Below are 57671 nucleotides of genomic sequence, written 5' to 3'. Positions count from 1 at the left end.
GTTTTCCTCGAACGTGACCAGCTGGCGCTGCTGGGCGGCTTGATTGAGGTGCAGCTCTCGTTCCTGAGCAAGGGACAGCGGAAGGTTGTAGCGGGCGCAGTAGTCGTAGTTGTCTTTGCCCACTATCCATTCACGGGCGGCGGGGTCTTCTATACTGCTGGTGTTGACAAACAGAAAGCGGAACTGGGCATCGAACACGGCGACGTCGCAGGGCATCTGGTTGAGTGTAAATTCATAGAACGAGCGCTGCTTGGCCAGCTTTTGCTCTATTTGCCAGCTTTGGGTGATGTCGGTACCGGTGCCCACCACCATGCGCAGGGAGCCATCGGTCGCAAACACGGGGATGCACTGCCGCAGCATGCGCCGGGGGCCGTTGGGCGAGGGCAGGGTTTCTTCCCAGCTGACTTCGGCGCGCGACTTCACTGCCTGCTGAAACCCCTGGCGGCGCTTCACGGCCAGCTCCACCGGCCGGTTGCGGTGGGCGCAGTACTCAAAGTCGTCCTTGCCCACTACCCAGGCCCGCAGAGCGGGGTCGGAGAAGCATTGGGCGTTGATAAATTGATAGCGGTGGTCGGCGTCGAAAGCCGCCACTTCCACCTTCAGGTTGTTGAGAATGGTCTGGTAGAAGTCCTGCTGGTCGGCCAGGCGCTGCTCCAGGGCTTTGGACAGGGCCTGGTAGTGGGCCGTGCGCTGGTGCTGTTTGGTTACGTCGCGGTAGCTTACCAAGTGGTGCTCCATGTGGCGCTGGTCTTCGTCGTTGAGCACGAGATAGTCGCGCTCAAGTACCCGCCCATCTAACAAAATGAACTCCTCGTTCCAGGCAGCCTGGCCGGTCACCGTGACGGCGGTGGGCCGGGTCAGCGAGCCCGCCGGGTCCTGAAAGTGCTTCTTGATGGCAGCCGCAATGTCCAGGGGCTGGTTGGCTTGATCTTCGCCAGCCGGGGGCGGCACCAAGCCAAACAAATCGCGACACCCGGCATTGGTCGTCAGGGGCTGGCCGTCGCTATTGGTGAGCACCACGGCCCCGGGCAGCGCATTTACCAGCGCGGTAAAAAGAGCTTTCTGCGACCGAATTTCGGCCTGCGCTTCGGCCAGGGCCCGTTGTAATTCTGCAATTTGCTCTTCCGCTGAAGCCTCTGCAATTCCCTGTACTTCGGGGGGAGTGTTCAGCTTAGTAACGGAAATAATTGATGGGTAGATAAGGGTCATAGACTAAAAAAAATACCAATAGAGAATCATAGCAAAGATATTACCGTAGGCAGATACATTAGACTTAAATAGTTGATATTATACCCAGAATAAATGAGAACTACTTTATAAAAATTAGCCACTGCAGCAAGCATCAGCATATACTGCAATTACTTGAAGCTCCGGCTTGCTGTGCCCTGAAGTTCTGAATCCCGGCTAGCCTCTAAGCAGCAGACGCGTTTGCTGCCGGTGGGCATTATTGTAATTGTTCACTCTTCTGCTTCCTTATGAACCAGCCTGACCGCAACAAGCAAGCAGCCGTTGTTTTTTACGAACTAATGTTCAACGACTGCAAGCCCGCCGAAGCGCTGGCCCAATACGCCGGCGATGAATACACGCAGCACAACCCGCACGTGCTCGATGGAAAGCAGAGATTTATTGAATATTTCCTACGAATGCAGGCCTAATACCCCGGCAAGCGCGTGCGGGTGGTGCGCGCCGTGGCCGAGGGCGACCTCGTGGTGGTGCACTGCCAACAAAGCTGGCCCGGCGACCACGACTACGGCGGAATGGACATCTTCCGCTTCGATGCCAACGGCAAAATAGTGGAGCACTGGGACGTGCTGCAAGTAGTGCCGGACGCCGCGTAGCACGGCAACGGCATGTTGTAAGGACAGACTCCGGGCTGTATTTTACAGCAGCCTAGCCAGTTCGCGCTGGTACAGGGAGTTGTCGGTCATGCCGTTGTGCCCTTCCCCCGGCAGCACAATCAGCTGGTCTTCGGGCTTGAGCAATGCCTTTAGCTTCAGCGAAGACTCGTAGTAAATCACTTCGTCCTGGTCGCCGTGGAACAGCACCACGGGCGCTTTCACCTGCTTGATAAGTTCGTTGGTGGGCAAGGGATAACGCACCAAAAAGCCCGGCACAAACGGGTAGAGGTGCGTGGCCAGGTCGCGCAGGCTGAAATACGGTGCCTGCAGAATCAATAGCTTCGGGCGTTGCTGCGCAGCCAGCCAGGTGGCCGGGCCGGTGCCCACGGAGTAGCCCAGTATCACGGTCTGGCTTTCGGGGTATTCCGGGAGCAGGTGCTGGTAGGCGGTTTGTACATCACTCAAGAGCTGCTGCTGGCTGGTGATTTTGCCCTCGCTTTTGCCGTAGCCCCGGTAGTCGAGCATGAACACGTGGTAGCCCAGGCGGGTGTAGGTGTCCGCGGCCTCGCCCCAGCTATCGAGGGCGCCGCCGTTGCCATGCAGGTAGAACACCAACCCTTTGGACTGGGGCGCCCGAAACAGCAGGCCGTGCAGACGGGGCCCGTCCGGGGTAGGAATCCAGCGCTCCTCAAAGTCCCCCGAGAACCGAAATTCATAGTCGGCCCGCAGCTGGTTGGGGAAAAACAGGAGGCTTTCTTGCTTGAAGTACAGCACGCAGCACAAGGCCACGTAGAGCACCAGAACGATGCTGAAAACGAGGAGCAGAGCTTTCATGAGCGAAGGGCTAGTAACCGATGCCGGTCTCCGCAAGTACGGTGCTCCTCGATACTTGGCTACCCGCCAATAGTGGCCATGCTCTCGAAGCTGAGCTGGTGCAGGGGCCGCTGCCGCTCGGCCTCAAAGCCGTTGGCGGCCCGGTAGCGGAACGCCGTGGAGAGCGCCGTCGTGATTTCGGCATCGCTGGCGCCACCGCGCAGCAAGGCACGCACATCGAGCACGCCCTGGTCGTAGAGGCAGGTTTTGATACCGCCTTCGGCCGTGAGGCGCAGGCGGTTGCAAGTGCCGCAGAAGGTGCGCGAATACGCCGCAATGATGCCCACGCGCCCCTTGTGCCCGGCAATGGTATAGTCTGACGCCGTGGCGCCGGCCGCCAGGGCCACGGGCGTTAGGGCGCCGAAATGCTCCTCCAGGTGCTGGCGAATGCGCACGTGGTTCCAGGGCAGCGAGGCCGGGCCGGCTTCGTGGCTGCCACCGTTGAAAGGCATCTCTTCGATAAAGCGCACATCTACGGGCAGCGAACGGCTGAGGTCGGCCAGCGGAATGAGGTCGTTGATGTTCTGCCCGTCCATCACCACGGCATTTATTTTCACCTGAATACCAGCCTCCAGCAGCGCATAGAAAGTATCCATAACACGCGGCAGCTCGTCGCGCCGCGTGATGCTGGCGAAACGGGCGCGGTCCAGGGTATCGAGGCTGAGGTTGACGGCTTTTACGCCCAATCGGGCCAGGTCGGGCACATGCGGGGCGGTGAGTACGCCATTGGTGGTCAGGCTAATGTCGTTGATGCCGGGCAGCTGGGCCAAGCGCTCCATGAAGGGCACCAGGTCGCGCCGCACAAACGGCTCGCCACCGGTCAGGCGCACCTTGCGCACGCCCAGCGCGGCCAGCAGGCCGGTGAGGCGAAGCATCTCCTCGTAGCTGAGCAGGGCGTGCTTGGGCATGTACTTGATGCCTTCTTCGGGCATGCAGTAGAAGCAGCGCAGGTTACAGCGGTCCGTCACGGCCAAGCGCAGGTACTCTAGCGGCCGGCCGTGCTGGTCGTAAAGAGTGGAAGCCCCGCCGGTGGCCGCAGATGGAACAGTTGATAGCACGTTTATCACCAAATTTGTAGGGCTGTACGTAAGACAGCCGGCTTGCGCTAAACCCTCAAGGACCCAAAGGTGTTCAAGTGCCGAACGCAGCAATGGCTTCGAAAGCCTGATTGCACCGGTTTTCGCTCAAAATTTACGCCGAAGATATGTCTTTAAAAGTCTCCCTATACGGCATTACCCGCGACATCGTGGGCACGTCTGTCATTGAACTGCCAGCCCCCGCCCCCGCCACAGTAGGCGAACTACTGATTGAAATGCGTCGGCAGTACCCTGCCCTGGGCGAGCTACGCAGTTGCGCTGTGGCCGTGAATAATGAATATGCGGGCAACGACCAGCCCCTGCACACGGTCGACGAAATTGCACTTATTCCACCGGTAGCCGGCGGCTGATTGTCAGTTAGCAATTAACATTTAACCTTGACCAATGAACGGTCAGCCATGAGATTCGGGCAACTCATGGCCGATTGAACTCCTGTTAACTGCTGATTGCTGAATTGCCCATTGTTAAATGCTAAACGCTGATTATTAGTTGACTCCCCACCTCGCCATCACCGACCAACCCATAGACGTGGCCGCCGCCCTGGCCGCCGTGCAAACCGATGCCGCGGGCGCCGTTAACGCCTTCATCGGTACGGTGCGCAACCAATCGGGCGGCCGCCCGGTGCGCCGCCTGCACTATGAATCCTACGACAGCATGGCCCTCACCCAACTCGGCCACGTGGTGGCCCAGGCTGTGGAGCGCTGGCCCATGCTACAGGAAGTGGCCGTGGTGCACCGCAAAGGCACCCTGGAGCTTGGCGACGTGGCCGTGGTAGTGGCCGTGGCCACGCCCCACCGTGCCGAAAGCTTCGCCGCCTGCCAGTTTATTATCGACACGCTTAAGCAGGTGGTGACGATTTGGAAGCGCGAGGAATACGAGGACGGCACGGAGTGGGTGGCGGCGCATCCGTAGCACGGCTAGAAACAATAAAAAGCCCGGTTCCTGCGCAGGAACCGGGCTTTTTCAGTGAAGCTACCTTGACAGCAAGCAACTTTACTTACTGCCGATGAGGTAGCCGAGCGAGAGCTGGAACGCCGAGTGGCGGGCGTTTTTCAGGTCGCCATTGAAGTAGGTGTTGTTGTCGCTCTTCACAAAGTCGCTGAAGGCGCCGGTGTAGCGCAGGCTCAGGCTCAGGCCGCTGTTGGCCTGGTAGCCGACGCCGGCCACGTAGCCCAGCTCGTTGCGGTTGAGGCCGCTCACGTCGCGCTTGTTTTGAGACTCGCTGGTAGTAGGCGAGCCACCCAGGGCGGGCGTGGTGGTAACTTTGGTTTCGTCGTTGGCGCTGAGCAGGTAGGAGTACTGCGGACCGGCTTCGGCAATAAAGCCGCCAGCGTTGATTTTCAGCAGCAGCGGCACGTCGATGTAATTATAATTCACATTGCCTTCGCGCTTCTGCTTGGCGCCCAGCAAGCCGGTGTATTCGGTGGGCTTGTTTTCGAATCCCTTTTGCGAGTAAAGCACTTCGGGCTGCACCGAGAGGAAGCCATCGGCCAGCACGGGGATGTTGACCATTACGCCGCCCAGAAAGCCAACTTTGTTATTGAAAGTGTTTTCGTTTTTGACATTACCGGCCAGGTTAGAGTAGTTGGCACCGGCACGCAAACCCAAACGAACGTCCTGGGCCTGGGCCGAGGAGATGGCCGCCATGGCAAGCAGGGAGGCGACAAAGAATGCAGACTTTTTCATGGGAGTTAAGAGAGTGAATAAGATACTCGGGCCTGCCCCACTCGAAAAGTGTGCCAACCTGCACAGTAATGGAACTTTTAAGCGGCGGCAAGTTGTACGCACGCTCAAAAAAAGACGAATCAGGGCAATACCAAATAGGTTTTCAAAGACTTAGGATATTACGATTTGTTGAGGCAACATCCTTCCTGATTTGGCAGGCTAGCTCGCGGCTCGGGGCATCTGCGTCGGCTGGCCGGGCCAGAGCAGCGGCATTGCGCTGCCCTGGCGTTGGCACGTAGGCTCTCGCTAGCCGGCTTTCAGCTCCTGCGTCGCCGCTTCGCGCTCCTCGGGCGTGTTCACGTTGCGCAGCTCCTCGGGCACGGGCGGAGCCAGCAGCTCGATATCGGAATTAATCAGCGTCTTGCGGGGGCAGGAATACCCAAGTGCCAAAAAGCGCAACAGCTGCCCGTAGCTGCGCGGCTCCCAGATGGTTACGAGCGGCTCGGGAAAGTCATTCCAGGGGCTTTTGAGGGCCGTAGCTGCTCTGGCCGGCTGCCGGTTGGCCACCAGAAACTCCAGCGTGGTGCGCGTAAGGAAGGGCAGGTCGCAGGCCAGCACCAGCCACGCCGCGTTGGGGTCGGCCTGAAAAGCGGATAGCACGCCGCCCAACGGGCCGAGGTTCAGAAAGGTATCGGGCAGGGCTTTCAGGCCGGCGGGCAGGTTGGCGGCTTGGTCGGGACGGACGGACACGCGCACGTCGGGGCAAAACTCGCCGAGCAGCGCAGCGGTGTGCTGGCGCTGGTCGAGGCGGTGGTAGTGCAAGGCACCTTTGTCGGTTTGCATGCGCTCGCTGCGGCCCCCGGCCAGCACTAGGCCGCGCAGCACCGGCGCAGCCCGCAAATACCACTGACGAATGAACGAGGCCACGGCGGCCGTGTCGGCCAGGCGCAGAACGGGCGGCAGCGGGGCCTCGCTCAGGTGCTGGGCCAGCACGGCGGGCAGGTCGGTCTGGCCTTCGGCCAGCAGGATGAGGCGCACGTCGGTGAGGCGGTCAAGCTTTTTGTCGAGCGGTTTGCGCGGGTCCACAATCACGACCTGCTGGCGGGCCCGGAAGTGGTTGCCGTTCACCAGCACCACGCTTTCGTGGGCCAGCAGCTCGGGCTGGGTGAAGCGGTCGAGGGCGCGGGTAAGATTGAGTTGGCGGTAAGTTATTTTATCCACCAGCTCGGCCGAAAGCCCGTTTTCGGACACGTAGGGAGTAGGGCGGCCCGTGGTTTCGGGCGCCGCGTCAGCAGTTGCGGCATCGCCACTGGCGTGGTCGGCATCCACGTAAGCCACGCGCAGAGCGGGTGATAAGTGCGGCAGTAGCTGGGCCACCAAGGCCTGAATATCACCGCAGGGGGCGCCCAGAATGGCTAATTCATGCCGGCCAAACTCTCCCATATCGGGCCGAGCAAGTGCAGCGTGTTTGGTACGTTTTACGCTCGAGATTCTATGACTGTCCATGGCGGAATTTACAAATTTTCGGCACGATGAAAGTCCTGCTTGCCACCGGTTTTTTCCACAAGCTGCACGCTATCGATGGTAATGTCGTGCGAAAAGGCCTTGCACATGTCGTAGATGGTGAGGGCGGCCACGGTGGCGCCGGTTAGGGCTTCCATCTCCACGCCAGTGCGGCCTGTGACTATGGCCGTGCACTCCACGCGCAGGGCGTCGGGGCCGTCGGGCTCGATGGTGACTTTGCAATCATCGAGCCCCAGCGGGTGGCACAGCGGAATGAGCTCCGAGGTACGCTTGGCGCCCATAATGCCCGCCAGGATGGCCGTATGAATAACCGGGCCTTTGTGCGAAGGCATTTCGCCGGCCTGCACGCGGGCCATCAAGTCGGCGCCGAGCACAACGCGGCAGCGGGCGCGAGCCACGCGGCGAGTGGGTGGTTTGGCCCCCACATCGACCATGGTGGGCTGATTGGCGGCGTTGACGTGGGTAAAATTCTTGGTTAGCATAGAGTGTAGAGACGCATATTTGTGCCTAATCGTTGAACGAATAGCTCGTATAACAGCAACTGCGGTCACAAGGGTATTGATAGCTAACTCCTGCCACAGATTGTTTGACAAAAAAGAGCATCAGCAGCAGCTGTGCTTTTGCCTGTCACATCGTTCAGCGAAGACGCAAATATGCGTCTCTACTTTTTTTTGCGCCTTATGCTCACCGTTACCGAAGCCTTTGCCCGCGTGCTCGCCACCGCCTGCCCGCTCCCCCCAGAAACGGTGCCCTTGCCCCAAGCAGCCGGACGCGTCCTAGCTGAAAGCCTCACAGCTGACCGCGATTTTCCGCCCTTTAGTCGGGTGGCCATGGATGGCATCGCTGTGGTGCACGCCGCCTGGGCGGGCGGCCAGACGGAATTCGCCATCGAGCACACCCAATACGCCGGCGCACCGCCCCAGCCTCTGCTCAATGCTCAGGCGGCTGTGGAAGTGATGACCGGCGCGGTGCTGCCGCCCGGCACCGACGTGGTGATTCGCTACGAGGATATTCAGCTGGAAAATAACCGCGCCACCATTCAAATTCCACCGCCCAATGCCCCCGGCGTCAACATTCACCGCCAAGCCGCCGACCGGCGCTTGGGCGATGTGTTACTCGCGCCCGGCACCCGCCTGGGCCCCGCCGAGCTGGCCGTGGCCGCCACCATCGGCGCGGCCGAAATAAGCGTAACCCGCGCCGCCCGAGTGGCCGTCGTAAGCACCGGCGATGAACTGGTGGGCATCAGCGAAACGCCCTTGCCGCACCAGATTCGACGTTCCAACGCCTATGCGCTCCAGGCCTTGTTTGCTCAAGCCGGCGCCGAGGTGGCCCTGTTTCACCTCACCGATGAGCTGGCCTCCTTGCGCCAGGTCCTGGCCAATATTCTGGGCGCCGGCTTTGATGCGGTGGTGCTGAGCGGCGCCGTGAGCAAGGGCCGCGCCGACCACCTGCCTGGCCTGCTGCGCGAGCTGGAAGTGGTCGAAATCTTCCACGAAGTAAACCAGCGCCCTGGCAAGCCCATGTGGTTTGGGGCGCGGGCGGCGGGGCCGGTGGTGTTTGGCCTGCCCGGCAACCCGGTTTCGACCTTTCTGACGGCCTGCCGGTACGTGCGGCCCTGGCTGTGCGCCTGCATGCAGCCCACCGCTGCCGCAAAAACCGGCGCGGCGATTGATGCCCCCGCGCCGGCGGTGCTCACCGTTGACATTGTTTTTAAGCCCCAGCTGGCTCATTTTGTGCCCGTGCGGCTTACAGTGGATGCGGAAGGGCGGCGCCTGGCCACTCCCTTACGAGTAGGTGGCTCTGGAGATTTGGCAGGGCTCGTGGGCGCTACCGCCTTTTTGGAGCTGCCACCGGAGCCAGTGGAGTTTCCGGCAGGCAGCGTTTGGCCGACTTGGTCGCTGTAGCGCCTGCAAATGGGCAGAATCACTGCCGATTTGCAGGCGCTATGTAAATGGAGCAGCGACACGTTTTTTGGCACCAATAAACAGCTGGCTGCTACGGCACAATAACGATTTTGCCCGTGGTGTGGTGCGTGTCAATCTGAGTGAATGCCTCAGCCGTCTGGTCCAGCGAGTATGTCTGGCTCACGTTCACTCTCAGCTTGTCGGCATCGGCTAGTTCGCGCAACGCATCCAGCTGCACGGCGTTGGGCTCGACAAAAACGTAGTGAAACCGGATGCCGGCGTCCAGTCCCTGGCCGTTGTGCAGAATGGAAACCAGGGCACCGCCCGGCTTCAGCGCCGATAAACTCTGCGTGAGCGTTTCGCCGCTGATGCAATCATAAATCAGGTCTACGCCAGCGGGCACCAACGCTTTCACAGCCTCGCCCACGGCACCTTGCTTGTAATCGACAGTGAAATCAGCACCCAGCTCTTTCATGTAGGCGAAATTCTTCTCGCTGGCTACCGCTACCACCGTTGCGCCCTGGTGCTTGGCCAGTTGAATGGCGAAGCTACCCACCCCACCTGAGGCGCCTAGGATGAGCACGGTTTGGCCGGCTTGCAGCTGGCCAGCATCAAACAACGACTGGTAGGCCGTGAGACCGGCCAGCGGAATACCAGCCGCCTGCTCCCAGCTCAGGCTGCTGGGGCGCCGCGCCAGGTAGCTTTCGGGCAGCACCAGGTATTCGGCAAAGGTGCCGTGCTGTACTGTGGGGCGGCGGGCGTAGGCATATACTTCATCGCCCACGGCAAAGCGGCGGGCGCTGTGGCCCCTCTCTTCTACCACGCCGGCTACGTCCCAACCCGGAACCAGGGGGAATTCATAGGGAAGTATTTGCTGCAGATACCCGGCCCGAATTGCCGAGTCGACAGGGTTGACACCGGCTGCTTTTACCCGTACCAGTACTTCTCCCTCTCTTACCTCGGGAACGTCGAGGTTATTTATCTGGATTTTATCCACTCCGCCAAACTCTGTATAGAAGGCAGCTTTCATTTGTTTTACCATGGTTGGTATTGCTTCAACCTTGTTTACAAAAAACCAAAAAAGAACGTCATGCTGCGCTACGTTCTATACGCGTTGCATGACTGCTGAATACTTTATTCAGGGACAAACCCTTGTATAGGCAAGCTTGTACTAAACTGCTATCGGGCCCTTAGGTTGCGAAGGTGCACCATGCGAATTCGCGGAAGCGGCTGTATCTTCGTCCTACGCTGCTATCCAGAAAGACCGAGGGACCGGGCCCGATGACGTCTTGGCAACCTACCTAGAGTAGGTGCCAACTCCCGTTTCACCTCCTTTTGGGTGAAAGAAGATGACAGCCGGAACCGAACAGCACTGTTCGGGTTTCTTTCTGGATACGCGCTACTTGCCCGTTACTCAATCCGAAAGAAATGCCCACTGCCATCCTTGCCGCTCCTTCTCCTCTTCCCGACCTGCTCCGCCAGCGCCTGCTGATTCTCGACGGCGCCATGGGCACCATGATACAGCGCCACCCGCTGACCGAGGAAGACTTTCGCGGTACCCGGTTCGCTGACCACCCCAAGCCGCTGCGGGGCAACAACGACCTGCTCAGCCTCACGCGGCCGGACATCATTAAGGGCATCCACGCCGAGTACTTCGCCGCCGGGGCCGACATGGTGGAAACCAATACCTTCTCGGGTACCACCATCGCGCAGGCAGACTACGGGCTGGAGCACGTGGTATATGAGTTGAACTACGAGTCGGCGCGCTTGGCGCGTGAAGCGGCTGACGAGTACTCTACCCCCGATAAGCCGCGCTTTGTGGCCGGCGCCGTGGGCCCCACCAACCGCACCGCATCGCTCTCGCCCGACGTGAACCGCCCCGGTTTCCGCGCCGTGACCTTCGACGAATTGGCCACCGCCTACCTGGAGCAAGTGCGTGGCCTTGTGGACGGCGGCGTGGACACGCTGCTCATCGAAACCATCTTCGACACGCTGAACGCCAAGGCGGCACTTTATGCCGTGCAGAAGTTTTTCGACGAAGGCGGCCGCCAGGTGCCGCTCATGATTTCCGGCACCATCACCGATGCCTCGGGCCGCACGCTGTCGGGCCAGACGGTGGAAGCCTTCTGGAACTCCATCAGCCACCTGCCACTGCTGAGCGTGGGCCTGAACTGCGCCCTCGGCGCCAACCAGCTCAAACAGTACGTGGAAGAGCTCAGCCGCATTTCCGACGTGCACATTTCGGCTTACCCTAATGCCGGTTTGCCCAATGCGTTTGGCGGCTACGATGAGTCGGCGCAGGAATTTGCGGCGTTGGTCGAAGATTATTTGAAGGACGGCATTGTGACGGTGGTAGGCGGCTGTTGTGGTACCACGCCCCAGCACATTGCCGAGCTCAGCAAGCTGGCCGAGCGGTACCAGCCGCGCCCACTGCCAACCGAAATTCCGCGGGCCACGCACCTGAGCGGCTTGGAGCCCTTTGCCATCAAGCCCGAAAGCTTGTTTGTAAACGTGGGCGAGCGCTGCAACGTGACCGGCTCCCGTGCCTTCGCCCGGCTCATCCGCACCGGTGCCTACGAGGAAGCACTGGCCGTGGCCCGCGTGCAAGTGGAGGAAGGCGCCCAGGTACTCGACATCAACATGGACGAAGGCATGCTCGACTCTGAGCAGGCCATGACCACTTTCCTGCACCTCATTGCCTCGGAGCCCGATATTTCGCGGGTGCCGCTGATGATAGACTCCTCAAAATGGAGCGTGCTGGAAGCGGGCCTGAAGTGCGTGCAGGGCAAAAGCATTGTCAATTCCATCTCGCTGAAAGAAGGGCCGGAGGTGTTTTTGCAGCGGGCCCGCACGGTGCGCCAGTACGGCGCGGCCATGGTGGTGATGGCCTTCGACGAGGACGGCCAGGCCGACACGCTCGAGCGCCGCAAGGAAATCTGCCAGCGCAGCTATGACCTGCTGATGAGCATCGACTTTCCGGCCACGGACATCATTTTTGACCCCAACATCCTCATCGTCGGTACCGGCATGGAGGAGCACCGCAACTACGCCATCGACTTTATTGAGTCGGTGCGCTGGATTAAGCAGAATCTGCCCGGCGCGCTCACCAGCGGCGGCGTGTCGAACATTTCGTTCTCCTTCCGCGGCAACGACGTGGTGCGCGAGGCTATGCACGCGGCCTTTCTGTACCACGCCATCCAAGCGGGGCTGGACATGGGCATTGTGAACCCCAACCAGCTCGCGGTATACGACGAAGTGCCCAAAGACCTGCTGGAGTTGGTAGAAGACGTGCTCCTCAACCGCCGCCCAGATGCTACCGAGCGCCTGCTGGAATTTGCCGAAACCGTGAAGCAAAAAGGCAAGGTGGAAGTAGTGGCCGACGCCTGGCGCAGCCTGCCCGTGCAGGAGCGACTGTCGCACGCGCTGGTAAAAGGCATCACTGAATTTATTGACGAAGACACTGAAGCCGCCCGCCAGGAGCTGGACCGCCCGCTGGATGTGATTGAAGGCCCGCTGATGGCCGGCATGAACGTGGTGGGCGACCTGTTTGGTGCCGGCAAAATGTTTCTGCCGCAGGTGGTGAAATCTGCCCGCGTGATGAAGAAAGCCGTGGCTTACCTCGAGCCCTACCTGTTGGCTGACAAGCGCGGCGCCGACCGACAGACCGCCGGCAAAATCCTGATGGCGACGGTGAAAGGCGACGTGCACGACATCGGCAAAAACATTGTGGGCGTGGTGTTGGCCTGCAACAACTTCGACATTGTGGACCTCGGCGTGATGGTGCCGCTCGAAAAGATTCTCGACGAAGCCCAAGCTCAGAACGTGGACGTTATCGGCCTCTCCGGCCTCATCACGCCCTCGCTCGATGAGATGGTGTATGTAGCCCAGGCCATGGAAAAGCGTGGCATGAAAGTACCCCTGCTTATTGGTGGCGCCACCACCTCGCGCCTGCACACGGCCGTGAAAATTGCCCCGGCCTACAGCGGGGCCGTGGTGCACGTCAACGACGCCTCGCGCAGCGTGGGCGTAGCCGCCGGCCTGCTCGGCTCGGGCGAGGCCGCTTACGCTGAAACGGTGGCGGCCGACTACGCCGCCCTGCGCGCCGACTACGCCAGCCGCCAGCGCGACAAAAACTACCTCACCATCGAGGCTGCCCGCGAAAACGGGTTCAAAGCCGACTGGGCCACCACGCCCATCACCAAGCCCACCTTCCTGGGCACCAAACTGCTGGAAGATTACGACCTCGCCGAGCTGGCCGAGTACATCGACTGGACGCCCTTCTTCCACACTTGGGAATTGAAAGGCCGCTACCCTCGCATTCTTACCGACGAGAACTTGGGCGAAGCCGCTACCAAGCTGTTCGAAGACGCCCAGGCCATGCTCAAGCGTATCATCGACGAGAAACTGCTCACGGCCCGCGCCGTGCTGGGCTTCTGGCCGGCCAACACCGTGGGCCACGACACCATCGAAATCTACGCCGACGACCACCGCGACACCGTAGCCACTGAGTTTTACACGCTGCGGCAGCAAGGCGAGAAAGGGCCCGGCATCCGCAACATTGCTTTCTCCGACTTCCTGGCGCCGAAGGACTCCGGCCGGGCTGACTACATGGGCGGGTTTGCCGTCACGGCCGGCATCGGCATCGAGAAGCTGCTGGAGAAATTTGAAGCCGACCACGACGACTATTCCAGCATCATGGTGAAGGCCCTGGCCGACCGCCTGGCTGAGGCCTTTGCCGAGCGCCTACACGAGCGGGTGCGCCGCGAGTTCTGGGGCTATGCGCCCGAAGAGCACCTCACCGGCGACGACCTCATTCAGGAGAAATACCGCGGCGTGCGCCCTGCGCCCGGCTACCCCGGCTGCCCCGACCACACCGAGAAAATTACGCTATTCCAACTGCTGGATGCCGAAGGCAAAACCGGCATCACCCTCACCGAAAACCTGGCCATGTACCCGGCCTCCTCGGTGAGCGGCATGTACTACGCGCACCCCGATGCGCGCTACTTCGGTCTCGGCCGAATTGGCGTGGACCAAGTAGCTGACATTGCCCGACGCAAGGGCGTGGAGTTGCCCGAGCTGGAGCGCTGGCTGATGCCTAATCTCAATTACGAACCGAAGTAGCGCAGACTTTTAGTCCGCGTCTGAATCCCACAGAATATCTGCCTAACGCCCCATGCACGGACTAAAAGTTCGCGCTACTATCCATGAAAGTTACCGAACACCTAACTCGCGCCGACGGCAAAACGCTGTTTTCCTTTGAGGTGCTGCCGCCCAAAAAGGGCGAAAACATCCACACGCTGTTCTCGAACATTGAGCCGCTCATGGAGTTCAAGCCACCCTTCATCGACGTGACCTATCACCGCGAGGAATACGTGTACCGCCAGCATCCCAACGGCCTGCTGGAGAAGAAAACCGTGCGCCGCCGGCCGGGCACGGTGGGCATCTGCGCGGCCATCAAAAACCGTTTCGACGTGGACACCGTGCCCCACCTTATCTGTGGGGGCTTCACGAAAGAGGAAACTGAAAATGCGCTGATTGACCTTCACTTCCTGGGCATCGACTCGGTACTGGCCCTGCGTGGCGACCCCATCAAATCGGAGGGCGTGTTTAAGCCCGAGCCGGACGGCCATGCCTATGCCTGCGACCTCATCGGGCAGGTGGCGAACCTAAACAAGGGCGAATACCTCGACCAGGAACAGGACGACGTGTGGGCCACCAACTTCTGCATTGGTACAGCCGGCTACCCCGAAAAGCACTTCGAGGCGCCCAACTACAATGCCGACATCCGCTACCTCCGCCACAAGGTGGACCGTGGGGCCGACTACATCGTGACCCAGATGTTCTTCGACAACGAGGAGTTTTTTCGCTTCGAAAAGCTGTGCCGTGCGGCGGGCATCAACGTGCCCATCATTCCAGGCCTCAAGCCGCTGACTACTAAGTCGCAGCTCACCATGCTGCCGCGCGCCTTCTACCTCAATCTACCCGAAGCCTTGGTAGAGGCAGTGAGCCAATGCCGCGACAACGATGCCGTGCGCACCGTGGGCATTGAGTGGTGCCTGAACCAAAGCCGCGAGCTTATGGCCTACGGCGTGCCCTGCCTGCACTACTATTCCATGGGTAAGTCGGAGAGCATCCGGCGGGTGGCCAAAGAGCTGTTTTAGTCAGTTAATAGTTATCAATTAGCCTTTAATACTCGTAGAGTAGGTCATGCGCACACAGTATTTATGCTGTGTGCTAATGCTTTATTAACCCAGGTGTTAATTGCTAACTGTTAAATATCAAATGCCCTCGACGACCTATTTGCCCGCCTGCGGCTGGCTACAGCGCCCACGGAAATTGAGGCCCTGCAAAACGGCATTTGGCAGCTGTGGCTGACGACCGGCGACGTAGCGCTCGACAAAGAGTTGGAAGCGGGCATGCGCGCCCTGCAAGCCGGCGACCACACGCTTGCCATCAGCTGTTTTACTCGTATAATCCAAGTTAAGCCGGATTTTGCTGAGGGCTGGAACAAGCGGGCGACGGCTTACTACCTGCGTGGGGAATATCGGGCCTCGCTGGACGATATAACCGAGACGCTAAGGCGTGAGCCGCGGCATTTTGGGGCTTTTTGGGGCCAGTCGAGCATTTTTCGACAGTTGGGGGAGTATCAGCGCGCCCTCCTTGTACTCGAGCGCCTACTAATACTTTGCCCTCACTTACCGGGGCTCAACGAACAAATCTTCAGCCTGCGCGAGCAGCTTGAAGGAGGTGGCTTAGAGTGATAGCGTTGTAGAAACAGGCAGCATTTGTCACCTTTCCCGACCCCAGTCGTTTGGGAAATGTATAACAACTGCTGCCTGTTTATACAAGCTTTTATCCCTTGAAAATCACAATTACAAAAGGCTGGCAGCTTTGCCTGCTTTTAGGGCTGGCTTTCGCTGCCAACGCTCAAAAGCACTGAACCACTAAGTGGGAAAGTGGCCTGATAGACCACTAGAACAAAGTGGGCGTCTGGGAGTATTACGGCTACACCGCTTCGAAAGAAAAAGTATTACAACGCTACGACCACTCGACCAAGGAGCTGATTTATTATTGGCTCTCCGGCGACATGACTTACCGAGCGGAAAACCGCCCTGGCCAGTGGGCCAGCCGCGTGGTAGACCGCCCGCCGCTGTATGTGGGCGGCGGCCCCGCTTTGGCGGCCTACACTACGCAGTTGCAGTATCCGCAACAGGCGCAGGCCCGCAACATTCAGGGGCAGGTCGTTATCGGATTTGCCATTGATACCTTGGGACAGGCAGCCGCCTCCGATGCTGCGCAGCATCGGAGGCGGCTGCAACCAGGAGGCCCTGCGCGTGGCTCGCACCATTCCCAACGAATGGATACCGGCCCGCATCGGCACCCGTGCTGTGCCCGTAGAGTATGAACTCACGCTTACCTTTCGCATGGCGCAGCCGTAGAAGGCCCCAGAGCGCTTCGCATACCAGTGCTCGCCTAGTGCTATGAACCACCTGATTGAAGGCTTGAAAATGGGATTACTGAAGGCGTCGGGGCTGCTGTTGCTGCCGTTGTTGCTCACGGCCTGCGACTCCACCCCCCGCGACCGCCAGGAAGTAACCCGCGAGGGCGTGCGCGAGCTCGACACACTCGCCCGCAAAGCCGGGCAGCGCTTGTCCAACGTAGGCAAAGCCGCCGCTACTTACGACGCCTCCAACCGGGCCCGCCGCAAGCAGCCGCTGGACCCGCGCAAGGAAATTGCCATGGAAAACCAGCTCATGGGCCCTTATTCGGGGCAGCTGGACAACCTCACCCCGGCCGACCTGCCCAACGCCTACGCGCAACTCATCCGCTCGGCCCGCACGCAGCGCACCACCTGGACCGACCGCGACTGGGACTACGCCCGCGCCGTGTATAAGCGCCTAAATGACCAAGCCAAGCAGGTAAGCATGGACATTCCGGCCCGCGACGAGGTCCGGATTCGGGCACGGCAAGCCGAATTTGTGGCCCTGCAAGTCGGCCGCACGGCCGAAGGGCTGAAGGAAGCGAGCAAGCGCCAGGCCCAAGCGTCGAAGTAGCTCGCTGTTAATCCTCTCCTGGCATGGCCTCACCCGATTCCGTTGTTTTTCTTGAGTCGTACTACGAGCCCATGGCGGCCAACCTGGCCCGTACCCGGCTCGAAGCGGCGGGCATTCCGTGCTTTCTCAGCAATGAAAACCTAGTGTCGCTGATGCCGCTTTACAGCCCCATCACCGGGGGTGTGCGCCTGCACGTGCGGCAGAGCGATGTAGAAGCAGCGCTGGAAATCCTGCGCGAGGTGCCCGTGCCGCTGGCTACCGGTCCCGATGAAGCATCCTTCGCCGCCGATGCGCCCGACCCGGTGGCCCCCCGCTGCCCCCGCTGTGGCTCGTCGGATGTGGCCTATGGGCCGGCTACACGCAATACCTACGGTTTTTGGTCGGCGCTGCTGTCAGTGGTGCTTCGGTATCCGGTGCGCGGCAAGCGGCACCATTGTTTCCACTGCGGCAACGAATTCAAGTAGCAGGCCCTCAGCTTCAGTATGTAATTTGGAAAAAGTAATACCACTTTTTCCGAATTCCCGTTAAGAACCCATGGCTTGCAGAACTTATCGGTGGCCTGGGGCGCTACTGCTGCTTAGGGTGCTGCTACTGGCGGGAGTTTTCCTGCCGATGCCGCCTGCTGTGGCCCAGGCCCAACTAGTGGGCAATGGCCTTAGGGGCGACTACTACGAGGGAACAAATTTCGACAAATTCGTACTCAGCCGCCGCGATGCTACCCTGGCTTTCGACTGGGGCCACCTGCCCCCGGCCCTCGGCCTGCCCACCGAATACTTCTCGGTGCGCTGGACGGGCTGGCTGGTGCCACCGGCCACTGGCAGATACGTGTTGCACGTAACCGTAGACGATGGCATCCGCATCTGGGTAAACAACCGCCTGATTATGGACGAGTGGCGCCCGCAACCCGTAAGCCGGTTCACCAGGGCCATAGCCCTCAAAGCTGGCGAGCCCTACCACCTGCGGGTTGAATACTTTCAGGATATCCTGGACACCCGCGCGGTCGTTGCCTGGGAGCGCCCCGATGAGCCCCTGAAGCCCCTTACTGCGTCGTGGCGCAATTTGTGGGGCGCAATAGCCAAGACACCCACTCCGGCCCCCATTCCCACGCAGTATTTGTTTCGGGAAAACCCCAAGGCAGTAGCGACTCGGGTGGTGCCGCCCTTGCCTCCTCCTACCGAGCGCGAGGCTCCCCCGCAAGCCCCTGCCCTGGCTGCTGCCAAGCGAGTTGAAGCAGGCATTCGGCCCACACAGCCCCCGCCTTCGCCCACACAGCCCCTGGCCATGGCCGCCGTCAAAGCAGCCCTTGCTGCATCCAAGCCGAACGCCAGCGCTGCTACCGCGGCTGCTAAGCGCCCGCCATCCGGGCTTGCGTCTGCTCGCGTTTCAACATCCTCGAAAGCAGTCAGCACAGCTCAGTTGGCCAGCCTCAGCGTAGGCGAAGCCATAACCCTGCCCGAGCTTTACTTCAACCAGGGCCAGGCGCGTCTGCTGCCGGCGGCGCGTGGGCTGCTCGATGGCCTGGCAGCCGCGCTCAGTGCCCAACCTAAGCTGCGCTTCGAAGTGCAGGGCCACACCGATAACGTGGGCAGTGCCGAACTCAACCGGCTGCTCTCACAGCAACGAGCTGAAGCGGTGTGCCTCTACCTCACGGCTCATGGGGTGGCCCCGGGGCAGCTGCGGCCCAAGGGCTTTGGTGGTACCCAGCCCGTAGCCAATAACGCCGACCCTGCTCAACGCCCCCTCAATCGCCGGGTGGTGCTGCGGCGGCTGTAATGGAGGAAAAGGCTCGCACGTAACAGCACATAGCCGCTCTCGTGTATTTAGCGTAGGCAGCTCTTTCATGACCAGCAGCCTCGTGCACGCGGCCGTCTGCAAACCAAGCAACGACGAGTTAGGCCGTCACCTGCGGGCATGGGAGTGAATAACTGTGGGGTGGCAACAATTATTCACTCCCCATTTTAAGAATTCAAAAGCTATAGCTGTTTAGCAATATTTTTGAAGAGCCTGCAATCAATCAGTTAAAAAGCCGGTTACCTTTCCACTCGCGACAGTTCAAAGTGCTCTGGCAGCAGCGAATGGCGCGTATTTTCTCGTTTTTCACGTCAATTTTTTTCATTCCAATTCCCACTTTTATGGCTGAAAATTCCTCATCATTCCTTGACCGGAGCCGTACCGTGGCGGGCCCCGGCTACAGCCGCTGGCTGGTGCCACCGGCTGCCTTGGCCATTCACCTGGCCATTGGGCAGGCCTATGCCTTTAGCGTATTCAAGAAACCCATGGGCGCGCTCATCAGCGGCAACGTGGACCAGCCCGATGCTCTGGACTGGACGCCGGGCCAGCTGGCCGTCATCTTCTCGATTGCCATTGTGCTGCTAGGCTTGTCGGCGGCGGTGTTTGGCAAGTGGCTGGAACGAGTGGGGCCGCGCAAAGCCATGCTGGCTTCGGCACTGTGCTTCGGAGGCGGCTTTCTTATTTCTGCGCTGGGCGTGAGCCTGCACCAAATCTGGCTGGTGTACTTCGGCTACGGCTTTGTTGGCGGCATCGGGCTGGGCATCGGCTACATCTCGCCGGTGAGCACCCTGATTAAGTGGTTTCCGGACCGGCCGGGCGTGGCCACCGGCATGGCCATCATGGGCTTTGGCGGCGGCGCCATGATAGGCTCGCCGCTGGCCGTGGCCCTCATGGCGCAGTTCAAGGACGTGGCCCCCATGGGTGTCGCGCCTACGTTCATCGCCATGGGCCTGATTTACCTGGCCTTTATGATGTTTGGCGTATTCACAATCCGGGTACCCGCCGAGGGTTGGAAACCAGAAGGCTACGTACCCAAAACCCAATCGACGGCCCTTATCACCACGGCCAATGTGGACGCAGATACCGCCATCAAGACGCCGCAGTTCTGGCTGCTGTGGGTGGTGCTGTGCATGAATGTGACCGCGGGCATTGGGGTGCTCGAATCGGCTTCGCCGCTTATTCAGGAGTCCTTTTCGGATTCGTCCATGGGTGCAGGTCGAGGCGTAACGGCGGCAGCAGCGGCCGGCTTCGTAGGCCTGCTCAGCTTGTTCAACCTGCTGGGCCGCTTCTTCTGGTCGTCAGCTTCCGACAAGCTGGGCCGCAAGCCAACCTACATGATTTATTTCGGCCTGGGCATTGCCTTGTATGCCCTGGTGCCCACGCTGGCCGCCAATGCCTCGCTGACGCTGTTTGTGGTGGCGTGCTGCGTGATTATGAGCATGTACGGTGGCGGTTTTGCTACCATACCGGCTTACTTGCGCGACATGTTTGGCACCATGCAGGTGGGCGCCATCCACGGCCGCCTGCTCACGGCCTGGTCCACGGCCGGTATTCTGGGGCCGCTGCTTGTAAACTACCTGCGCGACAACCAGAAAGCCAAGGGCTTGGTGGGAGCAGCAGCGTACCAGAGCGTGTTCTATACGATGGCCGGCGTGCTCGTCGTCGGGTTCATTGCCAACCTTCTCGTTTCGGCCGTGGCCGAGCGGTATCACGTGAAAACGTCTGCGCCGGTTCCGGCCACGGCGGGCGCCCACTAGGTAGCACAGGTAGCATCGTTCACTTTCAATTCTGCTTTCGATATGAATCCGCAATCAAATTCGACCTCCAACGCCAACGCCGAAGAAACCTCCACCATGTCGTTGGTGCTAGCCTGGCTATTCGTGGGCGTGCCCCTGGCCTGGGGCGTGTCGCAAACATTTATCAAAACCCTGGCGCTGTTCAAATAAGCACCCTCACTTGTTGCAACATTAAAAAGCAGCCGGCCCCGTGTCGGCTGCTTTTTTCATGGGCTAACTTCAGCCTAGCTCATACCAGGAAATCTTTGCGGAACGGACTTTACTTTACGACCATGAAGAAGCTATATGCCCTCGCACTCCTTGCACTCCTAGCGGCCGGCCAGGCCAACGACCCGCTGCAGAAGGTGCGGCAATACCGCCTAGGGCACGAGCAGGAACTGCTCACGGAATTTGAGCAGTTTGTGGCCATTCCGAACGTGGCTGCCGACACGGCCAACCTGCGCCGCACGGCCGTGTTTATTCAAGACATGATGCGCCGCCGCGGCATCAAAACGCAGCTGCTGGCGGCTCCCACGCCGGGTGCGCCGCCGGTAGTATTTGGCGAAGTGCGCACGCCCGGCGCCACCCGCACCATCGTCTTCTACGCCCACTACGACGGGCAGCCTGTGAACCCCGCGCAGTGGCGCGAGGGCCTTAGCCCCTTTACGCCCACCTTGGCCACAAGGCCCCTCGACCGCGGCGGGCAGCTCACCACGCGGCCCGCGCCCGGCCAGCCCCTTAGCCCCGATTGGCGCCTGTACGCCCGCAGCGCCTCCGACGACAAAGCCGGTGTGATGGCCATCCTCACCGGCTACCAGGCCCTAGTGGCCAGCAAACTAAAGCCCAAGGTCAACGTCAAGTTCTTTTTCGAGGGCGAAGAAGAGCGCGGCTCGCCGCACCTGGCCGAGATTCTGGCGCGGCACAAGGCCCTGCTCGGGTCCGACCTGTGGGTGATTTGCGACGGCCCAGTGCATCAGTCTGGCCGCAAGCAGGTGGTGTTCGGCGCCCGCGGCGACGTGAACATGAGCCTGAAAGTGTACGGCCCGCGCCGCCCCCTGCACAGCGGGCACTACGGCAATTGGGTGCCAAATCCCGCCCTGAACCTCGCCCGCCTGCTGGCTTCCATGACCGACAGCACCGGCCGGGTACGCGTGGCCGGCTTCTACGACGACGTGACGCCGCTGACCCTGGCCGAAAAAGCCGCCATCGCCCAAGTGCCCAACTTGGACCAAACCATTCGTCAGGAGTTGGGCTTTGCCCGGCCATACGGCACCGGCCAGTCGCTGGTAGAGCTGCTTAATCAGCCCTCGCTCAACATCAACGGCATGCAAAGCGCCAACGTGGGCGCGCTGGCCGCCAACGTCATTCCTACGGTGGCCTCGGCCGTGCTGGACCTGCGCCTCGTGCCCGGCAACGACGCCCAGCGCCAGGTGCAAAAAGTCGTTCGCCACATCGAGAAGCAGGGCTACCACGTCACGACCGATGAACCGACCGATGCCGAGCGTGCCCAATACCCCTTGCTGGTGCGCGTGAATTCCGAAAAAGGCTACAATGCCCAGCGCACCCGCCTCGATTTGCCCATTGCGCGGCAAGTCATTGCGGCCGTGCAAACCACTACCACCGACCCTGTGGTGGTGCTGCCCACCATGGGCGGCAGCCTGCCGCTGTACGTGTTCGAAGAACAGCTGAAAGCCCAGACCATTACGGTACCGGTGGCCAACTACGACAACAACCAGCACGCCGAAAACGAAAATATTCGCCTCGGCAACCTGTGGGATGGTATTGAGACCATGGCGGCCATTATGCTGCTGAAATAGCGGCAAGGCGGGCACGCCCGTAGCCCTGGCCTACCAAGCCGGGCATAGCAACACGATATTCTACTGACTCTCTCTATAAAAACTAATAAACAGGGCAAGCCATCGGGACTTTTTTGCTCGTAAGGAGTTATTAGCTGAGCCGTTTACTGCGGTATTCTATCAGCCGAAGCTTCTTATATGTCTCCTCTAAATTACCCGAGTGGCACGGTTCGCGCCTTGCTCAATACCGAGCACGTCTCCGACGCTACGCGCGCTGCCCTGCAAAGCCGGCTCGATGCGCCTGCTACCTACGAGCCGCAGTTTTTGGCGCCCGAAACCTATGCCTTGCTCAAAGCCGTGGCCGGCCGCCTCTTTCCGCAGCCCGACCGCCCCGAGCAGCCCATATCCCTCGCCCCGGCCGTCGACCAACGCCTGCTCACAGGCCGCGCCGATGGCTGGCGCTACGACGCCCTGCCCCCCGACCGCGAGGCCCTGCGCATGGGCCTGGGTGGCATTCAGGAAATCGCCCACTCGCTGTACCAAGCCGATTTTTTGGCCCTAAATACCGAGCAGCAGGACGCGGTGCTTCAAACCCTGGCCAACGGCAACCCGCCCGGCACCACATGGCTGACCCTTGACGCGGGCCGGTTCTTCGAGGAACTGCTGGCCGAACTCACCGAAACTTACTATGCCCACCCGCTGGCCCAAGAAGAGATTGGGTACGCGGGCATGGCCGACCTGCCGTTTTGGTTAAAAATTGGCCTCGATGAGCGCGAAGCCCGGGAGCCACAGCCCGAACAGTAAACGTCAAACTCTCCTGCTTTTTTAAGGAGGGGACGCTGGCGCGCAGCGCCAGCTGGGGTGATTGAATCGTTGCACGATGAGCGAACGATTCTGCCGCGAGTCGCTTGGGTGTGTCGTTCGCCCATCGTGCAACGTATCCAACCACCCCCGTCCGAGCCTGCAGCTCGAACATCCCCTTCTATTCTAAGGAGGGGAGTTATAGCTCTCTTATCCTATACCGTTAGTTTTATGCCCGACGAAGAAATCCTCGAAGAAAGTATCCTCAACCCCGTACTACCCGAAATACAGGACCCGCTGCTCCGCTCCCTAATGACTGAGGAGCCTGCAGCTGCTTTCGCTGCCACTACTCTGGAGCAGCCGCAGGCCATACCAGCCGAGGCCGATGAAGTCGACTGCGTAGTTATTGGGTTGGGTGCGGGCGGGGCGCCGCTTCTGGCCCGCCTGGCCATGGCTGGCCTGAAGGTGGTGGCGCTGGAAGCCGGCCCCTGGCACCAACTCGAGACCGACTTTGCGACGGACGAAAAGGCGCAGGAGTACCTGTATTGGAACGATGAGCGGCTTGCGGCTGGCCAAGACCCTTTGGCCATGGGCCATAACAATTCCGGCACCGGCGTGGGCGGTTCGACACTGAACTACACCGCCCACACGCCCCGCCCGCTGCCGGCAGACCTGCACCTGCAGCGCGATTTTGGGCAGGGCGAAGACTGGCCCTTTGGTTATGGGGAACTGGAGCCGTACTACGAGGAGCTGGAGCAGTTCCTGGGCATCTCGGGCCCTACCCCTTATCCCTGGGGACCGGCCCGCCGCAAGGGCTACCCGCTGGCGCCGCTGCCCCTCAACAGTGCCGCCAAGCTCATGGCGCGGGGCTGCGAGCTGCTGGGCATTGCCACTTCGCCGGCGGCCAATGCCGCCCTCTCGGCCCGCTACTATCAGGAAGGCGTGGGCTGGCGCGAGGCCTGCACCAACCGCGGCTTTTGCCAGGCCGGCTGCACCAACGGCGCCAAAGCCAGCATGGACGTCACCTTCATCCCGCTGGCGGTAGCGCACGGGGCCGATATTCGCCCCAACAGCTTCGTGACAGAGATAGAGCGCGACGAGCGCGGCCGCGTTACCGGCGTGGTGTACACCCACAACGGCGAGGAGCGTCGACAGCGCTGCCGCCACCTGTTCCTGTGCGCCGGCGCGGTAGAAACGCCGCGCCTCTTGCTGCTCAACGAGCTAGCCCTCACCAGCGGGCAGGTGGGCAAAAACCTGATGGCGCACTCTGGCGTGAAGGTGTTTGGCACGTTTGCCGAAGCTGTGCGGCCCTACAAAGGCTTTCCGGGCGGTTTAATTTCGCAGGACACGCACCGGCCCAAGGATGCTGATTTTGTGGGCGGCTACCTGCTGCAAAGCACGGGCCTTATGCCGGTCACGTTTGCCGGGCAGGTGGCGCGGGGCCGCAAATACTGGGGCCAGCAGCTGCGTGACTACATGAGGAACTACAACCACGTGGCGGGCCTCAACATGTTGGGCGACTGCCTGCCCCACGTCGACAACTACCTGGAGCTGGCCGAGGAAAAGGATGCCCGCGGCCTGCCCAAACCCCGCCTGCACTTCACTATGCAGGAAAACGAGCGCCGCATGAATGACCACGCCGAAGCCCTGATGCGTCGCATCTGGACGGCGGCCGGCGCCACCGATATATGGGCGTTTCCCCGCATGGCCCACGTCATCGGCACGGCCCGCATGGGCCTGAGCGGCGACGATGCGGTGGTAAATGCCGACGGCCGCGCCTTCGACGTGCCCAACCTCTACATCTGCGACAATTCCGTCTTCCCGAGTGCGCTGAGCGTGAATCCAGCCCTGACCATCATGGCGCTGAGCTTGCGCACGGCGGATAAGTTTCTGGAGAGCCAGCAGCGCCGCGACAGCTGACCGGCCAACTCCCTTCCTTAGCTAAGGAGGGGATTCTCGAGCCGCAGGCTCGGACGAAGGTGGTTGAATTCATTGAACCAAAGGTCGACGGAGCCACCGACACCCTAACGATAGCTACATTGTAGGTTAAGCTGCCGCCCCTCCGTTGCTCTTTTGAAGTTGCACTCTGAAAGAGCAACGGAGGGGCGGCATCCGGGAGCATTCGGTTTACGTACCGCCCAAGCTCGCCTATTCCTCGCTTATGCCCACTCCCCTCCTGCTCCTGTGTGTGGCCACGGCCTGGCCCCTGCCGGGCCTGGGGCTGCTGGTGCTGCCTGCTGCTTCTACGCCCCACCTGGTGGACTACGACCTGCACACTGCCCTTGCTGTTGAAGCGGTGCTGCCTGGCGGCGCCTGCTACCGGGGCACCGCCACTGTAGAGGAGATAACCCGCGCCGAGGTGGCGGAGCGGGGCCTACTGCTTGAGTTAGCACAGGACACGCCGGGCCTTTTGCCTGGAACTGAAATTTGGCTTGTGGGATAAGGGTTTTGAAAAGCCCGCAGCCTATAAGTGACCAAATAACCGCCTGGTTCTCGACGAAGCCTGCGCTATTGCAACAGTTATCAGGTTGATCTACTGCATCCTGCATCGAGGGCTATAGCGCGCCTTGTAGCTCGCGTTCCTGAACGACACGCGAACGAGTTGCTAACGGCGCGGGAGCGCGAACTACAGAGCTTCTGCTGGGCACGGCCGCGCTACAAGCCCTTAGCGACCGTGCAGCTAAGCAGTTATGTCCTAAAAAAGTATAATTTCCTATCAGGCAAAGCAGAAGGAATTTTCTTTATCAGCGCGATAGCGGGTACTCGCTTAGTGGGTTACATTCTTCATGTGGAAATTCCACAATTACGGTTGGAACTAGTTGGGAGCCAACCATGCTTTGCGTAGATTGCGAGTCTACTCCCGGTTCCACCATTTGGCCAATCAATACCTCGTATGAGATTTTTTGCTCTGCTGCTCCTGGTTTGCTTTTGGGCATTGCCAGTTGCAGCCCAGCGTATTCTAATCAGCGGGCAAGTAGTAGAGGCTACTAATGGCGAACCGGTGCCATTCGCATCTATTTTTATTCCTAAAACCAGTTTCGGCGTCACGGCCGATGCTGACGGCAAATTCAGGCTCACTCTCACGGGCACACCCGACTCTATTGCGGCGTCGGCCGTGGGCTTTGCCACTCAGCGGCGCAAGCTCACCGAAGCCCCCGAGCAGAAGGTGCTATTTCGGTTGCGGGCCGGCGGCGTGGCCCTGGCCGAAGTAGTGGTGACGTCGCGCCAGCCCGAAAACCCGGCCTTCCGCATCCTGCGCGAAGTGCAGAAGCACAAGCCCCAAAACGACCGCAGCGTGCTGCATGCCGCCGAGTTTGATTCGTACAACCGCATCGAAACAAGCCTGATTGACTTGCCCGCCAGCATGGCCAAGCGCAAGCTTATCAAGGACATTCGGGCCTTGGCTGTGCGCCAGGGCGCTGCCGCTGCCGCCGACCAGGACGCCCCGCTGCCCATTTTCGCTTCTGAGGTGAGCTCACGGGTGTACCAAAAATTCTCGCCCCTGCGCCGGCGCGAAGACCTGCAGCACAAGCAGATGCGGGGCGCGGGCCCGCGCGAAGGCTCGGTACTCTCCCAGATGCTGGGTTCTAATTTTCAGAACTTTGATTTCTACCCCAACTGGCAGAACATTCTGGGCAAAGACTTTATCTCGCCCATTGCCGAGGGCGGCCGCCTCACCTACGAGTACGAGCTGCAGGATTCGGTATTTGTAGGCAAGGACTGGTGCTATAAGATTGCCGTTACGCCGAAGCGGGCCCACGACTTGGCCTTCAAAGGCACCATCTGGATAACCGACGAAAGCTACGCCCTGCGCCGGGCCGACCTGGTAGCCAGCCCCAACGCCAACATCAACTTCGTGAGCGAGCTGCGCGTGTTTCAGGAGCTGACGCCCCCCGCCGATGGCCCCGGCCTGCCTGCCCGCACCAAGCTGCTGCTGGCCGTGCGCCCCTCCGCAAAGCAGGCGGCCATGCTGGTGCGCTTCACCACGGTGAGCAGCAACTTCGTGCGCAACCAGCCCCACACCGAGCCCGGTTTCTACGACCAGCCCATTATCTCGTCGCTGATGGAGCCCACCGAGAAGGGCGCCAGCGCCAACCTCCTCAGCGGGCTGCCGCAGGGCACAGGCACGGGCTACTTTGACCTGAACCGGCCCGACACGCTCAGCCTTTCGGAGCGCCAGAACTTTGCCGTGCTCGACTCGGCCAAGCAGCTGCCTTCGGTCCGCAACCTCCTCGACTGGGTCGAGCTGTTTGTAAATGGCTACAAGCGCGTGGGGCGCTGGGACCTCGGGCCCATTCTCAATACCTACTCCCGCAACGACTACGAAGGCAGCCGGATTCGCATTGGCTTCCGCACCACGCCCGAAATCAGCCGCGACTGGCTCAGTCAAGGCTACCTGGCTTACGGCACCAAAGACGGACGCCTGAAATACGGCCTCAAAACCAGCTTTATTGCCGAGCGCCGCCACTGGACCGTGCTCAGCGCCGAGTACCGGCACGACGTGGAGCAGGTGGCGCTGCTCGACAATGACTTTCTGCCCGACAACAACCTGTTTCTGGCGGCTTCGCGCTGGGGCCGTTTTATTCAGGGTCGTCCCATTCTGCGCGACTTGTACTCGCTGAGCGCGCAGCGCGACTTGTTTCACAACTTCATTCAAACCGCGACGCTGCGCCACCAGGACGTGTCGCCCCTGCACGACTTTGCGTACTTTTCCACGCATGAGCGCGGCCCCTCGGCCCCCATTGGGCATGCCCTCACGCTTTCGGAGCTGGTGCTGGAGTCGCGCTACGCCCCCGACGAAAACCTGGTGCAAAGCGAGAACCGCCGCCGGGCCATTGGCCTGAGGCGCCTGCCCGTGTTTACGTTTCGCTACACCCTGGGCGTCCGCAACCTGTTTGATGAAAACGCCCCGCCGGCGTACCAAAAATTCAACCTGCTGGTGACGCAAAGCGTGTCGCTGGGCCAGCTGGGTCGCCTGGGCTACCGCGTCGAGGGCAGCTACATTCCCGATGCGGTGCCCTACCTCATCCTCAAAACCCCGCTTGGCAACCAGACACCGTTTTACAACGCCAATGCCTTCAACCTGATGAATTACTTTGAGTTCGTGACTGACCGTTCGGTGTCGCTCCGGCTCGACCATCGCTTCGAAGGCCTTTTTCTGAACAGCATCCCTGGCATCCGGGCCCTAAACTGGCGTCTGGTAGCCACCGCCAACATGCTCTATGGCGACTTGTCGGCTGCCAACCGGGTGCAGCCCCGGCGCGACAAGGAAGGCCACGAGTTGCCTGGCATCCCCACCCTGGACAAGCAGCCTTACCTGGAAGCCGGCTACGGCGTCGAGAACATTTTCAAGTTTCTGCGGGTCGATTTCATTCATCGCGTCACCTACCGCGAACAGCCAGCGCGCATTACCCCGTTCTCGCCCGAACACCGCAACTTTGGCATTAAGCTCAGCGCCCAGTTCCGGCTCTAGTCGTTTCGTCCAGCAGGCTTTTATTTGGACTCCGGCAAATTTTTGCTGTAAGAACAACTCACTAAAAAGCGAGAAGATGCTTAAAACATAAGCCCTGGGTCATGCTGCGCGAATCAGCATGACCCAGGGCTTATGTTGTTCGGATTCTGTGAGCAGCTTCTGAACTTGACGTCATTGATTTCATATAACAAGCGCCTGAAACGCCACTCTAAATCAGCTTATCCGGCGTGATAGGCAACTCGCGAATGCGCTTGCCGGTGGCGTTGAACACCGCATTGGCAATGGCCGGGGCCACGCCGATGATGGCAATTTCGCCAATGCCCTTTGTACCCAGCGCGTTTACGTGTGGGTCGGGTTGATTTACGAAAAATACGTCTACCGCCGGCGCGTCGGCGTGCACGGGCACGTGGTACTCGGCCAGGTCTTTGGTGACGTAGCGGCCAAACCGGTCGTCAATTACCGCCGCTTCCATTAGAGCCATGCCAATGCCGCCCACGGCGCCGCCTTTCATCTGGTTGCCGGCGGTTTTCTCGTTGACAATGGTGCCTGCATCGGCGCAGGATACCAGCTTGCTCACCCGCACTTCGCCCGTGAGCGGGTTCACCCGCACCTCGGCAAAATGTACGGAGTAGGAGTACATAGAATACTTGCGGGAGTTGCCGCCATCCGGCTTCGACTCCACGGTTACGAAGCCGTCCTCAGTCTGCCGGAGCAGGTCGGCGTAGGTGGCGCGGGCGGTAGGGTTGCCGTTCAAGGTCAGGTAGCCATCGGCGAAAACGACGTCCTGCGTTTTGGCGGCCGCGAAGGCTCCGTTGCTGGCGCCCGCCATGGTGCGTAGCTTTTCCTTCAGGGCCAGACAGGCTTCCTGCACGGCCGGGCCCACCGTGTTTACAATGGCTGAGCCGCCCTGCGTGGGCGCCTGCGCAAACTGCGAGTTGCCCCACTCAAACCGGATTTTGTCGGGCGAGAGGCCCAGCGTATCGGCCGCAATCTGGGTCATGGCCGTGCCCGTGCCGGGGCCGATGTCGGTGACGGCGCTTTGCAGCAGCACCGTGCCGTTAGGCAGCAGCCGCACGTTGGCTTTGGAAGTACCGCGGTGCGCCCCGAAGGTGCCCACGCCCATGCCGTAGCCCACCAGCCACTCGCCGTCGCGCAGGCTGCCGGGCTTCAGCTGGCGCTTGTTCCAGCCTATGCGTTCGGCACCGGCTTGGTAGCATTCTTTCAGAAACTTGCTCGACCAAGGCAGGTTTTTTTCGGGGTCCTTGTCAGTGTAGTTGCGCAGGCGAAACTCCATGGGGTCGATGTTCAGTAGGTGCGCCATTTCGTCCATGGCTGACTCCAGGGCGAAGGCGCCGGTGGCCTCGCCGGGGCCCCGCATCCAGATGGGCGTGCTCACGTCCAGCGCCGCAATGCGGTAGCGGGTGTTCACGTTGGGCGCCGTGTACATCATGCGCGTCTGCTGCACCGTCGACTCGGTGAACTCCTCGTAGCTCGACGTCTGGCCGGTGGCTTCGTGGGTGATGGCCGTGATTTTGCCGTCGGGGGTGGCGCTCATCCCGATTTTCTGCCAGGTGTGGGGGCGGTAGCCCACCATGGTGGTCATCTGCTCGCGGGTGAGCACCAGCTTCACCGGGCGCTTCACGATGTGGGCCGCGATGATGGCCGCCGACTCGTGCGGCCAGCTGTGCAGCGCGTTGCCAAAGGCCCCGCCCACAAACGTGGCAATGACTTTGACGTTTTCTTCGGGCAGCCCCCACTCCTTAGCAAAGTCGCGCCGCGTGGCCAGGGTGCCCTGGGTCTTGTCATAGAGCGTGAGACGGTCGGGCGCCTCCCAGTGGGCCGTGATGGACTGCAACTCCATGGGGTGGTGCACCTCCGTCGGAATGATGTACTCCGATTCGAGCTTTACCGCGCCCGTTTTATAAGCGTCGGCCGTGCCGCGCACGTAGTCGGCCACGCTTGACTTGGGATTTTTCTTGGCCTGAGTAGGCACAAAGCCCTGCTTCACGCCCACCTCCATGCTGGTTTCGTGCTTTTCCTGGTCGTACTGCGCCTTCACTAGCCGGGCTGCGAAGCGGGCGCGCTCCAGCGTATCGGCCACTACCACGGCAATGGGCTGGTCGTTGAAGCGCACTTTGTCGTCGTTGAACACCTTCAGCCGGCCGCCCAAGGTTTGGGGCTGCGAGGGGTCTTTGCCCGTGGGCACAAAGCCTGGCACCTTGGGCGAATTAATGTGTGTGATAACGGCCAGCACGCCGGGGGCCCGCTCGGCCGCGCGGGTGTCGATACTCTTGATGCGGCCCTTGGCAATGGTGCTGCCCACCAGCACGCCATAGCTCATATTGGGCAGCTGGTATTCAGCCGAGTACGTTGCCGCGCCCGTCACTTTCAGGCGGGCATCCACGCGGTTCATGCCGGCGCCTATTTGCTTGCTTTGTGGTTTCATAAGGAAATAAGTAGCGCGGACTTTTAGTCCGCGTCCCGGAACAATCGAGAGTGTATCACATCGCGGACTAAAAGTCCGCGCTACATCAGGCGGCAGCGGTTTTCAGGGCCTGAATCAGGGTATTCGGCGCCAGCTTCAACTTGTATTCATTATGCTTGAAAGCTTTGGCGCCCTGCATGGCCACAGCCGCCGCCTGCCGGAAGGTTTCCTCGGTAGCGGGCTTGCCCACCAGCATCTGCTCGGCGGCGGTGAGGCGCCACGGTTTGTGGGCCACACTGCCAAAGGCCAGCCTTGCAGCTTTTATGGTGGTGCCATCGAGGTCCAGCGCCGCGGCGGCCGATACCAGCGCGAAGGCATAGCTGGCGCGCTCGCGCACTTTGTAGTAGCTAACGTGCTTGGTGAAGGGACCATCGGGCACGTCTACGGCCGTGATGAGCTCGCCGGGCTCCAGCGTGGTGTCTTTCTCAGGGGCGTCGCCGGGCAGGCGGTGCAGGTCCGTGAACGGGATGCGGCGGTCGCCTTTGGGGCCGCTCACTAATACGGTGGCGTCGAGTGCCACCAGGGCCACGCTCATGTCGGAGGGGTGCACGGCAATGCACTTGTCCGAGAAGCCAAAGATGGCGTGCATGCGGTTGATGCCTTCTAGGGCACCGCAGCCAGTGCCGGGCTCGCGCTTGTTGCAGGGCATGGCCGTGTCGTAGAAATACGGGCAGCGCGTGCGCTGTAGCATGTTGCCACCAGTGGTGGCCATGTTGCGCAGCTGCGCCGAAGCCCCGGCGTTGATGGCCTGCGCCAGCAGCGGGTGCCGCTCGCGCACCTGCCGGTCGTCGGCCACGGTGGCGTTCAGAGCCAGAGCGCCGATGCGCAGGGCGTTTCCTTGGCGCTCGATTTTGGTGAGGGGCAGGCGGTTGATGTCGACTAACTTTTGGGGCGCCATCACGCCGCGCTTCATCAGGTCGACGAGGTTGGTGCCGCCGGCAATGAACTTGGCGTTGGCGTCTTTGGCTACGGCCTCAATGGCTGCCTGCTGCTTGCTGGGCCGGATGTAATTGAACTGGTTCATACCTTTTGCCCTCCGTTTTTCACTTCCTGAATGGCAGCCACTATGTTAGTGTAGGCCCCGCAGCGGCAGATATTGCCGCTCATGTACTCCCGTATTTCGGCCTCCGAGTCGGCGTGACCTTCGCGCACGCAGGCCACGGCTGACATAATCTGGCCCGGCGTGCAATAGCCGCACTGGAAGCCATCGTGCTTCACAAAAGCCTCCTGCATGGGGTGCAGCTTATCGCCGTCTGCCAAACCCTCGATGGTGGTGACTTTCTTGCCGTCGTGCATCACAGCGAAGCTCAGGCAGCTATTCACCCGCTGGCCGTCTACGTGCACTGTGCAGGCACCGCACTGGCCGTAATCGCAGCCTTTTTTGGTGCCGTTCAGGTTCAGCTGTTCGCGCAGCAGGTCGAGCAGGGTGGTGCGCGGCTCTACTTTGAGCTTGTATTTTTTGCCGTTAACTTCCAGCTTGAGTGGGACTTTTTCGAAGGCTGCCGCCACGGTTTCATCAAACTGAGCGGACGCCGCCTGCACCACCGGGCCGGGCACCAGCGCCAGAGCCGTGAGCAGCGACGACTGCTTGAGAAAATACCGGCGGGCCTCGTCGTGCTGGGCCGGCTTATCGGGTTCGGAATTCATAGCCATAAAAAATAGAGAAACGGGCGGTAGACTAACCCAGTTAATTACTGCGGTGATACCGGAAATTTAGCAAATAAGGCCGTAATGGCCTTGTCAATTCGTTGCGTGAGCTTGGCTTCGTCGGGCGTGAGCACGCTTTTCACCGAGCCCTGCCAAATGAGCTCCTGCTGGGCGGCATCGACCAGCTCGATGGTGGCGGTGCCCTCTTCGTAGCGGCCCACTACCACGTCCTGGCTTTGCCAGTGGTACCGGCGCTGCCCAATGTAAACGGGGGCCTCCTGAATCCGGGTTTCCCGGGTTTGCACCTTGTCCTGCGTCACTACGCCAATGTTTACCAGCATATCGGGCGTGTCGGATTGCTGGTAGCTGCGCCGGCTCAGCTCGCGCCCAACTGCCTGCTTGAGGGCAGCAATGCCCGTGCCGGGGCCCTGAAAAGCTGCCTCGTTGCGGGCTGTGACGTCCATGAAATTATACGTTTTATAGGCCCGAAAATTGACGTTGGGCTGCGGGCGGGCGTATTGTACCTGTTGGCTGGTGCAGGCCGCTAAGCTCAGCAGAAGCGCAAATAGAGCGTATTTCATGAGGTAGAAGAAAATCTGGAAAGCAGCCCCAAAGCCCGGCCGGGACCGAGAACGCATGAAAAAAGTTAGGAGAGGCGCTAGAAAACCGTTCTTATACGTCGACTGGCCAACAGTAGCTGTGGTAGAGCTTACCTAATAACCGATGCAGCGCGGTGTGCTGATAACTCCCTCAAACCGCCAGCAACGACGTTGCTGCAAGCAGAAGCGTAACAACATGCCCCTTGCCTTTGCAGTAATGTACCCGATTACTGAATTAAGTTTCCTTCTTGATTTCCCCTCCTAATATGCGGGTTTTTGGCATTATCGGCAGCATGCTGCTTGCGCTATTTCTGCGATCTGCCGCGGCCCAAACGGTGACCGGCGCGGCAGGTGAAGAATTCTCGGTGCGCGTGCTGGCCCGGCAGCTCAGCGACCCGTGGGAAGTAGCTTACGGGCCCGACAACCACCTCTGGCTAACCGAAGCCAAGGGCTACCGTGTCAGCAGTCTCGACCCCGCCACCGGCACCAGAACGGTGTTGCTGGACCTGAACGCGCAACGGGAATTTCCGCGCTACGATAAAATTCCTGACTCGGCCGACGGCGGCAAGCCCTGGCCCCAGGGCGGCCTGATGGGCCTAGCCGTGCACCCCCAGCTGTTGCAGGGCAAGCCCTACGTGTACCTGGTGTACATCTACCGCTTTGCCGGGGTCCAGCAGCCCGGCAAAGGTGGAGCGGCTAACTACGGCGGGCACTTTTTCACCACCCGCCTGGTACGCTACGAATACCGCCCGCCGCTTCAGTCGCTCATCAACCCCGTTACGCTTTGCGATACCCTGCCGGGCAGCAACGACCACAACGCCGGCCGCCTGCTCATTGCCCCGGTCAATGGCCAAGACTTCTTATTCTACAGCACCGGCGACCAGGGCGCAGGCCAGTTCGACAACGCCGGCCAGCCCAACCACGCCCAGAACCCGCACCGCTACGCCGGCAAAATCCTGCGCTTCCACCTCGAGCCCGACACCGACGCCAGCCCCACTGACCAGTGGCTGCCCAACGACAACCCCTTTGCCACGCCTGCCCGCCAGTCGGCGGTGTGGAGCTACGGGCACCGCAACCCCCAGGGCCTGGCCTACGCAGTGGTGGATGGCACCGGCCGCTTCTACGAAAGCGAGCACGGGCCTTATTCAGACGATGAAGTGAACATCATTGAGCGCGGCCGCAACTACGGGCACCCGCTCATCATTGGCTACGCCGACGACAACTACAACGGGCTGGCGGCTGGCGTTACCAAGCACGCCGCACTGCCCGGCACCTGGAACACCAGCTACCCCTTCATCAAGAATGAGAAAGCTAATGCGGCAGCCATCGGCGCGGCCACCTACCGCGACCCCATCGCCTCGCTCTACCCCAATTCCAATTCGTTCCTAACCACGCTGTTTGCCAAAACCCGGGCCGCCGACAAAGACGCCCCGGACTGGCCCTCGGAGGCCCCCAGCAGCTTGGCTGTGTACACAGCCACGGCCATTCCGGGTTGGCAAAACTCGTTGCTGATGCCCACTCTCAAGCACGGCAAGCTCATTCGCCTGCAGCTGAACGCTGCCGGCACGGGCGTTACCGGCGATACCCTGGTGTACTTCCGGGCGCCGGTTCGCTACCGCGACCTCGCCCTCTCGCCCGATGGCACGCGCCTGTATCTGTCCACCGACAGCGCCTCCGTCACGTCGGGCCCGTCGAAGGAAGACCCCAAAGGCACCAGCTGCAAGGGCTGCATTCTGGAATATACCTACCTGCGCGGGGGCACCCAAGCCAAAACCGTCGCGCCCACCCCAGCCGGACAGTGGTGGCAACCTGGGCGTGTGAGCCCGGCCACAGGGCCCCGCGTGCGCCGGCCCGCAACCCCACCCGCCCGCAAGTAGCCAGCTAGGCAGGCGTTAACCTGTCGATGCCAGGCTTCTGAATTCTTGGCAGTTCTTACCGGGCCGATGGGCAGCGAAGGCACCGGGTCCACGTATCTTTGGCTACGGCCGTGCCCGGTGGTGCCGGCGTCTCTTCTGCATGATTTCTGCCACCTCTCTGCAACGCCTATTCGGCATCAAGGCCAGCGAAACCCGCACGGTGGGGCTGTTTTTGCTGCACAACTTTCTGCTCGGCATCGGCTCGGTGCTGGTGTACGTGGCCGCCAACGTGCTGCTGCTCGAGCACGACCCCGAACACAGCCTGCCGCTGGGATACATTGCCGGCGCCCTGGCCATGATGGCCGTGAGCAAGGTCTACACCTATTTCGAGCACCACTACCTGCTACGAAAGCTGGCCGTGCGGGTGCTGCTGGCCGTGGTGGCCCTTACCGGCGTGGTGGGCGTGCTGGTAGTGGTGGGCCACTCCGTAGCGTCGGCCGTGGCCGTGATGGTGGGCTACCGGGTAATCTACCTGCTCACTAACCTGGAATTCTGGGGTGTGTCGGCGGTGGTGTTTGATGTGCGCCAGAGCAAGCGGCTGTTCAGCGTCATCAGCTCGGGAGACATGCCGGCCAAGGCCCTGGGCGCCTTGCTGGCAGCCCTTATTCACGGCGATGCCCAGCTGCCCGTGCTGCTGGGGGTATCGTTTGTAGCCTACCTAAGTGCCCTATTTGCGCTCCGCTCTACACTTAATTCGCACGTGGTAGAAGCCGCGGCACGCCCCATGCGGCACCTGCAGCGGCCCCAGGCCCGACTGGTGCGCCTGTTTGGCGGCAGTGAGCTGGTGCTAGCCATGTGCCTGAGCCTAATGGCCATTGCGGCCGTACTCACGGGCGTGGAATACATGTTTTTTATCAACGTGAAGCACCGGTTCCACGCCTCGGAAGACATTACCCAGTCGGTGGGCTGGGTGCTGGGCCTGACGTACCTGGCAGCCATGTTTTTCAAGCTGATGGTGAGCCGGCAAGCCCTGGAGCGCTATGGCGTGCAGTGGTCGCTGCAGCTGCTGCCGGCCGTCGCGCTGGTGCTGCTGGCCGCTTTTGGCGGGGTGCAAGTGGTGGGCTTCTCCAGCCAAATAGTACTGCTGGCGTACTTCTGCGGGCTGTACCTGCTGCTGGAAGTACTGCGCCGCACCGTGTTCGACCCGGTTTTCCTGGTGTTGTTTCAACCGCTGGCTCCGCCACAGCGCCTTGCGGCCCACACCCTGGCCAAAGGCATTTTCGAACCGCTGGGTCTGGGTCTCACGGGCTTGCTGTTTTTCGGGCTTGGTTATGTGGACAAGCTCGGTGGCCCGCTGCCATTTGTCTGGATGGGCGGCTTGCTGCTGCTGGCCCTGCTGTTTTTGCGGCGCACCTACCGCGCCTACCTGGCCGAGCTGAAGGACGGGCTGGGTCGCCGCTTTGCCGAAACGGCCGAGCTTGCCCTCCCCGATGCGGCCCTGCAAGTGGTGCTGGCCCACCTGCATAGCGCCCGCCCCACCGAGGTACTCAACGCCGTGGCCTGGCTGCGCCAGCGCGAGCCCGCCGCCCTGGCCAGCCACGTGCCCACCCTGCTCGAACACGCCGATGAGCGGGTGCGCCTCGCGCTGCTAGCCACCCCCGAAGTGCGCCCCCTCCCCGCCGAGGCCCTGCAGGCCTTAGCCCTGCGCGACCCCGCCCCCGCTGTGCGTACTGTTGCTGCCCACCAGCTGGCCACCGCGGAACCCGATGTGTCTTCCCTCACAGCCTTGCTCAATGGCCCCGACATGGCCGCCCGCGAAGGCGCTATTCGGGGCTGCTTCGAAGCCACGCCCCAGCACAGCGCGGCACAACGCAGCTTGCAGGAGCTGCTGCGCCAGCCCTCGCCGGCTGCTGTTAAAGCAGCGCTTTCATTGCTGGCCCACTACAATGCGGAGGCCCAAAGCCAGTTGGTTGAGCACTGCTTGGCCAGCCCCAATATTGACATGGCACACGCTGCCCTCATCGCCCTCGGCACCCTGGGCCACACCCGGCTGGCCCACTACCTGCTGCATGCCTTGCGCGACAAGCGGCGCTGGCAGCCCGCCGCCGACAGCCTAGTGGCCTTGGGCCCGGCTGCCGTGCCGCTGTTACGCGAGGCCCTCCTCGACGACGCCAACAATACGCACACGCACCGCCTGGTCACCGTGCTCGAGCGCCTAAACAACTCCGCCAGCCGCGCTGTCCTCCTCGAGCTGGCCCAGGCCCCTGGCCTGTTTTCCCGGGGGCTGGCGCTGCGGGCTCTGCGCCGGTTCCCAGCCGTGCCCACCGACACGGACATCTTCGAGCACCTGCTGCGCGAGGAGTTTGAGCTGGCCACCCAGCTGCTGCAGGGTCTGCTGAATGCTTCGCACCCCGCCCTCCACGCCACCGTCGACTACGAGCTGATGTTGCTGCACCAACGGGTATTTGGCCTGCTCGCTCAGCTCTACGATGCCGAGCTGGTGGCCACTGCGCAGCGCAACGTGGCCCACGCCGCTCGCGAGCGCCAAGCCAATGCCCTGGAAATCCTCGACAACCTCATTCCGCGCCCTACCTACCAGGGGCTGCAGGCCCTGCTCGATGATACACCGGTGCCCGAAAAGGCACGAATATTTGCCACGCTCACTGCGCCTGCCCGGCCGCAAGGGCTGACCTTGGGTGCGAAGGCCGCGGGCAGGACCGCCACCGCCACCCTTGCTGCCCCCGCTTCTGAGCCCTTACCTGCCCTGCTGCTGCGCCGGGGCCACCTCGCCTTCACTTCCTGGACGCTGAGCGTGGCCCTGCGCCACTGGCGGCCCACCGAGCCCGATGCCCCGGCCCTGCTGCGGCCTTACCTGCAGTCGGACCATGCGCTATTGCGCGAGAGTGCCCTACTTGCCCTGCAGGCACTGGCAGCCCACCAGGGCGAAGCCGTTGCGGCTCTAGCCACTTCCTTCTCTGCCAATCCTTCTCCTCACCCCACCATGAGTCACTCCCCCGCCACCGAATCCCGCGTATCTGCCTTGGAGCGGGTGGTGGTGCTCAAAAGCACTGCCCTTTTTGCCCAAACTCCCGAAAATGTGCTGAGCAGCATTGTGCCCATCATGCGGGAGGTAACTTTTCAGGAAGGCGAAGAAATATTTGCCAAGGGCGACATCGGCACGTCCCTGTTTATCCTGCATGACGGGCAGGTGGGCATCTTCAACGGCAATCAGCAGCTGGCGACTTTCGGGCCCGGAGATTTCTTTGGCGAGCTGGCCCTGCTCGACACCGAGCCCCGCTCGGCGTCGGCGGCCGCGCTGAGCCAGGTGCTCGCCTTCCGCCTCGACCAGGAAGATTTCTACGACGTGATGGAGGAGCGCGGCGAAGTACTCCGCAACATCCTGCGCATGCTCTGCCAGCGCATCCGCCTCCAAAACGAGAAGATGCGGGAACTGGCCGCGTAAGCGCGGACCGGGCTACTCCACTACTTCATAAAGCTTCACGGCCCGGGCCTTGTTTTTCAGCGTCACCTCGCTCACAAACTCGCACCGAAACGACTCTTTCACCTTCAGGTATACGGCTTCGCTGATGATAATCTGCCCGGGCTTGGCCGCCGACTGCAGGCGTTGCGATATGTTCACCACGTCGCCAATCACTGTGTAATCCAGACGCTTGAGCGAGGCCGAGCCAATGTTGCCCGACACCACTTCGCCGGTGTTTACTCCAATACTGACTTCGGGGCGGTAGTCGAAGCCCGCGGGCAGCGGCGTGCCGCTGTCCTGCAAGGCCGAGCGCACCGAGAGGGCCGCATCTATGGCCCGGTCCAGGTGGTGCTCGCCGCGGAACACGGCCATCACGGCATCGCCCATAAACTTGTCGACGTGGCCGCCTTGTGCGATTATCTCCTTCACCATCAGGTCGAAGTAGGTATTGAGCAGGCTCACCACGTCGGTGGGCGCCATCTTTTCGGCCAAGGACGTAAACCCGCAGATATCAAGAAAGACCACAGTGGCTTCCACGGTTTCGCTGGCCAGCAAGCGGTTTTCAAAGTCAGGACGCGTCATGAAGTTGAGCACCGTTTCGTCGACGTACATCTTGAGGATGTTGTTTTCCTGAATGGCTCGCAAGGTGTCGCGCAGCTGGCGCACCTGGCCGGCGGTTTTCTCGATGGTGACTTCCAAGTCGTTAAAATCGACGGGCTTCACTACAAAATCAAACGCCCCGCGGTTCATGGCGGTGCGCAGGTTGCCGAGGTCGCCGTAGGCCGACACGATGACCGTTTTCATGGCCGGATGCTGGGCGTGGGTGTGCGTGAGCAGCGTGAGCCCGTCCATCACGGGCATGTTGATGTCGCTGAGAATCACATCCGTGTCGGGGTTCTCGCCGATGCGCTCGAGGGCCTCCTGCCCGTTGTTGGCGAACACAAACTCGTACACGCTTTCGCGGATTTTGCGCCGAAACTTCTGCTTAATAAGCAGCTCGAGGTCGGCCTCGTCGTCGACCACCAGAATTTTCGTCTTCATAAAGTGTAGTGGTTGGTTGCCAGGGGTCGGACTACAGGCGCGGAAACCAGTTCCTGCCACTTACGCCCTGCCTTTCCCGACAACTGCTTTTTCACGGCAGTAGCTGCAGCAATTTATCCTTGAGCACCCCAAAATCCACGGGCTTGGTCAAAAAATCATTCGCCCCCAATGCCATGGCCTGCTGGTAGCTCTGGTCATCGCCGTAGGCCGTAATCATCATCATGGTGGTGGGGGGCATTTCAAACTCCTGTTTCACGTAGCTCAACAGCTCCAGGCCGCTCATGCCGGGCATGTTGATGTCGGAGAGAATAATCAGAACCTCGGAGTGGTGCGCGCGCAGGAATGTGAGGGCGTCTTCGCCCGAGAAGGCAAAGCTGAAGCTCAGCTCGCCGTTGCGGATTTCGCGTCGGAAGCGCTGCAGAAACAAGTCGCGCACATCGGTTTCGTCGTCAACAACCAGAATTTGCATGTTCTACTTTTCAGAATTTAGGCTGGTGCCAAAGGTAGGACGGCGCCGGCTCAGACGGGCAGCGTCACCACGAACTGAGTGCCTTCTTCCTCTTCGCTTTGCACAGCCAGCGTGCCGCCGTGCCCGGTGGTCACAATGTCGTGCGAAAGCGAGAGGCCGAGGCCCGTGCCTTCGCCCACGGGCTTGGTGGTGAAGAACGGCTGAAATATTTTGGCTTTCACCCTCTCCGACATGCCCGTGCCGTTGTCGCCGATGCGGATTTCTACCCCGCCGGGTACGGCCTGGGTGCTCACCGTCACGGTGGGGCGGTAGCCAGCGTCGGGGGCCTGCCGCAGGCGCTGCTGCACGGCATGAAAGGCGTTAGTAAAAAGGTTAATCAGCACCCGGCTCAGGTCTTGTGACACCACCGACACTGCGGGCAGCGCGGGCGCAAGCTCCGTGCTAAGCTCAGCGGTGAAGTCCTTTTCCTTGGTGCGCAGGCCCTGGTAGGCTAGGCGCAGGCTTTCCTCCACCAGGGCATTGAGGTCGGTGGCCTCGCGCTGGCCGGTGCCGGTGCGCGAGTGCTCCAGCATGCCCTTGATAATGGACGTAGCCCGCTGGCCGTGCTGGCTGATTTGCTGTAGATTTTGCTTGAGGCCAGCCAGAATCTCCTGTTCCAGGCCCGCGTTGCGGGCGGGGTTGCGCTGGTCGCCGGCTATTTCATCGACGAGGTCGGTGCTGACTTCGGCAAAGTTCTTAACGAAGTTGAGCGGGTTCTGCAACTCGTGGGCAATGCCGGCCGTGAGTTCGCCCAGGAAGGCCATCTTCTCGCGCTGCACCAACTGGTCCTGGGCCGTTTTCAGCTCGGCCAGCGACTGCTCCAGAGCTTCTTTGGCGCGCTGCTGCTGGCGGACGTGGCGGCCCAGCAGCAGCGCCAGCGCCAGCAGGCCTACCACGCCACCCAGCAGGGCGTAGGTGCGGTAGCGTGCCTTGAGGGAGGCCTCGCTGGCAGCCGCCTGCTGGGCGCGCTGTTGCTCGCGGTAGTTTAGGCTTTGTAGCCGCATCACCTTCTCCTGGCCAAACAGGGTATCTTTCATCACCAGCATCAGGCTTTGGTATTTCAGAGCGCTGTCGGGTTTGTTGCGGGCCTTGAAGTTCTGGGTAAGGAGCGTGCTGGCGTTGAGCACGCCCCGCAGGAAGCCATTGGTTTGGGCGGCCTGGCAACCCACGCGGGCATAGTAGATGCTGGAATCGAGGCGGCCGGTTTGCTGGTACAGCGTGGCCATGCCTACGTTGGCAAAGTTGAGGCTGCGCAGGTGCCGCACCTGGTTCGATTCGGTAATGCTTTCGCGGTAGAACACACGCGCCTCGGTCAGCTTGCCTTCCTTGCGAGCCACGTTGCCCAGCCCATAAAGAATGTAGTTGGTGGGCGTGCGGATGCGGCGCGCCAGGGCCAAGGCCCGCTCCTGGTAAATGCGCGCCGAATCGAGCTGATTGAACAAGTCGTAGGCCAGGCCAATGTTGCTCAAATCTATCACTATGCGGCGCTCATCGCGCAGCGCTTCGCCAAGGCGCAGAGCCCGATAGTAGTAGGCCAGCCCCTGCTCACGGTCGCGCAAGTACACGTAAATAATGCCGATGCTGCGCAGGTTCTGGGCTTCCAGAGCGCGGTCGTGCGTGGCTTTGGCAATGCGTAGCGACTCCTGAAACAACTCCAGCGAGCGGGCCAGGTTGCTCTCGCGCAGGGCCGCTCCCAAGCGGTTCAGGGCCTCGCCTTCGCCGTGGGGGTAGCCAATGCGGCGGGCCAGCGCCAGCGCCTTAATGGCATACACGGCCGCCGAGTCGGTGCGTTGGGTCCAGAGCTGGTCGCTGATTTGGCACAGCAAAATCACGCGCCGGGTGTCGGCCTGGGGCTGGGCCAACAGCTGGCGCAGGCTGTCCACGGTTCGGCTTTGGGATATTGCCGGCACCGGCAGCGCCGCTGCTTCCACACCTACACAGACGGCCAGCAACAAGCCCATCACTAGAGCAAGCCGACCGAACGTGTGGAAAGGAGATAGAGGCATAGAACAAATGGTCAACAAACTCACTGTGCGTTCTAAGCACAATGCCGAAGCGTATGAATAAGCTCAGGTCCGTGCCCTTACAGGGTAAAGAAGGGCCGGAGTATGTTTTGTTTTATGCTGCCTGCTGGCCCCGAAATGCCTGAGTCAAGCGTACCCACTCTAAGCCAGCATAGCAAGTTGTCTAACTTGGCCAACGGCATTGCTGCTTTTCAAGGCGTTGCTAGCTTTAGCAAATATGTTCATAAAATTGATATAATCTTGTAATATATGAGCAATAAAGTTGAGCTCCACGTTCGAGAATGTCAATCTAATACTAAACCCAGCCAATTTTAACTGGTGCGCAGTTCAACCCACAATTCTAATAGTCCTAATCTTTTCTGCAACCACTGATTACTAAAAATGGCGAAAGCAGTTCGGCGCTTGGTCGGAGTGTGCCGTGTGGGTGGTCCCACATGGTGCATCAATTCCCAGCCAACGATGACTGCATAGCCATTCATCCCGCCAATAGAGCCAAGCCATCCGCATAGAAATGAGCGCATTATGTTATTTATTCAACCCTGAGCGCACCCACGTACCAAGCAAAACAGTGACCGGCAGCTAGCTGGCCTGTTTGATAGGCAGACTAATCAGAAATTCCGTAAACTCTCCTTCCTGTGAGGTGACCGTGAGCGTGCCGCTGTGCCCCTGAGTTACAATATCGTAGCTCAGCGAAAGGCCCAGCCCGGTGCCTTCGCCGCTGGGTTTGGTGGTGAAGAAGGGCTGGAAGATTTTTTGCCGCATTGCCTCCGGAATCCCCAAACCATTGTCCCGCACCCGAATCTCGACTTGGTCGCCCCGCTGGCGCGTTTGCACCGTCACCGTGGGCGCATAGCCGGCTTCGCCCTGCAGCTGGCGCTGGCGCACGGCATAAAAGGCATTGCCGAAGAGGTTGAGCAGCACCCGGCCCAAGTCGGGCCCGATGGCTTCCACCAAGGGCAGGTCGGGTGCGAAATCATCGCGGAGGGTTGCGTTGAAGGATTTGTCTTTGGCGCGCAGGCCCTGGTAGGCAAGGCGCAGGTATTCGTCGGCCAGGTGGTTGATGTTGGTGGCCTGGCGCTCGCCGGTGCTGGCACGGCTGTGTTCCAGCATGCCCTTCACGATGCTGGCAGCCCGCTGCCCGTGGTGGTGAATCTTTTGCAGGTTCTGGGCAATGTCGTCGAGCAGTTCGGCTTCCAACTCGGGGTCGCGCTGCGGGCGGGCCTGCTCTTCGCGCAGCTCGGCCAGCATTTCCACGCTCACATCGGCAAAGTTGTTGACGAAGTTGAGGGGGTTTTGGATTTCATGGGCAATGCCCGCCGTGAGCTCGCCCAGGCTGGCCATTTTCTCAGACTGCACCAGCTGGGCCTGGGTGGTGCGCAGCTCCGTAAGGGCCGTACGCAGCTCTTCGGCCTGAAACGTGAGGGCTGAAGTGCGTTCGGCCACCAGCCGCTCCAATTCGACATTTTGGGCTTCGATAAGGCGCTTGGCCTTTTCCTCTTCTTCGCGCAGCAGCCGCTCCTTCTCCAGCGCTTTTTTCAGGTTGCGGGCAATAATGGTGAAGGTAATCAGCCAGATAATGGCAAATCCCTGCGTGGTGTCCAGCACCTGGTCGAATTCCTTGGGCAAGCGCCCGTCTGAATTAGACAGAAAAAACTCAACGGTTTTGTTGAGCAGAAACGGCACCAATGCCAGCAGCAGCATCCGGGCCGGGCGGTAGTCGCGCACGGCCACCAGCACAGCCGCCACGGTGAACAGCACAAACAGCCAATACCCGTCGGCGAGCAGAGGCCCATTCACCTTGAAGATGGCCGTTATTAAAAGCAAGCCCACCATGGGCGCCCAGATGTAGCCCAGAGCCTTATTCCAACGCGCCAGCCGGTTGGGCAAATCCAAAAAATGGCGCAGCGCCCGCACTATCAGCATGGCCACCGCCGCCAGCATGAGGAGTTGACCGTAACTGGGTGAGTTTGCCATTGCAGAGAAGAGGCTGAATCGAAAAAGTAGGTGCAAACAATATTTCGGAAAGCTAGTTCAGGCGAGGCAGCCCAGGAGCAGGGCCCCATCGGTGGCCGACAAAGCGACTAGCACCTCGCGCAACGCAGCGGCGCCAAGATACTATTTAGCATAGAAATAACTCCTCGCGTGCATGCTTGGCTTTTGCCGCTAACTGTGTCCGAGCTCCGGACTTTTCAGCATCAACTATCAGGAACCAAGTCAGCCCTGCGGCCAAGCGCAGTTCGTACAAAACCGCAGCCGACACAACGCCCCGTGCTGGCCCCACTGCCTGTGCCAGTAGCACTATGCTTGGCCCTATTTACTTCAGGCTGGCAGGGTAATAACAAACTCGGTGCCTTCGCCCTCGCGGCTTTCCACGGTGAGGGTGCCGCCGTGCCCTTTGGTCACGATGTCGTGGCTCAACGACAGCCCCAACCCCGTGCCCTCGCCAAAGGGCTTGGTGGTGAAGAACGACTGAAACGCCCTCTCTTTCACCGCGTCGCTCATCCCCGTGCCGTTATCAAGCACCCGGATTTCCACGGACAGGTCAAAGTTCAGGAAGGTGCTCACGGTCACGGCTGGCACATAGGAAACGCCCTCGGCCAGCGCCTGCTGCTGGCGCTGGCGCACGGCATACAGGGCATTGGTGCACAGGTTGAGCAGCACCCGCCCCATGTCCTGGGGCACGACCTCGACCACGCCTAGCTCGGGGTCAAAATCCCGGCCGAGCTTGGCCTGGAAGGTCTTGTCATCGGCACACAGGCCTCGGTAAGCCAGCGTGAGTGATTCCTCGGCCAGGGCGTTGAGGTCGGTGGGCACGCGCTGGCCGGTGCCCAAGCGGGCATGCGCCAGCATATCGCTGATAATGGAGGAGGCTCGTTGGCCGTGCTGGCTGATTTGCTGCAGGTTCTGCTTCAGGCCGGCCATGATTTGCTTCTCCATCTCGGAGGTTCCCAGGCGGCCGGTCGGGCGCTTGGCGCCGTCTTCGTTGAGCATGGCCACGCTCACTTCGGCAAAGTTTTTCATGAAGTTGAGCGGGTTCTGCAATTCGTGGGCAATGCCCGCCGATAACTCGCCCACGAAGGCCCACTTTTCGGCTTGCACGAGCTGGCCCTGGGCAGCGTGCAGCTCGTCCTGCTGCTGCTTGAGCAGGGCGTAGGCGCGCCGCTTTTGGCCGTTGTTGCGCCACAGCACAATGCTCAGGCCGGCCACCGCCCCCAAGCTCATCAAGGCGCCAATCAGGAACCATTGTTGGGCCCGGTTTTGCTTGCGGATGAGCTGGGTGTTCTTGGTAAGAAGTCTGATTTCAGCTTGCTTTTTGTCCAGCTCGGCCCGGTATTGCAACACGGCCGCCCGGCGCTGAAGGTCGCTGCTGTTGAGGCTGTCTTTGTAGAAGCCAAAGAGCTGCTCGTATCGGTAAGCATCGGCGTACCGGCCGAGCTTGGCCGAGGCCAGGGCCAGCACTTCGCTGGCATCGCGGCTCTGGCTTTTGGCGCCGCTGCGCTGGGAGGCGAGTAAGCTTCTGCGAGCGTAAACGAGGGCACTGTCGGGCTGGCCGGTGTGCAGGAACACGCGTGAGAGCAAGAGCTGCGCACGGGGCAACTCGCCCAGCGCCTGCAAGTCATAAGCCCGCTTCACGCTGCGTTTGGCATAAGCAAAAGCCTGGACATAGTGCTTCTGCCGCTCTGCCATCTCCCCGATGTTGATTTCCTCGAAAAGCAGACCGGCCTGGTTATTCTCCTGCTGCGAGATGGTCGCCTCCGCCTCGTAGCTGCGCTGGGCCTGCGCCCACAGGCCCTGAGTGCGGTAGAGGTCGCCGAAACCAGCATACGCGTTGCCAACACTCAGCAAATCGCCCGATTCCTGGGCATATTTCAAGCCCTGTGTCAGGTATTGCTGAGCTTGGCTGTACTCTCCTAAAAGCGTGCTGGTAATGCCAAGCCGGGTGTTTAGAAAAGCCATCCACTTCCGGTCGTGCTGAGCTTCGGCCAAGGCTAGGCCGCGCAGGTTTGCGGTCAGCGACTTGTCGTACATACCCTGCTCCGAAAAAACAGAGGCTAGGTTATACAGGCTCCGGGTCTGGCCCTGGCGGTCGCCCACTCGTGCAAAGCCCGCCCGGGCTTGTTTGGAATAGCTTTCGGCCTGGTCGTATTCGCCGCGATGGCGGTGGTAAAACCCCAGGCCCAGTTGGGCCTCCGCTGCGCCGGCGCAGTAATCCAACTGCTCGGAAAGGCGCAGGGCCTCCTGAAACAAGGCGGCCGATTCGTCGGCCACAGTGTTGCGTAGTTCGAGGGCCAGGGCGTTGAGGCGATTGACTTGGGCAGTGTCTGCTTGGGAGTGGGCCTGTAGTTCGCTGCGCAGCCTTGCCATCGAGGTTTGCGCCCGCAAACCCAATGGCAGCACCCAAGTCAGCAGACAAAGCAATAAAACCCTACTCATTCATCACAAAGGAACTTCGAAATGAGCAGGAACGCGCTATTCTTGGGCTAAAAAGCTCTTATTCCAAGATGTTTTTTACCCCTAGTACGTGTAGCGCTTCAGTTTCGGCCTCTAATTACTGGGTAACCGAATAATAAACTCAGTACCCTCGCCCTCGTGGCTTTCCACGGTGAGGGTGCCGCCGTGGCCTTTGGTCACGATGTCGTAGCTCAGCGACAAGCCCAGTCCCGTGCCCTCGCCCGCCGGCTTGGTGGTGAAAAACGGCTGGAAAATTTTGGCTTTCACTGCTTCGCTCATGCCTGTGCCGTTGTCGCGCACCAGGATTTCCACCGCTTGCCCAGCGGTCCGGCGGGTGATTATGGTCACGGTGGGCTCGTAGTAGTCGGGCTCCTGCCCGGCTGCCACCAAGACCTGTTGCTGGCACTGGCGCACAGCGTAGAGGGCATTGGTGCACAGGTTGAGCAGCACGCGGCTCATGTCTTGTGCAACCACTGGTACCAGCCCCATCTGGGGCTCGAAGTTCGTGACCAGGCTTGCGCTGAACAATTTGTCGTTGGCCCCCAAGCCTTCATAAGCCAAGGTCAGCGCCTCGCTGGCCAGGGCGTTGAGGTCGGTGGGCACGCGCTGGCTGGTGCCCGAGCGCGAGTGCGCGAGCATGTCTTTGATAATGGAGGAGGCCCGCTGGCCGTGCTGGCTGATTTGCTGCAGATTTTGCTTCAGGCCGGCCAGGATTTCGCCTTCCAGCCCCTCGGCGCGGCCACTGGCCAGGCCCTCGCCGTGCATGTCGTCGACGAGGTCGGTGCTGACTTCGGCAAAGTTTTTCATGAAGTTGAGCGGGTTCTGCAGCTCGTGGGCAATGCCCGCCGTGAGCTCGCCCAGGAAAGCCATTTTCTCGGCCTGCACCAGCTGCGACTGGGTTTGGCGCAGCTGGGCCAGCATGCGCCGCTTCATGAGCAGCTGCTGGTAGATGAACACGCCCAAGCCCGACACCAGCACCACGGCCACTAACGCTCCTAGCAGCAGCCAGTTGCCCAGGCGCAAGCGGACCGCCTGCACCGCCTGGGATTGCCGCAAGTTGCTAATTTGAGCGTTTTGGGCCTGCTCTACCCGCTCGCCCTCGTACTGCGCAACGTGGAAGGTGTTTTGGGCGAGGTTAAACGTATCAATCAGGGCGATGTAGGCACTGGAATACCGCTGGGCCTCGGCAGGCCGGCCACGCGCTACATAAAACGCGGCCAGTTGCTGCAGGTACTTGGGGCGGAGCCGGTCGAGCTTGGCGGCTGTGGCCTTGCGGTAGGCCAGCAGCCAGTGGGTTTCAGCGCGGGCGTAGTCGCGCTGGGCCAGGTAGTACTGGGCCCAGGTAGCATCGAGCTCAAATTCTCCGGGCTTGTCCGACATGGCCAGGGCCAACGAGTCGTCGAGCTTTTGAGCCCGCTGCAGCAGCTCGCCGGCGGATTTAAGCTCGCCCATGTGCAGCAGCACGGCCGCTTTTTGCACCAGCGCGTGGGCTTGGTTCATGCCTTCTTCACTGACTTCGGTTCTGCGGGCGGCCAGGGCCGAGTCGGATGCTTGCAGAGCCGCCTGCAATTGCCGCTGCTGCAGGTACAGTTTGGAGAGGGTGACGAACGTAAACACCCGGTTGTGGCCTTGCACCCGCCGGAACTCGGGCAGGGCCAGGGCCTGGCTCAGGTACTGCACGGCCTTGTCGGTGTTGCCCCAGTCGGCATAAATAGAGCCGGTGACCAGCAATTCGTTCACGTAGAGCGTGCGGCTGAACTGCTGCGCCATGTCGGCCGCGCGCAGGCTGCAATTGATGGCCCGGTTGTAGTCGCCGGTGCGCCGGTAGAAATTTCCCTGCGATAGGTAGCACGCCGCAATATTCTCGGTATTGCCACGCACGCGGTAGAAGGCCAGCTTGTCCTCATAATACTGCTTGCGGGCATCCATGGCCCCCAGCCGATTGAAAAGCGTGACGAGGTCAGTCAGCAACAAGGGAATGGGCCGGCCCACGCGGTCAAATTCGGTCACAGCCAGCTTCATGCTGTCCAAAGCAGCAGCCGCAACATTTTCCTTCTGCCAAAGCACCATGCCCGCCCGCAAGCGGCGGTAGGGCGCCTCGTTGAGCGCCTGCACCCGCTGGTTCAGCGCCAGTAGTTGGTTGAGCAAGGGCAGGGCCTGCGGGTTGGTGGGGTGCAGGTCGAGCAGGTGCACCAGGGTGTGCAAGCGGGCTGTGTCGGTTCGCTGCTGGGGCAGCGACTGAAGCAGCGAATCGTAGTCAGTATCCCAGTAGCGATGCTGAGCTAGCAAGGAGCCGTTCATCACCCAAACCAAGAGCACCGTCAATATCCATTTCATGAGCAGAGGCAGGGCTTAAGAACTGAAAGAGACTGCGCCGGCCCGTATGCTCCACTTCTGCCCCGCACCGGTTCCGCGCAACCTCCGCAAATAAGGTTCAACTGTGCAAATCATGCAGGTAGAGATACAGAAAAAGGATAGAATGCCCGGCTTGCCTGGCATGGCGCCGGACAACATCCCAAAACCAAAGGCCCCCATAACTAGTGCAGCATCTGGTATTGCAAAGATTGACAAATCCGGGCATCTGTTTGCACTTAGTTTGGTAGCCCCCGGGGCCCCTCCATAGGCTGCAAGATAATTATGAATGCGCGGCTCTCTGAATATCAACCCAAAAGCTAATTTTTTGTAAAAATTCAGTAGCCCATATATTATTTTTATAGCGAATCATTTTTAAAGCCCCATCCATTCCATTATTCTGCATGCCCCGCCAACCAAATAGGCTCCCCCTGCAGCGGCGTGTCAGACGCCAATAGCAACTCTGTCCAGGGGCGAGGGAACTGTTCAAACCGACGCATTTGGTGGCGCTTCTGCTCATTACTTCTCTTTTTCATTACTTGCTTTGCCATTGTGCGGGCCCAGCAGCACCCGCGCCCCCTCGCATGCACTTCCAGGCCGCCGAAGATTTTATCCTGAATGCCCTGCGGCGTGGTCTTTCCCCCACCCTGTACTACCATGGCCTGCACCACACCCTCGACGTGATGGAGGTAGCCATGGAGCTCGCCACCGTCGAAGGCATAGACGATGCCGAGTCCTTGGCCCTGCTGCGCATGGCGGCCCTCTACCACGATGCCGGCTTCCTGCACGCTTACCAAGGCCACGAGGCCCAGGGCTGCGAGCTAGCCCGCACCACGCTGCCCGACTTCGAGTATAGCCACGGCCAAATTGACCAGATTTGTGCCCTGATAATGGCTACTAAGTACCCGCAGGAACCCCAAAGCGCCCTGGCCGAAATTCTCTGTGATGCCGACCTCGACTACCTCGGCCGGCCCGACTTCGAGCCCATTTCTACCAGCCTTTTCCACGAGCTGACGGCGCGCCAGCTCATTGCCAACGAGCGGGCGTGGTTTGAGCTCCAAGCCAATTTTCTCACCCACCACCGCTACTGGACGGCCACCGCCATAGCCCGGCGCGCGGCACCCAAACAAGTGCGGCTCGACCACATTCGCAGGCTACTGGCCAATTGGCCGGACCCCGACGAACCCACCCAAGGCCCGGCCTGAAAGCATGCAGCTCATCCTTATCTCACCTCCTCAGGACGTGCCGAACGAGGCTGGGCTGGCAATCGAGTTGCTGGACCAGGGCCTGTCCCGCTTCCATGTGCGCAAACCGGCGTGGAGCCGAGCAGAAGTCGCCGCTTACCTTGACAGCATTCCGGCGCACTACCACCCGCAGTTGGTGTTGCATTCGCACTACTCGCTGGCGACAGAGCTGGGCTTGGGCGGCGTACACCTCACAGCCGCCCGCCGGCACCAGGGCACCCGCCCCACATTGCGGCCGGGCCAAACGCTGTCTACCTCCTTCCACACGCTAGCCGAAATCCGGGAGCATCGCCGCCACTACAACTACGTATTTCTGAGTCCGATTTTCGACAGCCTGAGCAAGTCCGATTACCCGGCGGCATTCGCGCTGGCTGAAATCACTGCTACCTTGGGGCAACTGCGGCACCGTGCCGGCTACGCGCCGCAAGTGCTGGCGCTGGGTGGCGTGGATGCTGCGCGGCTCCCAGCCGTGCAGCAAGCCGGGTTTGTGGGGGCTGCCGTGCTGGGGGCCGTGTGGCAAAGCCCCGACCCCGTAGCGGCTTTTCGCGAGCTGCAATCAATAATCGGCTAAGCCGTTGCGCAGCGAGTACACGTGGGAAAAGCCCTGCGCCAGCAGCAGTTGGGCCGCCTTTTGGCTGCGCACCCCGCTGGCACAGTGCACCACCACGGGCACCCCGGGCGACAGCTGGCCCAACCTCTCTGCCAGCTGGCCCAGCGGCAGCAACTGTCCACCAATCTGGCGCCGGGCGTGTTCGTGCGGCTCTCGCACGTCCAGCAATTGCAGCGGCCGGCCGCTTTGCTGCCACTCCTTCAAGTCATCGGCGCTGATTTCGGGCGCGCGCTGCGGGGCAGCGGCTTCGGGTGCTTCGCCACAAAATGCGGCATAGTCGGCCTCTAAACTTGTGAGTTGCTGATTGGCGGGCACGGCCCGGAAGCGGATGGTTTGAAAGCGCATACCCAGCGCATCTACCATCAGCAGGCGCCCGCTCAGCACCTCGCCTAGCTCCAGAACAATCTTCAGAGCTTCGGCGGCCTGCATGGTGCCCACCAGGCCGGGCAATACGCCTAATACCCCGATTTCGGCACAGCTGGGAGCATCACCGGGAGCGGGCGGCTCGGGGTAGAGGCAGCGGTAGGTGGGGCCCTGCTGGTAGTTGAACACCGAAACCTGCCCTTCAAATTTGAAGATGGCCCCAAATACCAAGGGCTTGCCTAGGATAACGCAGGCGTCATTGACGAGGTAGCGCGTGGCAAAATTATCGGAGCAGTCCACTACGATGTCGTAGCCGCCAAACAGCTCCAGCGCGTTTGCGGCCGAGAGGTGCAGCTGGTGCGGGTGCAGCTCGATGAACGGGTTCTGGGCCTGCAGCTTCTCGGCGGCTACTACGGCTTTGGGGTGGCCCACGTCGGCGGTGGCGTAGAGCACCTGGCGTTGCAGGTTGCTATCGTCTACGGTGTCAAAATCCAGCAAACCCAGCGTGCCCACACCGGCGGCGGCCAGGTACTGCAGTACCGGGCAGCCCAGGCCGCCACAGCCCACCACGAGCACCTTGGCAGCTTTCAGCTTCTGCTGGCCCGCCAAGCCGATTTCGGGCAGCAGCAGGTGGCGGCTGTAGCGGTTGTTTTCGGCGGCGGAAAAGGTTGGTTCGGTTGGGTTCATCGGGCAAGGGCGGTTAGGGTGGCATCCCAGTCTTTCCAAACAGGTTCGTAGCCCTGTTGGCGCAACATGGCCGCAATTTCGGCCGGACTGCGCTCATCTGAAATCTCAAACTGCCCCAACGACTCCGGCGCCACTGCGTAGCCGCCCGGGTTCGTCTTCGAGCCGGCACTGATGCTGGTGATGCCCAGCTTTACCACGTGGTTACGAAACGTGGGGCTTTCGCGGGTTGAAATCGACAGCTCGACTTCTTCGTTCCACAAGCGGTAAGCGCAAATCAGCTGCACGAGCTCACGGTCGCTCATCTCTACTTTGGGTTGCAAAACCCCCTCTGCCGGCCGCAGGCGCGGAAACGACAAGCTGTACTTGGTTTGCCAATAGGTGCGCTCCAGGTAGTCGAGGTGCATGGCAGTGAAGAAGCAGTCCGTCCGCCAGTCTTCCAAGCCAATGAGCACGCCCAGGCCCATTTTGTGAATACCTGCCCGGCCCAGCCGGTCTGGTGTGTCGAGGCGGTAGTTAAAATTCGATTTCTTGCCCTTGGGGTGGTGCTTTTTGTAGTCGTCGCGGTGGTAGGTTTCCTGGTACACCAGCACCGTGTTCAGGCCTTCGGGAATGAGGCGCTCATAATCGGCCTGGTCCAGCGGCTGCACTTCCATCGATAGGTGCGAGAAATGTGGCCGCAGCGTGCGCAAAGCCTTCTCTAAGTAGTCGACGCCTACGGTTTGGTTGGCCTCGCCAGTCACGAGCAGCACGTGGTCGTAGCCCCACTGCTTGAGCACGGCGGCTTCCTGCAACATCTCAACGCTGCTCAGGGTGCGGCGGCGAATTTTATTGTCGAGGCTGAAGCCGCAGTAAGTGCAGATGTTCTGGCACTCGTTGCTAAGATACAAGGGCACGTAGAGCTGCACCGTGTTGCCAAACCGCTTGCGCGTGAGCTGGTGGCTGAGCTGCGCCATCTGCTCCAGATACGGCGCAGCGGCCGGCGAAATCAACGCCTTGAAATCTTCCAACGTGCGCTGCCGGCTTGCTAAAGCGCGCGCCACATCATCCGCTGTTTTGGAGTAGATGCTGGCCTTGGTTTCGTCCCAGGAGTAGGCGTCGAGGATGGGTTGAAAGCTCATTTTTTGCTAACATTTAATGCTTTTGGCCGTCATACTAATTTGACCGTCATGCTGAGCGCAGCCGAAGCATCTCGCTCGCTTCGTTGTAGCGTCATTGATTACTACAGCACGCGAGATGCTTCGGCTGCGCTCAGCATGATGGCCCGATTGGACCGCATCTTAATCCAAAAAAGAAGTGAGCGGCGAGCTGGCCACCGCCTCGTGCGCCACTGGTGCCGCCAGGCGCGCCTCGTATGCCATGCGCCCCGCCTCCACTGCCAGCCGGAAGGCCGTGGCCATGGCCACCGGCTGGCCAGCCACCGCAATGGCGGTGTTTACCAGCACGGCGGCAGCGCCCATTTCCATGGCCGCTGCGGCGTGCGAGGGCGCTCCGAGGCCCGCGTCCACAATCACCGGCACCTTGCTTTGACCGATGATGATTTCCAGAAAATCGCGCGTCAGCAGGCCTTTATTGGAGCCGATGGGCGCACCCAGCGGCATCACGGCCGCCACCCCAACTTCCTCCAGCCGTTTGCACAGCACTGGGTCGGCGTGGATGTAGGGCAGCACTACAAAACCCAGCTTCACCAGTTCCTCGGCGGCTTTCAGGGTCTCGATGGGGTCGGGCAGCAGATACTTGGGGTCGGGGTGAATTTCGAGCTTGAGCCAGTTGGTTTCCAAAGCCTCGCGGGCCAGCTGGGCGGCAAATACGGCCTCGCGGGCGGTGCGCACGCCGGAGGTATTGGGCAGCAGATGAAACTGCGGGTGCGAAAGGTGCCGCAGGATGTCGTCTTCCGAATTGGCTACGTCCACCCGCTTCAGCGCCACGGTCACTAATTCGGAGCCCGAAGCTAATAATGCTTCCTCCATCAGGGCCGACGAGCTAAATTTGCCCGTTCCCGTGAACAGCCGGGAGTCGAAAGTCCGTTCCGCAATGCTTAGTTTTTTGTTTAACATAATAATTAAATAGAAATTACAGCCGACAACTCGTTGATAAACAGCCCCGCCATCTTTGCTGGGGCTTTGGCATTGCCGATGGCGCTCGATACGGCCACCCCATGCAACCCTGTGCTCTTCAAGGCGGCCACGTCTTCCAGCGTAATTCCACCAATGCCGATGACGGGCACCACAATGCCAGTGGCTTCGCATTGGCGCATGATTTCGGTGTACCCGGCCATGCCCAGCGTTGGGCTTAGGTTTTCTTTGGTTGGGGTGAAGCGGAACGGGCCCAGCCCCACATAGTCCACTCCAGCGGCAGCCAGGCGCTGCACATCGGCGAAGGTGTTGGCCGTGCCGCCGATGATGAAGTTGGCGCCCAGCATGGCGCGGGCTTCGGCGGCGGGCATATCGGCCTGGCCCACGTGCACCCCGTCGGCCCCGATTTCCTGCGCCAAGCGCGGGTTGTCGTTGATGAGCAGCATGGCGCCGTAGCGGCGGCACACGGCCTGGGTCTCCAGCGCTATCTGCTTCCAGACGGCATAAGGCTGGTTTTTCACCCGGAGTTGCACCCAGCGCACGCCGCCCTGGCAGGCCAGTTCGGCCGCTTCGGGGGAGGTGGTGATATAATGAAGGAGGTTGATTTTCATTGACGTGGTGGTGGTTAAGTAAGTGCTGGGTTTCGAACAGCGCCCTAAGACGCTGCCGGTGCTGAATGATACCCCAGCAGCGTATCGTTACTAGCCAAAAAGGCCCTGGTATAGTCCTTACCAAGGCGGCACGCATCAATCAGGCTTTTCCCTTTGGCCAGTTGCGCCAGCACCGCCGCCGAAAGCACGCAGCCGCTGCCATGCTTCTCGCCATGCGGCAGGCGTGACGCGGAAAACCGGTGCTGCTGGCCTTGAATAAAAAGTACGTCGGTAGCCAGGTCGCTGGTATCGTGCCCGCCTTTCAGCAGCACGGGGCAAAAGGCACTGATTCGTTCAGCCGCTGCTTCAGCCGAATCGGCAGGCAAGAGCCGGAGCATTTCCGGCCTGTTGGGGGTGATAAGTGCCATTTCTGAACACAGGGCTTGTAGTAGGCTTGGGTCGGTCTTGCGATGAAACTCATAGCCGGCCGTGGCTTTCAGCACGGGGTCCCACACGAGTTGGAGTCGGGGGTTTTGCTCTTTGAGCCAGTATGCCAATGCCAGCAGCTGCGGCAGGCTTTCGACCAAGCCGATTTTGATAAAATCAACCTGAAAGCGTGCAAGCAGAACGCGGATTTGGTCTTTGATTAAAACAGCATCTACCCAGCTTACGCGCTCAAACGAAACGTCGCTCTGCACCGTGAGGGCCGTGCACACGCCCAAGCCGTAAACGCTGCTGGTTTCCATCGTTTTTACGTCGGCCAGCAGGCCAGCTCCGGCGCTGGGGTCGAAGCCAGCAATGCTGAGTGCAAAAGGGCGTGTGTTAATCATGGTGCCAGGATTTAATCAATCCAGTTGTCATGCTGAGCGCTACAGATAAATCTCGCTGCCCTTTTCCACAAATTCACGCGACTTATCCACAAGGCCAGCGGCCAGAACTTCGCTGGCGGTCAGGTCCTGCTTGGCGGCGTAGTCGCGCACTTCCTGCGTGATTTTCATGGAGCAGAAATGCGGGCCGCACATCGAGCAGAAGTGGGCCACCTTGGCGCCTTCGGCAGGCAGGGTTTCGTCGTGGTATTCGCGGGCGGTGTCGGGGTCGAGAGCTAGATTAAACTGGTCTTCCCAACGGAACTCGAAGCGGGCTTTGCTTAGGGCATTGTCGCGGTATTGCGCGCCCGGGTGGCCCTTGGCGAGGTCGGCGGCGTGGGCGGCAATTTTGTAGGCAATGACGCCGTCTTTCACGTCCTGCTTGTTGGGCAAGCCTAGATGTTCTTTGGGCGTCACGTAGCAGAGCATGGCGGTGCCAAACCAGCCTATCATGGCCGCGCCGATGGCCGAGGTGATGTGGTCGTAGCCCGGCGCGATGTCCGTCGTGAGCGGGCCCAGCGTGTAGAATGGCGCCTCGTGGCACTCCTTCAGCTGCTTTTCCATGTTTTCCTTGATGAGGTGCATGGGCACGTGGCCGGGGCCTTCTATCATCACCTGCACGTCGTGCTTCCAGGCAATTTTGGTGAGCTCGCCCAAGGTTTCCAGCTCGGCAAACTGGGCTTCGTCGTTGGCATCGGCAATGGAGCCGGGGCGCAGGCCATCACCCAGAGAAAAGGCCACGTCGTAGGCCTCCATGATTTCGCAGATTTCTTCGAAATGCGTGTAAAGAAAACTTTCCTGGTGGTGCGCCAGGCACCATTTGGCCATAATGGAGCCACCGCGCGACACGATGCCGGTCACGCGCTTGGCCGTCATGGGCACGTAGCGCAGCAACACGCCGGCGTGAATGGTGAAGTAGTCGACGCCCTGCTCGGCCTGCTCAATCAGCGTGTCGCGAAACAGCTCCCAGGTCAGGTCTTCGGCCTTGCCGTTCACCTTTTCCAAGGCTTGGTAAATGGGCACAGTGCCCACCGGCACAGGGCAGTTGCGGATAATCCACTCGCGGGTTTCGTGGATGTTTTTGCCGGTCGATAAATCCATCAGTGTGTCGCCGCCCCAGCGGCAGCTCCACACGGCTTTGTCCACTTCTTCCTCGATGCTCGAAGTCACCGCCGAGTTGCCAATGTTGGTATTGATTTTCACCAGGAAGTTGCGGCCTATAATCATCGGCTCGCTTTCCGGGTGGTTGATGTTGGAGGGAATAACGGCGCGGCCGGCGGCCACTTCCGAGCGCACAAATTCGGGCGTGATGTGGCCCTGCGGCGTGTTGGCCCCGAAGCTGTGGCCGCGGTGCTGGACGCGCAACGGGTCGGTGGCCGCCAGCTCGTCAATCCGCTGGTTTTCGCGGATGGCGATGTACTCCATTTCGGGTGTGATGATGCCCTGGCGGGCGTAGTGCATCTGCGACACGTTGCGGCCGGGCTGGGCGCGGTAGGGCGGCCGAATGTGCTCGAAGCGCAGCTGGTCGAGGCTGGTGTCGGCGGCGCGCTGCTGACCGTAGAGCGAGGTGGTGCCGGCGAGCTGCTCCACATCGCCACGTTCCTGAATCCAGCTTTCGCGCAGGCGCGGCAGGCCTTTTTTCAGGTCGATGGCCACATTCGGGTCGGTGTAGGGGCCGCTGGTATCGTACACCGTTACGGGCGCGTTTTGCTCCGTCGGGTTCACAAAATCAAACTTGCGCTCGGTATCGCTGAGCACGATTTCGCGCATGGCCACGCGGATGTCGTGCATCTTGCCGGGCACGTAAATTTTGCGGGAGCCCGTGAGGGGTTGGCGCTCCACCAGCGTCTGGTGCGGGGCTTGGTCTTTTTTCTTCATCGAAGGGAATGGAATATGGCGCGAACTCCTGGTTCGCTGGGCGTGAAAAAATCGAGGAATGCGTAGAGGAGAGGGCACTTAGCCGCCCTGGGCAGCCCGGATTATGGTCACCCGGTCGTGGGCACGGAGGACGTGGCGTGGCCACGCGGCACGGGGCACCACGGTGTCGTTCACGGCCACGGCGAGGCCGCGCTGCCCGGCTAGGGCAAGGTGGGCGAGCAGCTGCGTAAGCGTCTGGGCTTTGGCGGTTTCCTGGGGCAAATTGTTTACATAGCAGACCATGACAACTAGGGATTAGTTGAGTGGAAGAAATCCATAAACAATA

47 protein-coding genes and 1 riboswitch (1 of these 48 only partly in view) are annotated in these 57671 nt (G+C 60.8%); of the genes, 23 read left to right on the top strand and 24 right to left on the bottom strand.

Annotated features, from left to right (window positions below):
* A protein-coding gene (locus ACP7AJ_RS12490; protein WP_426060540.1) for a response regulator crosses the window boundary here: on the bottom strand, positions 1–1209 show its 5' end (the start). The gene continues 1710 nt to the left of window position 1, outside the view; the window shows 1209 of its 2919 coding nt (coding positions 1–1209); the start codon lies at positions 1207–1209; the stop codon falls past the left edge of the window.
* 266 nt (positions 1210–1475) lie between these two features.
* Between ACP7AJ_RS12490 and ACP7AJ_RS12485 the strand changes: the two genes are divergently transcribed.
* On the top strand, positions 1476–1655 hold the full coding sequence (locus ACP7AJ_RS12485) for a hypothetical protein (RefSeq protein ID WP_426060539.1): 180 nt from the start codon (positions 1476–1478) through the stop codon (positions 1653–1655).
* 15 nt (positions 1656–1670) lie between these two features.
* Entirely contained in the window at positions 1671–1838 is a 168-nt protein-coding gene (locus ACP7AJ_RS12480; RefSeq protein WP_426060538.1) for a nuclear transport factor 2 family protein, read from the top strand.
* A 42-nt stretch (positions 1839–1880) separates the two neighbouring features.
* On the opposite strand, the gene ACP7AJ_RS12475 is transcribed toward ACP7AJ_RS12480, so the two are convergent.
* Positions 1881–2672, bottom strand: coding sequence for an alpha/beta fold hydrolase (locus ACP7AJ_RS12475; protein ID WP_426060537.1), 792 nt, complete (start codon positions 2670–2672; stop codon positions 1881–1883).
* Positions 2673–2731: 59 nt separating this feature from the next.
* Positions 2732–3769, bottom strand: a complete 1038-nt coding sequence (moaA, locus tag ACP7AJ_RS12470) for a GTP 3',8-cyclase MoaA (protein ID WP_426060536.1) — start codon at positions 3767–3769, stop codon at positions 2732–2734.
* A 146-nt stretch (positions 3770–3915) separates the two neighbouring features.
* Here moaA and ACP7AJ_RS12465 point away from each other — a divergent pair, with 146 nt between their 5' ends.
* Both ACP7AJ_RS12465 and ACP7AJ_RS12460 read left to right on the top strand, forming a co-directional pair.
* Positions 3916–4158 carry a MoaD/ThiS family protein gene (locus tag ACP7AJ_RS12465; RefSeq protein ID WP_426060535.1) on the top strand — a complete coding sequence of 81 codons (243 nt, stop codon included), beginning with the start codon at positions 3916–3918 and terminating at the stop codon, positions 4156–4158.
* Between the two features lie 139 nt (positions 4159–4297).
* Complete coding sequence (locus tag ACP7AJ_RS12460; RefSeq protein WP_426060534.1) at positions 4298–4720, top strand: molybdenum cofactor biosynthesis protein MoaE; 423 nt, start codon at positions 4298–4300, stop codon at positions 4718–4720.
* An 81-nt stretch (positions 4721–4801) separates the two neighbouring features.
* Here the strand turns inward: ACP7AJ_RS12460 and ACP7AJ_RS12455 are convergent, their stop codons facing one another.
* The 3 genes from ACP7AJ_RS12455 to moaC form a co-directional block, all read right to left on the bottom strand.
* Entirely contained in the window at positions 4802–5494 is a 693-nt protein-coding gene (locus ACP7AJ_RS12455) for a porin family protein (RefSeq protein WP_426060533.1), read from the bottom strand.
* A gap of 285 nt (positions 5495–5779) precedes the next feature.
* Entirely contained in the window at positions 5780–6916 is a 1137-nt protein-coding gene (locus ACP7AJ_RS12450; protein WP_426060532.1) for an NTP transferase domain-containing protein, read from the bottom strand.
* A 71-nt stretch (positions 6917–6987) separates the two neighbouring features.
* Positions 6988–7479, bottom strand: coding sequence for a cyclic pyranopterin monophosphate synthase MoaC (moaC, locus tag ACP7AJ_RS12445; protein ID WP_426060531.1), 492 nt, complete (start codon positions 7477–7479; stop codon positions 6988–6990).
* 198 nt (positions 7480–7677) lie between these two features.
* Between moaC and ACP7AJ_RS12440 the strand changes: the two genes are divergently transcribed.
* A complete protein-coding gene (locus tag ACP7AJ_RS12440) occupies positions 7678–8901 on the top strand; it encodes a molybdopterin molybdotransferase MoeA (protein WP_426060530.1) in 1224 nt (407 codons plus the stop codon).
* A gap of 91 nt (positions 8902–8992) precedes the next feature.
* Here the strand turns inward: ACP7AJ_RS12440 and ACP7AJ_RS12435 are convergent, their stop codons facing one another.
* A complete protein-coding gene (locus ACP7AJ_RS12435) occupies positions 8993–9931 on the bottom strand; it encodes an NADP-dependent oxidoreductase (protein WP_426060529.1) in 939 nt (312 codons plus the stop codon).
* A gap of 218 nt (positions 9932–10149) precedes the next feature.
* Positions 10150–10257: riboswitch (SAM riboswitch) on the top strand.
* A gap of 72 nt (positions 10258–10329) precedes the next feature.
* Here ACP7AJ_RS12435 and metH point away from each other — a divergent pair.
* The 14 genes from metH (at position 10330) to ACP7AJ_RS12365 (ending at position 28591) form a co-directional block, all read left to right on the top strand.
* Positions 10330–14022: a methionine synthase gene (gene metH, locus ACP7AJ_RS12430; protein ID WP_426060528.1), complete on the top strand. Its 3693-nt coding sequence runs from the start codon at positions 10330–10332 to the stop codon at positions 14020–14022.
* An 83-nt stretch (positions 14023–14105) separates the two neighbouring features.
* Positions 14106–15062, top strand: a complete 957-nt coding sequence (metF, locus tag ACP7AJ_RS12425; protein WP_426060527.1) for a methylenetetrahydrofolate reductase [NAD(P)H] — start codon at positions 14106–14108, stop codon at positions 15060–15062.
* A 255-nt stretch (positions 15063–15317) separates the two neighbouring features.
* Positions 15318–15662 carry a tetratricopeptide repeat protein gene (locus ACP7AJ_RS12420; protein WP_426060526.1) on the top strand — a complete coding sequence of 115 codons (345 nt, stop codon included), beginning with the start codon at positions 15318–15320 and terminating at the stop codon, positions 15660–15662.
* A gap of 221 nt (positions 15663–15883) precedes the next feature.
* Entirely contained in the window at positions 15884–16306 is a 423-nt protein-coding gene (locus ACP7AJ_RS12415) for a hypothetical protein (protein WP_426060525.1), read from the top strand.
* Positions 16307–16382: 76 nt separating this feature from the next.
* Positions 16383–16955 carry a hypothetical protein gene (locus tag ACP7AJ_RS12410; RefSeq protein WP_426060524.1) on the top strand — a complete coding sequence of 191 codons (573 nt, stop codon included), beginning with the start codon at positions 16383–16385 and terminating at the stop codon, positions 16953–16955.
* Positions 16956–16978: 23 nt separating this feature from the next.
* Positions 16979–17419: a DUF2007 domain-containing protein gene (locus ACP7AJ_RS12405; RefSeq protein WP_426060523.1), complete on the top strand. Its 441-nt coding sequence runs from the start codon at positions 16979–16981 to the stop codon at positions 17417–17419.
* A 148-nt stretch (positions 17420–17567) separates the two neighbouring features.
* Positions 17568–18728: a PA14 domain-containing protein gene (locus ACP7AJ_RS12400; RefSeq protein WP_426060522.1), complete on the top strand. Its 1161-nt coding sequence runs from the start codon at positions 17568–17570 to the stop codon at positions 18726–18728.
* A 359-nt stretch (positions 18729–19087) separates the two neighbouring features.
* Positions 19088–20503 (top strand): L-lactate MFS transporter, encoded by a 1416-nt coding sequence (locus tag ACP7AJ_RS12395; protein ID WP_426060521.1) that lies wholly within the window; start codon positions 19088–19090, stop codon positions 20501–20503.
* A 42-nt stretch (positions 20504–20545) separates the two neighbouring features.
* Positions 20546–20692 (top strand): MFS transporter small subunit, encoded by a 147-nt coding sequence (locus ACP7AJ_RS12390; RefSeq protein ID WP_426060520.1) that lies wholly within the window; start codon positions 20546–20548, stop codon positions 20690–20692.
* A 122-nt stretch (positions 20693–20814) separates the two neighbouring features.
* On the top strand, positions 20815–22338 hold the full coding sequence (locus ACP7AJ_RS12385) for a M20/M25/M40 family metallo-hydrolase (protein WP_426060519.1): 1524 nt from the start codon (positions 20815–20817) through the stop codon (positions 22336–22338).
* 177 nt (positions 22339–22515) lie between these two features.
* Positions 22516–23121 carry a gluconate 2-dehydrogenase subunit 3 family protein gene (locus ACP7AJ_RS12380; protein WP_426060518.1) on the top strand — a complete coding sequence of 202 codons (606 nt, stop codon included), beginning with the start codon at positions 22516–22518 and terminating at the stop codon, positions 23119–23121.
* Between the two features lie 228 nt (positions 23122–23349).
* A complete protein-coding gene (locus ACP7AJ_RS12375) occupies positions 23350–25038 on the top strand; it encodes a GMC family oxidoreductase (RefSeq protein ID WP_426060517.1) in 1689 nt (562 codons plus the stop codon).
* 241 nt (positions 25039–25279) lie between these two features.
* Entirely contained in the window at positions 25280–25561 is a 282-nt protein-coding gene (locus ACP7AJ_RS12370) for a hypothetical protein (RefSeq protein WP_426060516.1), read from the top strand.
* 450 nt (positions 25562–26011) lie between these two features.
* On the top strand, positions 26012–28591 hold the full coding sequence (locus ACP7AJ_RS12365; protein WP_426060515.1) for a DUF5686 family protein: 2580 nt from the start codon (positions 26012–26014) through the stop codon (positions 28589–28591).
* 208 nt (positions 28592–28799) lie between these two features.
* On the opposite strand, the gene ACP7AJ_RS12360 is transcribed toward ACP7AJ_RS12365, so the two are convergent.
* From ACP7AJ_RS12360 to ACP7AJ_RS12345, 4 genes are all read right to left on the bottom strand, one after another.
* Positions 28800–31037, bottom strand: a complete 2238-nt coding sequence (locus ACP7AJ_RS12360; RefSeq protein ID WP_426060514.1) for a xanthine dehydrogenase family protein molybdopterin-binding subunit — start codon at positions 31035–31037, stop codon at positions 28800–28802.
* 85 nt (positions 31038–31122) lie between these two features.
* A complete protein-coding gene (locus tag ACP7AJ_RS12355) occupies positions 31123–32100 on the bottom strand; it encodes an FAD binding domain-containing protein (RefSeq protein ID WP_426060513.1) in 978 nt (325 codons plus the stop codon).
* Entirely contained in the window at positions 32097–32723 is a 627-nt protein-coding gene (locus ACP7AJ_RS12350) for a (2Fe-2S)-binding protein (RefSeq protein ID WP_426060512.1), read from the bottom strand. The genes ACP7AJ_RS12355 and ACP7AJ_RS12350 overlap by 4 nt, the downstream gene beginning before the upstream one ends.
* Positions 32724–32767: 44 nt before the next feature.
* Positions 32768–33361 (bottom strand): DUF4136 domain-containing protein, encoded by a 594-nt coding sequence (locus ACP7AJ_RS12345; RefSeq protein WP_426060511.1) that lies wholly within the window; start codon positions 33359–33361, stop codon positions 32768–32770.
* Between the two features lie 227 nt (positions 33362–33588).
* On the opposite strand from ACP7AJ_RS12345, the gene ACP7AJ_RS12340 reads away from it, so the two are divergent.
* Positions 33589–35199 (top strand): PQQ-dependent sugar dehydrogenase, encoded by a 1611-nt coding sequence (locus ACP7AJ_RS12340; protein WP_426060510.1) that lies wholly within the window; start codon positions 33589–33591, stop codon positions 35197–35199.
* A 139-nt stretch (positions 35200–35338) separates the two neighbouring features.
* A complete protein-coding gene (locus ACP7AJ_RS12335) occupies positions 35339–38641 on the top strand; it encodes a cyclic nucleotide-binding domain-containing protein (protein ID WP_426060509.1) in 3303 nt (1100 codons plus the stop codon).
* Between the two features lie 12 nt (positions 38642–38653).
* On the opposite strand, the gene ACP7AJ_RS12330 is transcribed toward ACP7AJ_RS12335, so the two are convergent.
* The 6 genes from ACP7AJ_RS12330 to ACP7AJ_RS12305 form a co-directional block, all read right to left on the bottom strand.
* Entirely contained in the window at positions 38654–39700 is a 1047-nt protein-coding gene (locus ACP7AJ_RS12330) for an adenylate/guanylate cyclase domain-containing protein (protein WP_426060508.1), read from the bottom strand.
* 91 nt (positions 39701–39791) lie between these two features.
* On the bottom strand, positions 39792–40169 hold the full coding sequence (locus ACP7AJ_RS12325; RefSeq protein WP_426060507.1) for a response regulator: 378 nt from the start codon (positions 40167–40169) through the stop codon (positions 39792–39794).
* Positions 40170–40219: 50 nt separating this feature from the next.
* On the bottom strand, positions 40220–42214 hold the full coding sequence (locus tag ACP7AJ_RS12320; RefSeq protein WP_426060506.1) for a tetratricopeptide repeat-containing sensor histidine kinase: 1995 nt from the start codon (positions 42212–42214) through the stop codon (positions 40220–40222).
* 597 nt (positions 42215–42811) lie between these two features.
* The gene (locus tag ACP7AJ_RS12315) at positions 42812–44206 is read right to left on the bottom strand and encodes a sensor histidine kinase (protein ID WP_426060505.1); all 1395 of its coding nucleotides are present in this window, start codon (positions 44204–44206) and stop codon (positions 42812–42814) included.
* A 345-nt stretch (positions 44207–44551) separates the two neighbouring features.
* Positions 44552–46597: an ATP-binding protein gene (locus ACP7AJ_RS12310; protein ID WP_426060504.1), complete on the bottom strand. Its 2046-nt coding sequence runs from the start codon at positions 46595–46597 to the stop codon at positions 44552–44554.
* A gap of 180 nt (positions 46598–46777) precedes the next feature.
* Positions 46778–49021, bottom strand: coding sequence for an ATP-binding protein (locus ACP7AJ_RS12305; RefSeq protein ID WP_426060503.1), 2244 nt, complete (start codon positions 49019–49021; stop codon positions 46778–46780).
* A gap of 599 nt (positions 49022–49620) precedes the next feature.
* Here ACP7AJ_RS12305 and ACP7AJ_RS12300 point away from each other — a divergent pair.
* Positions 49621–50241 (top strand): HD domain-containing protein, encoded by a 621-nt coding sequence (locus ACP7AJ_RS12300; RefSeq protein ID WP_426060502.1) that lies wholly within the window; start codon positions 49621–49623, stop codon positions 50239–50241.
* Between the two features lie 4 nt (positions 50242–50245).
* A complete protein-coding gene (locus ACP7AJ_RS12295) occupies positions 50246–50851 on the top strand; it encodes a thiamine phosphate synthase (protein WP_426060501.1) in 606 nt (201 codons plus the stop codon).
* Here ACP7AJ_RS12295 and moeB read toward each other — a convergent pair.
* The 7 genes from moeB to thiS form a co-directional block, all read right to left on the bottom strand.
* Positions 50837–51940, bottom strand: coding sequence for a molybdopterin-synthase adenylyltransferase MoeB (gene moeB, locus ACP7AJ_RS12290; protein WP_426060500.1), 1104 nt, complete (start codon positions 51938–51940; stop codon positions 50837–50839). The genes ACP7AJ_RS12295 and moeB overlap by 15 nt on opposite strands.
* Positions 51937–53058: a 2-iminoacetate synthase ThiH gene (gene thiH, locus ACP7AJ_RS12285; protein WP_426060499.1), complete on the bottom strand. Its 1122-nt coding sequence runs from the start codon at positions 53056–53058 to the stop codon at positions 51937–51939. Before thiH ends, moeB begins: the two co-directional genes overlap by 4 nt.
* A gap of 159 nt (positions 53059–53217) precedes the next feature.
* On the bottom strand, positions 53218–53994 hold the full coding sequence (locus ACP7AJ_RS12280) for a thiazole synthase (protein ID WP_426060498.1): 777 nt from the start codon (positions 53992–53994) through the stop codon (positions 53218–53220).
* A 5-nt stretch (positions 53995–53999) separates the two neighbouring features.
* Positions 54000–54623: a thiamine phosphate synthase gene (locus ACP7AJ_RS12275; RefSeq protein WP_426060497.1), complete on the bottom strand. Its 624-nt coding sequence runs from the start codon at positions 54621–54623 to the stop codon at positions 54000–54002.
* 44 nt (positions 54624–54667) lie between these two features.
* Positions 54668–55432, bottom strand: coding sequence for a bifunctional hydroxymethylpyrimidine kinase/phosphomethylpyrimidine kinase (gene thiD / locus ACP7AJ_RS12270; protein ID WP_426060496.1), 765 nt, complete (start codon positions 55430–55432; stop codon positions 54668–54670).
* A 39-nt stretch (positions 55433–55471) separates the two neighbouring features.
* Positions 55472–57346 carry a phosphomethylpyrimidine synthase ThiC gene (gene thiC / locus ACP7AJ_RS12265; protein WP_426060495.1) on the bottom strand — a complete coding sequence of 625 codons (1875 nt, stop codon included), beginning with the start codon at positions 57344–57346 and terminating at the stop codon, positions 55472–55474.
* Positions 57347–57424: 78 nt separating this feature from the next.
* Complete coding sequence (gene thiS, locus ACP7AJ_RS12260) at positions 57425–57628, bottom strand: sulfur carrier protein ThiS (RefSeq protein WP_426060494.1); 204 nt, start codon at positions 57626–57628, stop codon at positions 57425–57427.
* Positions 57629–57671: the final 43 nt, after the last annotated feature.

Origin of the sequence: Hymenobacter sp. B1770 (assembly GCF_049896385.1) — a bacterium.
Lineage (GTDB): Bacteria > Bacteroidota > Bacteroidia > Cytophagales > Hymenobacteraceae > Hymenobacter.
The sequence above is the reverse complement of the archived record's forward strand: the minus strand, read 5'-3'. Positions and strand labels throughout refer to the sequence as shown.

Coding starts and splice junctions, on each gene's coding strand:
- ACP7AJ_RS12410 (WP_426060524.1), top strand. CDS start 16,383: ATGAACCACCTGATTGAAGGCTTGAAAATGGGATTACTGAAGGCGTCG.
- ACP7AJ_RS12390 (WP_426060520.1), top strand. CDS start 20,546: ATGAATCCGCAATCAAATTCGACCTCCAACGCCAACGCCGAAGAAACC.
- ACP7AJ_RS12355 (WP_426060513.1), bottom strand. CDS start 32,100: ATGAACCAGTTCAATTACATCCGGCCCAGCAAGCAGCAGGCAGCCATT.
- ACP7AJ_RS12370 (WP_426060516.1), top strand. CDS start 25,280: ATGCCCACTCCCCTCCTGCTCCTGTGTGTGGCCACGGCCTGGCCCCTG.
- ACP7AJ_RS12365 (WP_426060515.1), top strand. CDS start 26,012: ATGAGATTTTTTGCTCTGCTGCTCCTGGTTTGCTTTTGGGCATTGCCA.
- ACP7AJ_RS12375 (WP_426060517.1), top strand. CDS start 23,350: ATGCCCGACGAAGAAATCCTCGAAGAAAGTATCCTCAACCCCGTACTA.
- ACP7AJ_RS12360 (WP_426060514.1), bottom strand. CDS start 31,037: ATGAAACCACAAAGCAAGCAAATAGGCGCCGGCATGAACCGCGTGGAT.
- ACP7AJ_RS12400 (WP_426060522.1), top strand. CDS start 17,568: ATGCCGCCTGCTGTGGCCCAGGCCCAACTAGTGGGCAATGGCCTTAGG.
- ACP7AJ_RS12395 (WP_426060521.1), top strand. CDS start 19,088: ATGGCTGAAAATTCCTCATCATTCCTTGACCGGAGCCGTACCGTGGCG.
- ACP7AJ_RS12350 (WP_426060512.1), bottom strand. CDS start 32,723: ATGAATTCCGAACCCGATAAGCCGGCCCAGCACGACGAGGCCCGCCGG.
- ACP7AJ_RS12320 (WP_426060506.1), bottom strand. CDS start 42,214: ATGCCTCTATCTCCTTTCCACACGTTCGGTCGGCTTGCTCTAGTGATG.
- thiD (WP_426060496.1), bottom strand. CDS start 55,432: ATGATTAACACACGCCCTTTTGCACTCAGCATTGCTGGCTTCGACCCC.
- ACP7AJ_RS12405 (WP_426060523.1), top strand. CDS start 16,979: ATGGCCTCACCCGATTCCGTTGTTTTTCTTGAGTCGTACTACGAGCCC.
- ACP7AJ_RS12325 (WP_426060507.1), bottom strand. CDS start 40,169: ATGCAAATTCTGGTTGTTGACGACGAAACCGATGTGCGCGACTTGTTT.
- thiC (WP_426060495.1), bottom strand. CDS start 57,346: ATGAAGAAAAAAGACCAAGCCCCGCACCAGACGCTGGTGGAGCGCCAA.
- metF (WP_426060527.1), top strand. CDS start 14,106: ATGAAAGTTACCGAACACCTAACTCGCGCCGACGGCAAAACGCTGTTT.
- ACP7AJ_RS12335 (WP_426060509.1), top strand. CDS start 35,339: ATGATTTCTGCCACCTCTCTGCAACGCCTATTCGGCATCAAGGCCAGC.
- ACP7AJ_RS12300 (WP_426060502.1), top strand. CDS start 49,621: ATGCACTTCCAGGCCGCCGAAGATTTTATCCTGAATGCCCTGCGGCGT.
- ACP7AJ_RS12340 (WP_426060510.1), top strand. CDS start 33,589: ATGCGGGTTTTTGGCATTATCGGCAGCATGCTGCTTGCGCTATTTCTG.
- ACP7AJ_RS12435 (WP_426060529.1), bottom strand. CDS start 9,931: ATGAAAGCTGCCTTCTATACAGAGTTTGGCGGAGTGGATAAAATCCAG.
- ACP7AJ_RS12315 (WP_426060505.1), bottom strand. CDS start 44,206: ATGGCAAACTCACCCAGTTACGGTCAACTCCTCATGCTGGCGGCGGTG.
- thiH (WP_426060499.1), bottom strand. CDS start 53,058: ATGAGCTTTCAACCCATCCTCGACGCCTACTCCTGGGACGAAACCAAG.
- ACP7AJ_RS12385 (WP_426060519.1), top strand. CDS start 20,815: ATGAAGAAGCTATATGCCCTCGCACTCCTTGCACTCCTAGCGGCCGGC.
- ACP7AJ_RS12475 (WP_426060537.1), bottom strand. CDS start 2,672: ATGAAAGCTCTGCTCCTCGTTTTCAGCATCGTTCTGGTGCTCTACGTG.
- moeB (WP_426060500.1), bottom strand. CDS start 51,940: ATGAACCCAACCGAACCAACCTTTTCCGCCGCCGAAAACAACCGCTAC.
- moaC (WP_426060531.1), bottom strand. CDS start 7,479: ATGCTAACCAAGAATTTTACCCACGTCAACGCCGCCAATCAGCCCACC.
- ACP7AJ_RS12330 (WP_426060508.1), bottom strand. CDS start 39,700: ATGAAGACGAAAATTCTGGTGGTCGACGACGAGGCCGACCTCGAGCTG.
- ACP7AJ_RS12275 (WP_426060497.1), bottom strand. CDS start 54,623: ATGAAAATCAACCTCCTTCATTATATCACCACCTCCCCCGAAGCGGCC.
- ACP7AJ_RS12305 (WP_426060503.1), bottom strand. CDS start 49,021: ATGAAATGGATATTGACGGTGCTCTTGGTTTGGGTGATGAACGGCTCC.
- metH (WP_426060528.1), top strand. CDS start 10,330: ATGCCCACTGCCATCCTTGCCGCTCCTTCTCCTCTTCCCGACCTGCTC.
- thiS (WP_426060494.1), bottom strand. CDS start 57,628: ATGGTCTGCTATGTAAACAATTTGCCCCAGGAAACCGCCAAAGCCCAG.
- ACP7AJ_RS12485 (WP_426060539.1), top strand. CDS start 1,476: ATGAACCAGCCTGACCGCAACAAGCAAGCAGCCGTTGTTTTTTACGAA.
- ACP7AJ_RS12380 (WP_426060518.1), top strand. CDS start 22,516: ATGTCTCCTCTAAATTACCCGAGTGGCACGGTTCGCGCCTTGCTCAAT.
- ACP7AJ_RS12345 (WP_426060511.1), bottom strand. CDS start 33,361: ATGCGTTCTCGGTCCCGGCCGGGCTTTGGGGCTGCTTTCCAGATTTTC.
- ACP7AJ_RS12440 (WP_426060530.1), top strand. CDS start 7,678: ATGCTCACCGTTACCGAAGCCTTTGCCCGCGTGCTCGCCACCGCCTGC.
- ACP7AJ_RS12450 (WP_426060532.1), bottom strand. CDS start 6,916: ATGGGAGAGTTTGGCCGGCATGAATTAGCCATTCTGGGCGCCCCCTGC.
- ACP7AJ_RS12280 (WP_426060498.1), bottom strand. CDS start 53,994: ATGTTAAACAAAAAACTAAGCATTGCGGAACGGACTTTCGACTCCCGG.
- ACP7AJ_RS12465 (WP_426060535.1), top strand. CDS start 3,916: ATGTCTTTAAAAGTCTCCCTATACGGCATTACCCGCGACATCGTGGGC.
- ACP7AJ_RS12310 (WP_426060504.1), bottom strand. CDS start 46,597: ATGGCAAGGCTGCGCAGCGAACTACAGGCCCACTCCCAAGCAGACACT.
- ACP7AJ_RS12455 (WP_426060533.1), bottom strand. CDS start 5,494: ATGAAAAAGTCTGCATTCTTTGTCGCCTCCCTGCTTGCCATGGCGGCC.
- ACP7AJ_RS12295 (WP_426060501.1), top strand. CDS start 50,246: ATGCAGCTCATCCTTATCTCACCTCCTCAGGACGTGCCGAACGAGGCT.
- ACP7AJ_RS12420 (WP_426060526.1), top strand. CDS start 15,318: ATGCGCGCCCTGCAAGCCGGCGACCACACGCTTGCCATCAGCTGTTTT.